The 57,671-nt window shown below is 30.0% G+C and carries 55 protein-coding genes (1 of these 55 running past the window's edge); 12 read left to right on the forward strand and 43 right to left on the reverse strand.

Going from position 1 to position 57,671, the window contains the following annotated elements:
* Positions 1–702 precede the first annotated feature (702 nt).
* The 4 genes from E4J94_RS09060 to atpD all read right to left on the reverse strand — a co-directional run bounded on the left by E4J94_RS09060 (position 703) and on the right by atpD (position 5,383).
* Positions 703–1,707 carry a homoserine O-acetyltransferase family protein gene (locus E4J94_RS09060; protein WP_135835499.1) on the reverse strand — a complete coding sequence of 335 codons (1,005 nt, stop codon included), beginning with the start codon at positions 1,705–1,707 and terminating at the stop codon, positions 703–705.
* A gap of 29 nt (positions 1,708–1,736) precedes the next feature.
* A complete protein-coding gene (locus E4J94_RS09065; RefSeq protein ID WP_135835500.1) occupies positions 1,737–3,044 on the reverse strand; it encodes an O-acetylhomoserine aminocarboxypropyltransferase/cysteine synthase family protein in 1,308 nt (435 codons plus the stop codon).
* 449 nt (positions 3,045–3,493) lie between these two features.
* Positions 3,494–3,787 carry a FoF1 ATP synthase subunit delta/epsilon gene (locus E4J94_RS09070; protein WP_135835501.1) on the reverse strand — a complete coding sequence of 98 codons (294 nt, stop codon included), beginning with the start codon at positions 3,785–3,787 and terminating at the stop codon, positions 3,494–3,496.
* 87 nt (positions 3,788–3,874) lie between these two features.
* Positions 3,875–5,383: a F0F1 ATP synthase subunit beta gene (gene atpD / locus E4J94_RS09075; RefSeq protein WP_135835502.1), complete on the reverse strand. Its 1,509-nt coding sequence runs from the start codon at positions 5,381–5,383 to the stop codon at positions 3,875–3,877.
* Between the two features lie 189 nt (positions 5,384–5,572).
* Between atpD and E4J94_RS09080 the strand changes: the two genes are divergently transcribed.
* Positions 5,573–6,502, forward strand: coding sequence for a bifunctional riboflavin kinase/FAD synthetase (locus E4J94_RS09080; protein WP_135835503.1), 930 nt, complete (start codon positions 5,573–5,575; stop codon positions 6,500–6,502).
* A 36-nt stretch (positions 6,503–6,538) separates the two neighbouring features.
* Here E4J94_RS09080 and E4J94_RS09085 read toward each other — a convergent pair whose 3' ends face one another.
* The 6 genes from E4J94_RS09085 to E4J94_RS09110 all read right to left on the reverse strand — a co-directional run bounded on the left by E4J94_RS09085 (position 6,539) and on the right by E4J94_RS09110 (position 13,373).
* Complete coding sequence (locus E4J94_RS09085; protein ID WP_135835504.1) at positions 6,539–7,561, reverse strand: hypothetical protein; 1,023 nt, start codon at positions 7,559–7,561, stop codon at positions 6,539–6,541.
* Positions 7,558–8,100, reverse strand: a complete 543-nt coding sequence (locus tag E4J94_RS09090; RefSeq protein WP_135835505.1) for an RNA polymerase sigma factor — start codon at positions 8,098–8,100, stop codon at positions 7,558–7,560. Before E4J94_RS09090 ends, E4J94_RS09085 begins: the two co-directional genes overlap by 4 nt.
* Positions 8,101–8,235: 135 nt before the next feature.
* Positions 8,236–10,482, reverse strand: a complete 2,247-nt coding sequence (locus E4J94_RS09095; RefSeq protein ID WP_135835506.1) for a CotH kinase family protein — start codon at positions 10,480–10,482, stop codon at positions 8,236–8,238.
* A gap of 107 nt (positions 10,483–10,589) precedes the next feature.
* Positions 10,590–11,585: an aspartate-semialdehyde dehydrogenase gene (locus E4J94_RS09100; RefSeq protein ID WP_135835507.1), complete on the reverse strand. Its 996-nt coding sequence runs from the start codon at positions 11,583–11,585 to the stop codon at positions 10,590–10,592.
* Between the two features lie 258 nt (positions 11,586–11,843).
* Entirely contained in the window at positions 11,844–12,809 is a 966-nt protein-coding gene (locus E4J94_RS09105; RefSeq protein WP_135835508.1) for a T9SS type A sorting domain-containing protein, read from the reverse strand.
* Positions 12,810–12,962: 153 nt separating this feature from the next.
* Positions 12,963–13,373: a BrxA/BrxB family bacilliredoxin gene (locus tag E4J94_RS09110; protein ID WP_135835509.1), complete on the reverse strand. Its 411-nt coding sequence runs from the start codon at positions 13,371–13,373 to the stop codon at positions 12,963–12,965.
* 112 nt (positions 13,374–13,485) lie between these two features.
* On the opposite strand from E4J94_RS09110, the gene rnpA reads away from it, so the two are divergent.
* A complete protein-coding gene (rnpA, locus tag E4J94_RS09115) occupies positions 13,486–13,866 on the forward strand; it encodes a ribonuclease P protein component (RefSeq protein ID WP_135835510.1) in 381 nt (126 codons plus the stop codon).
* Between the two features lie 46 nt (positions 13,867–13,912).
* Here rnpA and E4J94_RS09120 read toward each other — a convergent pair whose 3' ends face one another.
* The 12 genes from E4J94_RS09120 to E4J94_RS09175 all read right to left on the reverse strand — a co-directional run bounded on the left by E4J94_RS09120 (position 13,913) and on the right by E4J94_RS09175 (position 25,203).
* Complete coding sequence (locus E4J94_RS09120) at positions 13,913–14,113, reverse strand: hypothetical protein (protein ID WP_135835511.1); 201 nt, start codon at positions 14,111–14,113, stop codon at positions 13,913–13,915.
* 14 nt (positions 14,114–14,127) lie between these two features.
* Complete coding sequence (locus E4J94_RS09125; RefSeq protein ID WP_135835512.1) at positions 14,128–14,742, reverse strand: MarC family protein; 615 nt, start codon at positions 14,740–14,742, stop codon at positions 14,128–14,130.
* Positions 14,743–14,825: 83 nt separating this feature from the next.
* The gene (locus tag E4J94_RS09130) at positions 14,826–15,581 is read right to left on the reverse strand and encodes a LytR/AlgR family response regulator transcription factor (RefSeq protein WP_135835513.1); all 756 of its coding nucleotides are present in this window, start codon (positions 15,579–15,581) and stop codon (positions 14,826–14,828) included.
* A gap of 7 nt (positions 15,582–15,588) precedes the next feature.
* Positions 15,589–17,109 carry a histidine kinase gene (locus E4J94_RS09135; RefSeq protein WP_135835514.1) on the reverse strand — a complete coding sequence of 507 codons (1,521 nt, stop codon included), beginning with the start codon at positions 17,107–17,109 and terminating at the stop codon, positions 15,589–15,591.
* A 66-nt stretch (positions 17,110–17,175) separates the two neighbouring features.
* Complete coding sequence (locus E4J94_RS09140) at positions 17,176–17,475, reverse strand: hypothetical protein (RefSeq protein WP_135835515.1); 300 nt, start codon at positions 17,473–17,475, stop codon at positions 17,176–17,178.
* 160 nt (positions 17,476–17,635) lie between these two features.
* Entirely contained in the window at positions 17,636–19,435 is a 1,800-nt protein-coding gene (locus E4J94_RS09145; RefSeq protein WP_135835516.1) for a BatD family protein, read from the reverse strand.
* Entirely contained in the window at positions 19,435–20,292 is an 858-nt protein-coding gene (locus E4J94_RS09150) for a tetratricopeptide repeat protein (RefSeq protein ID WP_135835517.1), read from the reverse strand. Before E4J94_RS09150 ends, E4J94_RS09145 begins: the two co-directional genes overlap by 1 nt.
* 17 nt (positions 20,293–20,309) lie before the next feature.
* Positions 20,310–21,320, reverse strand: a complete 1,011-nt coding sequence (locus E4J94_RS09155) for a vWA domain-containing protein (protein WP_135835518.1) — start codon at positions 21,318–21,320, stop codon at positions 20,310–20,312.
* The gene (locus E4J94_RS09160; RefSeq protein WP_135835519.1) at positions 21,320–22,336 is read right to left on the reverse strand and encodes a vWA domain-containing protein; all 1,017 of its coding nucleotides are present in this window, start codon (positions 22,334–22,336) and stop codon (positions 21,320–21,322) included. The genes E4J94_RS09155 and E4J94_RS09160 overlap by 1 nt, the downstream gene beginning before the upstream one ends.
* Before the next feature lie 2 nt (positions 22,337–22,338).
* The gene (locus tag E4J94_RS09165) at positions 22,339–23,304 is read right to left on the reverse strand and encodes a BatD family protein (protein WP_135835520.1); all 966 of its coding nucleotides are present in this window, start codon (positions 23,302–23,304) and stop codon (positions 22,339–22,341) included.
* On the reverse strand, positions 23,304–24,176 hold the full coding sequence (locus tag E4J94_RS09170) for a DUF58 domain-containing protein (RefSeq protein WP_135835521.1): 873 nt from the start codon (positions 24,174–24,176) through the stop codon (positions 23,304–23,306). The genes E4J94_RS09165 and E4J94_RS09170 overlap by 1 nt, the downstream gene beginning before the upstream one ends.
* Positions 24,177–24,201: 25 nt before the next feature.
* On the reverse strand, positions 24,202–25,203 hold the full coding sequence (locus E4J94_RS09175; protein ID WP_168801858.1) for an AAA family ATPase: 1,002 nt from the start codon (positions 25,201–25,203) through the stop codon (positions 24,202–24,204).
* A 243-nt stretch (positions 25,204–25,446) separates the two neighbouring features.
* On the opposite strand from E4J94_RS09175, the gene E4J94_RS09180 reads away from it, so the two are divergent.
* Positions 25,447–26,037, forward strand: coding sequence for a hypothetical protein (locus E4J94_RS09180; RefSeq protein ID WP_135835523.1), 591 nt, complete (start codon positions 25,447–25,449; stop codon positions 26,035–26,037).
* Between the two features lie 28 nt (positions 26,038–26,065).
* Here E4J94_RS09180 and E4J94_RS09185 read toward each other — a convergent pair whose 3' ends face one another.
* The 8 genes from E4J94_RS09185 to rpiB form a co-directional block, all read right to left on the reverse strand.
* Positions 26,066–26,629, reverse strand: coding sequence for a Tll0287-like domain-containing protein (locus E4J94_RS09185; protein ID WP_135835524.1), 564 nt, complete (start codon positions 26,627–26,629; stop codon positions 26,066–26,068).
* Between the two features lie 21 nt (positions 26,630–26,650).
* The gene (locus E4J94_RS09190) at positions 26,651–27,085 is read right to left on the reverse strand and encodes an OsmC family protein (protein WP_135835525.1); all 435 of its coding nucleotides are present in this window, start codon (positions 27,083–27,085) and stop codon (positions 26,651–26,653) included.
* Positions 27,086–27,231: 146 nt separating this feature from the next.
* Positions 27,232–28,464 (reverse strand): S8 family peptidase, encoded by a 1,233-nt coding sequence (locus E4J94_RS09195; protein ID WP_135835526.1) that lies wholly within the window; start codon positions 28,462–28,464, stop codon positions 27,232–27,234.
* On the reverse strand, positions 28,421–29,476 hold the full coding sequence (locus E4J94_RS09200) for a S8/S53 family peptidase (protein ID WP_135835527.1): 1,056 nt from the start codon (positions 29,474–29,476) through the stop codon (positions 28,421–28,423). Before E4J94_RS09200 ends, E4J94_RS09195 begins: the two co-directional genes overlap by 44 nt.
* A gap of 64 nt (positions 29,477–29,540) precedes the next feature.
* The gene (locus tag E4J94_RS09205; protein ID WP_135835528.1) at positions 29,541–31,079 is read right to left on the reverse strand and encodes a S8 family serine peptidase; all 1,539 of its coding nucleotides are present in this window, start codon (positions 31,077–31,079) and stop codon (positions 29,541–29,543) included.
* Between the two features lie 94 nt (positions 31,080–31,173).
* Positions 31,174–32,031, reverse strand: a complete 858-nt coding sequence (locus E4J94_RS09210; RefSeq protein ID WP_135835529.1) for a T9SS-dependent choice-of-anchor J family protein — start codon at positions 32,029–32,031, stop codon at positions 31,174–31,176.
* Positions 32,032–32,216: 185 nt separating this feature from the next.
* Entirely contained in the window at positions 32,217–33,221 is a 1,005-nt protein-coding gene (gene asnA / locus E4J94_RS09215; RefSeq protein ID WP_135835530.1) for an aspartate--ammonia ligase, read from the reverse strand.
* A gap of 232 nt (positions 33,222–33,453) precedes the next feature.
* Positions 33,454–33,894, reverse strand: a complete 441-nt coding sequence (rpiB, locus tag E4J94_RS09220) for a ribose 5-phosphate isomerase B (RefSeq protein WP_135835531.1) — start codon at positions 33,892–33,894, stop codon at positions 33,454–33,456.
* 540 nt (positions 33,895–34,434) lie between these two features.
* Here rpiB and E4J94_RS09225 point away from each other — a divergent pair.
* From E4J94_RS09225 to E4J94_RS09235, 3 genes are all read left to right on the forward strand, one after another.
* Positions 34,435–35,625 (forward strand): phosphoglycerate kinase, encoded by a 1,191-nt coding sequence (locus E4J94_RS09225; protein WP_135835532.1) that lies wholly within the window; start codon positions 34,435–34,437, stop codon positions 35,623–35,625.
* 493 nt (positions 35,626–36,118) lie between these two features.
* Complete coding sequence (locus E4J94_RS09230) at positions 36,119–37,270, forward strand: ABC transporter ATP-binding protein (RefSeq protein WP_135835533.1); 1,152 nt, start codon at positions 36,119–36,121, stop codon at positions 37,268–37,270.
* Between the two features lie 12 nt (positions 37,271–37,282).
* The gene (locus E4J94_RS09235; RefSeq protein ID WP_135835534.1) at positions 37,283–39,019 is read left to right on the forward strand and encodes a hypothetical protein; all 1,737 of its coding nucleotides are present in this window, start codon (positions 37,283–37,285) and stop codon (positions 39,017–39,019) included.
* Positions 39,020–39,035: 16 nt separating this feature from the next.
* Here the strand turns inward: E4J94_RS09235 and E4J94_RS09240 are convergent, their stop codons facing one another.
* Entirely contained in the window at positions 39,036–39,833 is a 798-nt protein-coding gene (locus tag E4J94_RS09240; RefSeq protein WP_135835535.1) for a glycosyltransferase family 25 protein, read from the reverse strand.
* A 280-nt stretch (positions 39,834–40,113) separates the two neighbouring features.
* Between E4J94_RS09240 and rnr the strand changes: the two genes are divergently transcribed.
* Together rnr and E4J94_RS09250 are read left to right on the forward strand one after the other, a co-directional pair.
* The gene (gene rnr / locus E4J94_RS09245) at positions 40,114–42,273 is read left to right on the forward strand and encodes a ribonuclease R (RefSeq protein ID WP_135835536.1); all 2,160 of its coding nucleotides are present in this window, start codon (positions 40,114–40,116) and stop codon (positions 42,271–42,273) included.
* 41 nt (positions 42,274–42,314) lie between these two features.
* A complete protein-coding gene (locus tag E4J94_RS09250) occupies positions 42,315–42,998 on the forward strand; it encodes a LysE family translocator (protein WP_135835537.1) in 684 nt (227 codons plus the stop codon).
* A 283-nt stretch (positions 42,999–43,281) separates the two neighbouring features.
* On the opposite strand, the gene E4J94_RS09255 is transcribed toward E4J94_RS09250, so the two are convergent.
* From E4J94_RS09255 to E4J94_RS09275, 5 genes are all read right to left on the reverse strand, one after another.
* Positions 43,282–43,581 (reverse strand): hypothetical protein, encoded by a 300-nt coding sequence (locus E4J94_RS09255; protein ID WP_135835538.1) that lies wholly within the window; start codon positions 43,579–43,581, stop codon positions 43,282–43,284.
* A 121-nt stretch (positions 43,582–43,702) separates the two neighbouring features.
* Complete coding sequence (locus tag E4J94_RS09260; RefSeq protein WP_135835539.1) at positions 43,703–44,755, reverse strand: alkaline phosphatase family protein; 1,053 nt, start codon at positions 44,753–44,755, stop codon at positions 43,703–43,705.
* A gap of 53 nt (positions 44,756–44,808) precedes the next feature.
* The gene (locus tag E4J94_RS09265; RefSeq protein ID WP_135835540.1) at positions 44,809–45,816 is read right to left on the reverse strand and encodes a glycosyltransferase family 9 protein; all 1,008 of its coding nucleotides are present in this window, start codon (positions 45,814–45,816) and stop codon (positions 44,809–44,811) included.
* A complete protein-coding gene (locus E4J94_RS09270; RefSeq protein WP_135835541.1) occupies positions 45,797–47,647 on the reverse strand; it encodes a monovalent cation:proton antiporter-2 (CPA2) family protein in 1,851 nt (616 codons plus the stop codon). Before E4J94_RS09270 ends, E4J94_RS09265 begins: the two co-directional genes overlap by 20 nt.
* 29 nt (positions 47,648–47,676) lie before the next feature.
* Positions 47,677–48,105: a SufE family protein gene (locus E4J94_RS09275; RefSeq protein ID WP_038336207.1), complete on the reverse strand. Its 429-nt coding sequence runs from the start codon at positions 48,103–48,105 to the stop codon at positions 47,677–47,679.
* Positions 48,106–48,216: 111 nt separating this feature from the next.
* Here E4J94_RS09275 and E4J94_RS09280 point away from each other — a divergent pair, with 111 nt between their 5' ends.
* Together E4J94_RS09280 and E4J94_RS09285 are read left to right on the forward strand one after the other, a co-directional pair.
* Positions 48,217–49,089 (forward strand): diacylglycerol/lipid kinase family protein, encoded by an 873-nt coding sequence (locus tag E4J94_RS09280; protein WP_135835542.1) that lies wholly within the window; start codon positions 48,217–48,219, stop codon positions 49,087–49,089.
* Positions 49,090–49,232: 143 nt separating this feature from the next.
* The gene (locus tag E4J94_RS09285; protein WP_135835543.1) at positions 49,233–50,186 is read left to right on the forward strand and encodes a 2-hydroxyacid dehydrogenase; all 954 of its coding nucleotides are present in this window, start codon (positions 49,233–49,235) and stop codon (positions 50,184–50,186) included.
* 19 nt (positions 50,187–50,205) lie between these two features.
* Here the strand turns inward: E4J94_RS09285 and E4J94_RS09290 are convergent, their stop codons facing one another.
* Both E4J94_RS09290 and E4J94_RS17910 read right to left on the reverse strand, forming a co-directional pair.
* Positions 50,206–50,667, reverse strand: a complete 462-nt coding sequence (locus E4J94_RS09290) for a class I SAM-dependent methyltransferase (RefSeq protein WP_262710475.1) — start codon at positions 50,665–50,667, stop codon at positions 50,206–50,208.
* A 14-nt stretch (positions 50,668–50,681) separates the two neighbouring features.
* Positions 50,682–50,918: a class I SAM-dependent methyltransferase gene (locus E4J94_RS17910; protein ID WP_317129221.1), complete on the reverse strand. Its 237-nt coding sequence runs from the start codon at positions 50,916–50,918 to the stop codon at positions 50,682–50,684.
* A gap of 334 nt (positions 50,919–51,252) precedes the next feature.
* On the opposite strand from E4J94_RS17910, the gene E4J94_RS09295 reads away from it, so the two are divergent.
* Complete coding sequence (locus E4J94_RS09295; RefSeq protein WP_135835544.1) at positions 51,253–51,966, forward strand: pirin family protein; 714 nt, start codon at positions 51,253–51,255, stop codon at positions 51,964–51,966.
* Positions 51,967–52,116: 150 nt separating this feature from the next.
* Positions 52,117–53,208 (forward strand): hypothetical protein, encoded by a 1,092-nt coding sequence (locus tag E4J94_RS09300; RefSeq protein ID WP_135835545.1) that lies wholly within the window; start codon positions 52,117–52,119, stop codon positions 53,206–53,208.
* Positions 53,209–53,275: 67 nt separating this feature from the next.
* Here the strand turns inward: E4J94_RS09300 and E4J94_RS09305 are convergent, their stop codons facing one another.
* From E4J94_RS09305 to ybeY, 5 genes are all read right to left on the reverse strand, one after another.
* Entirely contained in the window at positions 53,276–53,977 is a 702-nt protein-coding gene (locus E4J94_RS09305) for an OmpA family protein (protein WP_135835546.1), read from the reverse strand.
* A gap of 25 nt (positions 53,978–54,002) precedes the next feature.
* The gene (locus E4J94_RS09310) at positions 54,003–54,518 is read right to left on the reverse strand and encodes a hypothetical protein (RefSeq protein WP_135835547.1); all 516 of its coding nucleotides are present in this window, start codon (positions 54,516–54,518) and stop codon (positions 54,003–54,005) included.
* 126 nt (positions 54,519–54,644) lie between these two features.
* Positions 54,645–55,538, reverse strand: a complete 894-nt coding sequence (locus tag E4J94_RS09315) for a class I SAM-dependent methyltransferase (RefSeq protein WP_135835548.1) — start codon at positions 55,536–55,538, stop codon at positions 54,645–54,647.
* 1 nt (position 55,539) lies between these two features.
* Positions 55,540–57,411: a tRNA uridine-5-carboxymethylaminomethyl(34) synthesis enzyme MnmG gene (gene mnmG / locus E4J94_RS09320; RefSeq protein WP_185145637.1), complete on the reverse strand. Its 1,872-nt coding sequence runs from the start codon at positions 57,409–57,411 to the stop codon at positions 55,540–55,542.
* Between the two features lie 53 nt (positions 57,412–57,464).
* Positions 57,465–57,671: the end of an rRNA maturation RNase YbeY gene (gene ybeY, locus E4J94_RS09325; protein ID WP_135835549.1), read on the reverse strand. 219 nt of this gene lie beyond the right edge of the window; 207 of the gene's 426 nt are visible here — the last part of the coding sequence; its start codon lies beyond the right edge, outside the window; its stop codon occupies positions 57,465–57,467.

Raw genomic sequence — 57,671 nt, forward strand, 5'->3', positions numbered from 1 at the left:
AGGCCTCCCGCTAGCGTTCATCCTGAGCCAGGATCAAACTCTCCATTGTAAATAATTTCGTGTGAAGCAAGAGCTTCTGTTTTTTACAACTTCGAATTTCCTATAGCTCCATTATTCAAGGATTGACTTCGTTATTATTCGGCTATTTGTTTCTTCTGTTTATTTTATAATTTCAAATGAACTTCTCATCTTAGCAATACCTCTCGGTATTTGCGATTGCAAAGGTAATACTTATTTTTTAACTAACAAATTTTATTTCGAAAATTTTTAAGTCTTTATTTCAATAAGCCAATCTTACTTTCACTCCCAAACCCCTCTCGGAATCGGTTTGCAAAGGTAATACTTATTTCTAAACTCGCAAATTTATTTTTAAATAATTTTTTTCGCTATATAAGCCCTTATGTCAATTACAATACTACTCGTCTTTCGTATTGAGGTTGCAAATATACAAACCATTTTTCCGAACTTCCAAAACAACTTTACATTTATTTTACATTATTTTCTTAAGTGATTGGTACAACGTAAAATATTTTTTGAAAGTTTTATCAAATAACTAACTTTTCAATACAAAAACACCTGTTCAATCTAGTAAATGGATACTTTGTGGTTGTAAAATAAAGAAGAGTTGTAGCCAAAGTGGAATCAATTTTAAATAAAAAGCTCGAATAAATCGAGCTTCAGATAATTATTAGTTCAACATTATTATGCGAGATGTTTCAAAATTGCATTTAATTCTTCTAATTCGACTAAGAAACCATCGTGTCCGAAAATAGAATCAATTTCCGTGTATTTTGCATCTGGAATATAATTCGCAATAAATTTTTGCTCGCTTGGAGGAAATAATATATCAGAAGAAATTCCAATCACTAAGGTATTCGAAGAAATTTGAGCCAAAGATTCTTCTAAAGATTCTCTATTTCGAGTAATATTTTGTGAATCCATCGCTTTGGAAAGCATCCAATATGAATATGCATTGAATCGATTCGCTAACTTCCGCCCTTGATACTTTTGGTATGAAGACGCTTTGAAATCATTATAAACAGAATCATCGTCTTTTTGTTTGTCATTATATATAGTATAAGTTCGATAAGACAACATCGCAATTGTACGTGCTGCAATCAATCCATTTCTTCCTCCATCTTCTATATTGTTAAAAGTAGGATCTGCTTCGATTGCTAAACGCTGAGATTCGTTAAACGCAATTCCCCAAGGAGAATGAACTGCATTCGTCGCCAACAAAACCAAATTATCAACTTTAACTTGATTAAGTAACGTAAATTCTAACGCTTGTTGACCGCCAAGCGAACCACCAATTAATAAATGAATAGTCGAAATTCCTAAATGATCTGCTAACAATTGATGCGCATTTGCCATATCTTTTATCGTAATTGTAGGAAAATCGCGATAATAAGGTGAATTTGTTTCAGGATTTATTGATAATGGATTCGTAGAACCATAATTAGAACCAATCACATTTGCACAAATAATAAAATGATCTTTTGGATTGAACAATTCATTTTCTCCAAAAAGACCAGCCCACCAGTCAAAAACATCTGAGTTTGCCGTTAAAGCATGACAAACCCAGATGATATTATTCTTTTCGGGATTTAACATTCCCGCTGTATGATAAGCAATGGTTAAATTTTCGATAATCTGACCATTTTCAAGTTGAAAAGGTTTCTTATGATTGTATTGATGAAAATTCACTGAATAAATATATAATTAAAAACTTCTGTTTATTTAATTTTATCAAAAGCCTGTTGAAGATCATTTTTGATATCATCAATATATTCAATTCCTACAGAAAGACGTAACAAACCAGGAAAAACTCCAGCAGATTTTTGTTCATCATCGCTCAATTGTTGATGAGTTGTTGCGGAAGGGTGAATAATTAACGATTTTGCATCGCCAACATTTGCCAAGTGACTTATCAATTCTAAACTATCAATAAATTGATTCGCTTTGTCTGCATCACCTTTAATTTGGAATGATAAAACAGATCCGAAACCATTTTTCAAATATTTTTTCGCCAAATGATGACTTGGAGAGGTAATTAATCCAGGATAATTCACTTTTTCTACTTGCGGATGAAGTTCTAACCAACGCGCAATTTCTAATGTATTGTCCAAATGTTTCTGAGCTCTTAATGACAACGTTTCTAAACCTTGTAACAATAAAAAAGAATTGAACGGTGAAATTGCGGGACCAAAATCGCGCAAACCTTCGACACGTGCACGAATAATAAACTGAATATTACCAAAAGAACCATTCACTCCAAAAACATCGGAAAAAACTAAACCATGATAACCTTCTGATGGTTCAGAAAATTGAGGAAATTTACCATTACCCCAATCATAATTTCCACCATCCACGATCACTCCACCAATCGAAGTTCCATGTCCGCCGATCCATTTTGTTGCAGATTCTACAACAACATTTGCTCCATATTCTAAAGGTTTGAAAATATAACCGCCTGCACCAAATGTATTATCCACAATAAATGGAATGTTATGTTTTTTTGCAATTGTAGCGATTGCTTCAAAATCTGGAACATTAAAGCTCGGATTTCCTATCGTTTCTGTATAAATAGCTTTTGTATTATCATCAATTAATGATTCAATTTTAGCTGGATCTGCATCTTCAGCAAAGCGAACACCAACACCTAAGCGCTTAAAACCAACTTTGAATTGATTATATGTTCCACCATAAAGATTAGAAGCCGAAACAAAATTATCTCCCGATTCTAAAATATTATTTAAAGCAATAAATTGTGCCGCTTGTCCCGATGAAACAGCTAATGCCGCAACACCACCTTCGAGCGCAGCAATACGTTTTTCGAAAACGTCGGTTGTTGGATTCTGAATTCTTGTGTAGATGTTACCAAATTCTTTCAAAGCAAATAAATTTGCTCCGTGTTCGGCATCATTAAATACATAAGAAGATGTTTGATAAATTGGAACAGCGCGAGAGCCTGTTGTTGAATCTGCTTCTTGACCTGCGTGTACTTGTAAAGTATCGAAATGTAATTGTTTTTCTGTTGACATAATAAAATTGTTTTGAATGTGAGTATGATTAATAAATAATAGGGTAGGTTAGTTAGCTAAAATTAGCAGCTGCACATTCGAATTTTACTATTGATACAATTATAGATGCTCTGAAGCAGGACGCCGTGTCCAAAAGAATGTTTTTTAGAATTGTACTTCATCTTTAAAAAAAAATATTCATTTCTAACTACACTTTGTAGTTTTATATTTGATGTGAAATTAGAATAATTTTCTAAATAATAAAATTTATTATTTATTTTCAGAAAATAAATCTATAAAATTAGTTTATAAAGAATATTAACACATAAAAGATAAAAAAATCTCTTTCAAAATCTATAAAAGCTAATTAAATAGAATAATATTTGAAGTAAAAAAGAAGATATTAGGTAGAAAATAAAAAAAGGAGATCAAAATTGATCTCCTTTTATGTTTTTATGATAAAAAAATAATTAGTTAGCTAAAACGATTACTTTATTATTGTTCATTTCAATTGTTCCTCCTTTGATATCTAACAATAATGTAGACTCATTAGATGGAGAACTATAAACTTTGCCAGATTGATTATCAAAATCTTCGAAAGTTTTTGTGTGAACTTTAATTTTGATTGTTCCTTCACCTAAAGTTGCAACGATAGGAGCGTGGTTGTTTAGTAGCTGAAATTCACCATCTTTTCCTGGTAATGTAACAGCATCTACTTCACAGTCAAAAACTACGTGTTCTGGAGTAATAATTTGTAAGTGCATAATCCTATTGTTTTAAAAAAAAGAGTACTTAGTAACTTTTAGAGTAAAAGAAACGTAAGCACTCTTTCTATATTGTTATATAAAATATTATTTAACTTCTGCTAACATTTTTTCTCCAGCTTCAATCGCTTCTTCGATTGTACCGCGTAAGTTGAATGCAGCTTCAGGATATTGATCAACTTCACCATCTAAAATCATGTTGAATCCTTTGATTGTATCTTTGATATCTACTAAAACACCTGGGATACCTGTAAACTGTTCTGCAACATGGAATGGTTGAGATAAGAAACGTTGGATACGACGTGCACGGTGTACAACTAATTTATCCTCTTCTGATAACTCTTCCATACCTAAAATCGCAATAATATCTTGTAAAGCATTGTAACGTTGTAAGATTTCTTTTACACGTTGTGCTGTTTCATAATGTTCTTTACCAATAATTGCTGGTGATAAGATACGAGACGTAGAGTTCAATGGATCTACCGCTGGGTAAATACCTAATGAAGCAATTTTACGATCTAATACTGTTGTAGCATCTAAGTGCGCGAAAGTCGTAGCTGGCGCAGGGTCAGTTAAATCATCGGCTGGTACATATACTGCTTGTACAGATGTAATAGATCCGTTTTTAGTAGATGTAATACGCTCTTGCATAGCACCCATTTCAGTCGCTAATGTTGGCTGATAACCTACGGCTGATGGCATACGTCCTAATAAGGCAGAAACCTCAGAACCTGCTTGTGTAAAACGGAAGATATTATCTACGAAGAATAATACGTCACGTCCTTGACCTTGTCCATCTCCATCACGAAAATACTCAGCTAATGTTAAACCTGTTAAAGCAACACGAGCACGTGCACCTGGAGGTTCATTCATTTGTCCGAAAACGAAAGCAGCTTTAGACTCTTTCATGTTTTCACTGTTTACTTTAGATAAATCCCAAGATCCACCTTCCATAGAGTGCATGAAATCTTCACCGTAATTAATTAATCCAGCTTCAATCATCTCACGCATTAAGTCATTACCTTCACGAGTACGCTCTCCAACACCAGCGAATACAGATAAACCTCCGTGTCCTTTCGCGATGTTATTCATTAACTCCTGAATTAATACTGTTTTACCCACTCCGGCACCACCAAATAAACCAATTTTACCACCTTTTACGTATGGCTCTACTAAGTCAATTACTTTAATACCTGTAAATAAAACTTCTGCAGATGTTGATAATTCTTCGAATTTTGGAGCTGGGCGGTGAATAGGTAAACCGTTTTCTTTGTCTAAATTCCCTAAACCATCAATAGCATCTCCAACTACATTAAATACACGTCCTTTGATGTTTTCTCCAATAGGAACCATAATTGGTTTTCCTAAAGCGATAACTTCTTGACCTCTTTGTAAACCATCAGAACTATCCATTGCGATACAACGTACAGTATCTTCACCAATGTGTTGCTCAACTTCAAGAATTAATGTTTCTTTTCCTTGACGAGGAACCTCTAGTGCATCATAAATATTTGGAAGGCCTTCTGCGTTATCAAAAATAACGTCAATTACAGGTCCAATAACCTGTGCAATCTTACCTTTCTTTTGATTTGCCATTATATGTAATGATTTAGTTTATTTTATTTGGGTGCAAAGGTAAGTTAAAAACATTGTATAATTTATATACTTTTTAAGATTTTTATCATAATATTTTGATTAGTAATAAGAATATGACAAATTAAGGAACTCTAAAAAGAAAATTGTCATTCGATTTGAAAGCCTTAAATTTGTCCAAAATCATTTTTTGTGAAAGTCATTCAATCACTCAATCATATTAAAACAATCAAACGTCCAGTAGTTACTTTAGGTATGTTTGATGGTGCACACATTGGTCATCAAAGTATTTTAAATCAATTAAATAAAATTGCCAAAGAAATTGATGGAGAAAGTGTATTGATTACATTTAATCCACATCCTCGAATGGTTTTGCAACCAAATTGTGATCTTAAGTTTTTGACAACTTTAGAAGAGAAAGAAGCCATTTTGCGCCAATTTGGATTAAAAAATTTAGTAATTCAAGAGTTTACACGAGATTTTTCACAAGTAACTTCTGTAGAATTTGTTAAAAATTTTTTAGTTGATCAATTACATATTGATACTTTAGTTATTGGGTATGATCATCATTTCGGAAAAAATAGAGAAGGAAATTTTGAGCAATTACAAATCCTTTCCAAAGAATATGGTTTCAATTTGATTCAGTTGCAAGCTGTCGAAGAAAATGAAGTCGCAGTAAGTTCTACAAAAATTAGAAATGCCTTAATCGAAGGAAATATAGGATATGCAAACAAAGCGTTAAACTATCATTATCCGCTTTCTGGAGAAGTTGTTCATGGTGATAAAATTGGACGTACACTTGGTTTTCCTACCGCTAATTTACAAATCGATCCTAATAAATTGATTCCAAAAGATGGCGTTTATGCTGTTGATGTTTTTGTGGATAATCAAAAATATTTAGGTTTGTTAAGCATAGGATTTAGAGAAACAGTTACCAATTCTCGAGAACATAGAGTAGAAGTGAATATTTTGGATTTTGATCGAGAAATTTATGGAGAAACAATCCGTCTTGAATTTTTAAGTCATTTACGAGATGAAAAGAAATTTGATTCGTTAGATGATTTAATTTCTGCGATGAATCAAGACAAAGGAAATGCAATAAAATTATACGGAAATAAGTAAAAAAGGTTCGCTAAAGCGAACCTTTTTTACTTATTTCTATTTATTATAATACTTGAAAATTTCTTTTTTATTCTTTTCCAGAACACCTAAAAGCGTTGCATCAACCTTTGGTTCGTTAGTTGTTAAAACAATTTTATCTGTCACTTTTTCGAACGTAATAATAAGATCATTCGTTGTACTTTCAAACATTATTTTATCTTTCGATTTCTTCTGTAATTTAAAATTAGTACGTAAAATATCTGTTTTTACTGTAAATTTTAATGGTTTATAAACAATCGAAGATTTGTCAACAGCTGCTTTTTTAGGAGCTACCTCTAAAACAGAAGCTGTTTCTAACGACATATTCGTAGCACGTTCTTCCGCTATAACCCTCATTTTCATAACATCAGAAGTATCTTTTAGTTTAGAAACACCTCTAATTACAACACCTGAAGCTTTTCCAGCTAATTTATCTGAAATAACAGAATCTTTCAAATATCCCAAATTTTGACTACTTGCTTTAGCATATTGTTCTTCTTTTTCTATGGAATCTAAAACCTTAGAACGAGCTTCCATTGCTTGCGGTGCTGATAAAGTAACTGGAGCATTTGGAGCAGACGCTTTAGATAATTGAGGAAAATATCCTTCGTCAGCAATTGCATCAGCAGAATGCCCTTCGATTACTTTATAAACAGGATCTTTTGTAACCTTATCATTCTTCACTATTTCTAGAGGTTTTTCCAAATCTTTATCTTTCGATTCTAAAACCACTATTTCCTCTTGTTCAGCAGGTGATTGCTCAATAACTGGAGCATTTGTTTTGACAATTTCAAGTGAATTTTCTCTATTTTCAGTATTAATATTTTCAATAAAAAGCACAAAGTAAGGAATCGCAATCAACGCGAAAACAGCAGCAGAAAACCATACACTCGAAACAAATTCGCGAATAGGTTTCTTTTTCTTTTCCTCATTCTGCAAACCAGATTCAATACGCTTCCAAACCAAATCTCTCGGTTTTTCGCCGACAGTTTCGTTACTTCTTTTTCGAAATAATTCTTCTATTGGATCGTTTGTGTTCACGATAAATTTGATTTTATATATTCGTTCTTACTTAACATTCTCTTCAATTTCGTTTTCGCTAAATTGAGTTGCGATTTCGATGTTCCTTCTGTAATACCCAAACTTTCGGCAATTTCTTTGTGCTTATATCCCTCAATAACGTAGAGGGTAAACACGAGACGGCAACCTTCAGGCAAATAGTCGAGGAGTTTCATTACATCATCTTCTTCTATTTGTTGCGAAGCTTCTTGATTAGATGAAATAGAAGAGGAGTAATCATCAACATTGAGATGAAAAATTTTATTTTTACGTAGCTCCATCAAACATTCATTAATCATAATTCTTCGCATCCATCCTTCAAAACTTCCTTCGAACGAATAATTTTGAAGATTCTGAAAAATCTTCAAAAATCCTTTTACCAACGCATCTTCCGCTTGTTGAATATCGGTAAAATAACGTTTACAAACCGCAAAAAATCGCGCATCATATTTTTCATAAAGCAGCCGCTGTGCTTTCGAATCATTGTTGACACAAGCTTTTATGAGTTGTTTTTCGTCCAAAATACTTTTTCTTTCTTACTGTTTAGATGCGAAAATTACGCTTATGGTTGTTTTGATAGCGTAAAATATTTGTTAAAGTTCTGAAAACTTATTTATTAAACATAAAAAAAGTCGCTACATAAGCGACTTTTTAAATTATTTTTTTATAAATTTTTTCGTTATTCTTTTATTATCTTGAGTTAATTGGATAATGTAAACACCATGTTTAAGTTTGCTAACATCAATTTGTTGATTATTTGTTGAGTTATGTTCAACTATTTGTCCAATAATATTTGAAATCTTATATTCAATTTTACTTTTAGAACTTGAAGCTATATTTAATATTTCTTGTACTGGATTTGGGTATATTATAAAATCAACTTTATCTAAATCACCAACTCCTAAAGTTTTTTCAAAAATAGCTTTTACAGAAAAATTATGTGAAGGATTAATTATAATTTTTTGATCCTTCGATTCTAAATCACCTTCCCAATGAGAAAATTTATAGCCTGGTAATGCAATTGCTTCTAATGTTACTGGAATAGATTTAAAATAATCTCCACTCCAATTTTGATAATCTTCTTCAATACCAACTGTTGAATTATTGATTTCAATCGTATTAACTTTTACGAAACCTTGCTCTTTGTTATTTATTCTAGTTGTTAATTTATAATTTCCTTCAAGATTAAAGAAATTAGACAAATGTTCTTTTTGATATTGTGGTCTATTTCTAGCAAAATTTCTAGTTTTTTCTATGTAATTATTCCAATCCTCTACAGAGCCTATCATTTTCCATCGATCAATATGTTCTTGCATTTCTGGTTCCAAAGCCTGTTTCATTTTATCAATAATCTTTATAACTCTATCTGGAATGAAAGTTGTATTCAATAAATCAGAAAATCTATTAATAAATCTATTTTTAAATTCTCTATTCTTTAATAATTTTACAAAATGAAGATTATAATGATTAGATTCAGGGGTAATATTTGTATCCGTCGCATTGTATATTGAATTTACTTTGTACTTCTCATCATTAGGAAACATTCCTAAATCTGTATCTTTTAATACCCAACGCCATTTTCCATCATGACCATATGGAGCATTTACATCATAGTCTACTTTTTTTCTCCAAAACTCATTATTATTAGCTGGCCAATCATCATTACCAATATAAATTTCTGTTAAGAAATAGTCAATTAAATTATCAAAATCAATTTTTCTTGATACATAATTATAATTTTCAGACGTTGTTAAGTCATTATTTTCAATAAAATTCATCAACTCTTTATACGCTATTGGATCTCCAATATCACCATAACCTTCGTTTTCTAAAAAGTCAATTTCATTTTCTTTTATATTATATATACGCTCAAAATATTTCTCATCAAATCTTTCTCTTAAATTAAAGACACCATAATATTCAGAATTTACAAATACAACACTTGGAGAATATTCTTGTGTTTCAAAATTCAAATGTTTTGTAAGAGTCTGAATCAAAGCATCTTTATACATTGTAAAGTAAGTGTCATTACCAGAATTTCGAAGAATTAATCTTTTAAATTTATTATAATCATAATCTTTAAAAAAATTATAATTTAAAGAGTTTTTACTATAATCTGATTTCGCATAAAATCTAAATGATTTATTACGATAGCTTCTAGTCGCATTTCCATGATTTCTAATCCCTATTGTTTGATGAATTACTTCTTCATTATTATCAAAAATTGATAAGAATACTTTTCTTTCACTTTCTTTTCCTGATTGTTGATAATTAGCAATCGTATTATATATTGCTTCTTTATCAGGATTTGCAATTCTCCAATCATCAAAAGTTTTTCCTGCTACCCATAGACCATTTTTATAACCAAATAATTCTTCTGCATCAATAGAAATTGAAAATATTGGCAATGTATAATTAAAACTATTTTTATTATTAACAAAAAAAGTTTTTGATATTGTTTCAGATGAATTATCATTACTTACAGCTTTTGCTTTAATGACAAAACTCTTTTTAATTAAGTGAGAGGGAAAATACGGATTATTGTCAAATGTTGTAGAAATATTTGATAATACATTATCTTCTTTAGTTCTATCATAAATCTTGATAGGTTTTTCGTAAAGAAATGATTTCATTTCTGATTCATAAAATTCATAAGGAAGTTCCCCTATATTTTGTGGGTATCTTTTCTTGTATTGGTATACTTTTCCGTTCAGATTATTTATATCTGGTTCAGATCCATCAATTGTATAAATAATTGTTAATGAAGAGTCTTCATGACTGATAGTCAAGTCAAAGTCATCATCATAAAAGCCACTTTCACTTGAAAATACAGGTGTAGTCAATGATTGACCTAAGACAAAACTTGTAAAGTAAAAAAAAAGAAGAGTATGTATTTTCCTCATATATTTTATTGTTTTTTTTCAAAAATAAAACTTATTCCATAAAAAAACCTGATATAAATATTTATATATCAGATTTTCATGTATTATAGAAGGATTCTAATTAATTATTATCCCACTAACTTGTGTTTTACTAGATATTCTGCGATTTGAACCGCATTTGTAGCTGCTCCTTTACGTAAATTATCTGCAACAATCCAACAGTTTAATGCATTTGGTTGAGATAAATCACGACGAATACGACCTACAAAAACATCGTCTTTCCCTTCTGAATAGAATGCCATTGGATAGGTATTTGTATCTGGATTATCTTGTACTATTACACCTTCTTGTTCTGCTAATAATTTGCGAACTTCGCCTAAATCAAAATCATTTTCAAATTCAATATTTACAGACTCCGAATGTCCTCCTTGCACAGGAACACGAACTGCAGTAGCTGTAATATTCATTTCTTCCACACGCATAATCTTACGCGGTTCACGTGTTAATTTTAATTCTTCTTTTGTATAACCTGTTTCTTCATCAAAAACATCACAATGAGGCAATGCATTTTTGAAAATTTGATATGGATAAACTTTCGCAACGTCACGTCCTTCAATTTCTCCATTCAATTGCTCCACAGCATCTTTTCCAGTTCCTGTAACCGATTGATATGTAGAAACAACCACACGTTTTATTCCGTATTTTTTATGTAAAGGATTAAGAACCATTACCAACTGAATTGTAGAACAGTTAGGGTTTGCAATGATTTTATCATTTGTTGTTAAAATATCTGCATTGATTTCTGGTACAATCAACGGACAATTAGGATCCATTCTCCAAGCTGATGAGTTATCTATTACAGTTGTTCCAACTTCTGCAAACTTAGGCGCCCACTGTTTGGAAGTTTCTCCTCCTGCTGAAAAGATTGCGATATCTGGTCGCATTTCTACAGCATCCTGCATTGATACAATTTTGTACTCTTTCTCTTTGTACTCTATAGTTTTTCCTATTGATCTTTCTGATGCTACTGGTATAATTTCAGTGATTGGAAAATTTCTTTCTTCCAAAACTTGGAGCATAACTCTGCCGACCATTCCGGTAGCGCCTACGACTGCTATTCTCATTTGTTAATTAAATAATATATTAAAAAATTTTGAATTGCTAATTTACTGATTATTTTGATACATTTTTCTCTATTTCATCGGTTTAGAGATAAAATTGATATGATATATTTTATGTAATGATATTAATTCAGGTTTTTGAAGCTCTCCTTGAATTAAAATTTATAAAACTCTTTTTTAGAAGAATTTTAAACATAAAAAAAGTGGAACAATATGTTCCACTTTTTTTTATAATTGTATAAAAATATCTTTTTTTGAGAATTATTTTTTGATGATTTTTTGGATTCTTGTTACTCCTTTATCATCTTTTACTCTTAAGAAATAAACTCCTGTAGATAATTTTGATGTATCAACTTTTCCATCTTTAGAGAATTTAACTGGAATTACACGTCCTGTTACGTCTGCAACAGTTACATCTGCAACCTTAGATCCTTCTAATTTAATATTAACTTCTGTTGTTGCAGGATTTGGATATACAGCTAATTTTGTAGATCCTAACTCAACTGTTCCCATAGTTTCTGTACTACCTGTTACGTGAAAAATATATGAAACTTCATAGCTAGATAAATTTGTTGGAGCTGTATTTGTTCCTCCTGAAACACAACCTGTTCCAGGCCATCCAAGATAAGTAGGATGTGTTTGCCCTTTTTTATTATTACCAACCATAACTCCTCCTTCTAAATACTGAGTTCCTACTTCAACTCCAGTTATAACAGCTACAGCTAATTTATTTCCTGCTTTAATAGTTTCTTGAGGCTCTAATAATTCTAATTCAACAACTTCAAATTCATCAACAGTAAAATTATGTGCTGCATAACCACTTCCCATACCTGCTGTAATATTAGCAAAAGTATAAGCACCTGCAAATTGAGAAAAAGCAACTTCTGCAGAGTTATTATCATCTCCCATTCCTGCTCCAGCAACAGTAACTGATTTTATCTCAAAATCTGAATCAATTCCATAATCCTTCTTTAAATCATATAATCTAGACCAAGCATTTGTAATAACCTGACCTTGTTGAGAACAAGAAAGAAGAGAGTTATCAAATGTATTTCCATCCTTATACTGAATTAATGTATAATCTTGACTCGCTAAATTATTATTAGAATTAATTACAGTTTTTTCTGCTAAACCTTGAGCTTTTAAAGATTTAATTTCATTACTATTTTGAGCAAAGGTAACAGACGACAATGCAACAATTGATAAAAGAGTAAAAATTTTCTTCATAATTATTAATTTTTAGTGTTATTTTTTTTTAATTATGGAATAAAACTAAACAATAATAATTCAAATACAAAATTTTTAACACAAAAAAATAAAAAACCCACAATAACAACGATTGTGGGTTAAATAAACCTTAATATGATTTATCTCTTATTTTTAAGCAAACTCGTTATAAGCAGCTTTTAAGTTTTCAGCAATAGCATCTGCAGAATGTCCTTCAATATGATGGCGCTCTAACATATGTACTAATTCACCATCTTTGAACAAAGCAACAGCTGGAGAACTTGGAGGAAACGGAGCAAAAAACTCACGAGCTTTAGCAACTGCATCAACATCAAATCCTGCAAAAACTGTTGTTAAATGTGCTGGAACTTTTTCATTATCCAAAGACATTACAACTCCCGGTCTTGCTGCACCTGCTGCACAACCACAAACACTATTTACCATTACTAAAGTTGTTCCTTCTTGTTTGATTGCTGCTTCTACTTGTTCTGGAGTAGTTAAATCTTCAAAACCATTAGAAGTTAACTGAGCCTTCATTGGCATTACTATTTCTGCTGGATACATATTCTTCTTTTTTTGTTTTTAATAAAAATTAATTATTTTCAAAGTTACATAATTCTAAAACTTTTTAGAATACTTACTTTTGCAGTTACAAATTTACGTAGAATTTAGCAATATGAAATTGACTTTTGGTAAGAATGAGAAACTTAAAAGCAGGAAAGCATTCGATGAATTATTTTCTGATGGAAAAACATTTGTTTCTCATCCAATACGATTCGTCTACAAAATCAAACCAAAAGAAGATTACAATATTAGAGTAGGAGTGAGTGTTTCGAAGAAAAAATTTAAACACGCTGTTGATCGAAACTTATTAAAACGTCGCTCTAAAGAAGCTTACCGATTAAATAAATTATTAATCGAAACTTCAGAAGAATATTCGATTGATTTGGTTATGATTTATACTTCGACAAAACAGCAATCATTTGAGAGAATAGAAGAAGCTGTACAAATTTTATTAGAAAAGTTAAACCAAGCAATACAAACAAAAAAAGATTAATCTAATAATCAGATTAATCTTTTTTTATAATTTAATAAAGCTCATTCTATTTCTTAAGATTTGCTTGCAGTTTGAAAAAACTAAAGTAAACTGATACTAAAATTAATCCACAAACTGAAGCTCCAATTCCTAAAACGCTACGAAAGTTTTCTTCAGCTAAAATTCCAGCTTTATAATCCATCACATATAGGTTGTAACCTAATCCAATCAACAAAACAATTGTCGCGATATAAATATATGTTTTCATTTGATAATGAATTTTTAAATTTTAATTTCATTCATAAATAATGCTCCAAGATTTGATGTAAATAATTTTATTGCTATCGATAACAAAATTACTCCAAATACTTTTTTTAGCACCGACAAAACTCCAGGACCTAACCATCTTTCTAATTTTCCTGCGAATTTCAGCACCAAATATACGATTAACATATTTAATATAATCGCTATCACAATGTTAATATCTGCAAATTGAGAACGAAGAGAAAGTACTGTTGTTAAAGATCCTGCTCCTGCAACTAACGGAAATGCAATAGGAACAATAGATGCAGAGTTAGATTCTACACCTTTTTGAATTTCAATTCCTAAAATCATTTCAAGAGCAATGATAAAAATCACAAAAGCTCCTGCTACTGCAAACGATTGTACATCTACACCAACTAATTTCAAAATCTTGGTTCCAAAAAATAAAAAAGAAATCATCAATATTCCTGCTGCAATAGATGCCTTTTCAGATTGAATATGTCCTACCTTGCTTCGTATTGAGACAATAATTGGAATACTCCCAAGTATATCAATAACAGCAAAAAGTACGGCAAACGTCGTTCCAATTTGATTAATTGAAATTTTATCAAAAAAAGATGTAATGTTACTCATTATTTATTAGTGCTTTTAATAATTAGTTCATACAAAAATAGAAGATTTTAGTAACTAATATCTATAAATTATAATAAATACATTTAGTTTTCCAACCAATTCTTAAAATCTGATACTTTTTCTCTACTTACAATCATATCTTGTTCATTATAAGTATTTAAAATTATTTTCAATCTTGAATTAGAATACATTGTAATTTCTTTTATTGAATCAATTTGGATAATTTGACTTCTATTAATTCTGAAAAATTTTTTAGGATTCATTTGCTCTTCAACCTTATCTAATGAGAAGTCTATTAAATAATTCTTCTTCTCTTTTGTATGAATATAAGTTGCTTTACTTTCACTAAAAAAGCATTCAATATTTTCTGTTTCTATTATTTTAATTGAAGTTCCAATCTTTATCGAAAAACGTTCTTTAAACTTTTCTACTTGATTATTCGTAAAAAGATTTTTTAATTCATTCAAATCAAAACTTGAGGACGAACTCTGAAATTGCTTTTCAAACTTTTCTATTGCAAACTTTAACTCTTCTTCATCAACAGGTTTCAACAAATAATCGATCGAATTTAATTTGAAGGCTTTCAAAACGTACTCATCATAAGCTGTTGTAAAAATAATGGCTGAAGAAATATCAACTTTATTAAATATTTCGAATGATAAACCATCTGATAATTGAATATCTAAGAAAATTAAATCTGGATTAGGATTATTTTGTAACCATTTAATACTCTCTTCTACTGAATGTAGCATTTCATGAATTCCATAGCCCAATTTCTCTACTCGTCTTTTCAATAAACGAGCAGCAGGTTTTTCATCTTCTATAATTAGTATTTTCATTTCTTATTTATTGCCATTTCTGGTTTTGTTCTTTCTCGAATATTTCTTTGGCTTTTCGTTCTTCCCAACCAGAACCATAAGCAAAAACTTTTACAGCATTCAATGCGACCGCTAATCCCCAACCTAAAACTGGCCAATAAAACCACCAATGTTTAGGACTAGTAAAGTAATTAAGTAAAAAGAAAAATATACTCATTACAATATAAGTTCCCAAATGTGTATAGAATTTTTTCAACTCTTTTGCGCGTTCTATCGCGCGTTGATAAGCTTGTTGTTCGTCAATATTTTGTGTGTTCATAATTGTGTTTTTTTGAGTTAATATTGGAAGTTCAACTCGAAATATTTGTTCATTTTTTTCGATATTCACTTCTCGGTTTGAGATTAATTGATAACGATTTATTATATTTTTTAAACCAATTCCAGTCGAATCTTTGATTGTTTCTTTGAGTTGTAAAGAGTTTTCAACAATTAAATAATTATCCTTTTTATAAATCTTAATTTTCAAAGGTTTTTGATCTGATACAATATTATGTTTTATTGTATTTTCTAATAGAATTTGTAATGAAAGCGGAACTATAAATTCAGTTTCAGGGAAATTTGTTTGTTCAATTTCAAAATCAATACTATTCTCAAAACGCAATTTTAGTAAGTTGACATAAGTTCTTGCAAAACTTATCTCTTCCTGAATTGGTACTACTTCTTTATCTTTTTGTTCTAAAACATAGCGATAAATCTTGGAAAGTGAAGTCGTAAAATCTATTGCATTATCAGGGTTTTCTTCAATCAAACCAGTTAAAACATTTAAACTATTAAATAGAAAATGTGGATCTAATTGACTTTTTAAAGTTTCAAATTGTGCTGTAGCTGTTTCTGCTTTTGTTGATTCGAGAACAATTTTACGTTCTAATTTATTTTTCTTTCTATCAATAAGAAAAAATAAAAACAAAAAGAAAACTGTAATTACAGCAACTAATAAATAGTTTATCGTTTGATCATAGAAAATATATTTCTGCAAAAGTTGATTTGCAAATTTTACAAACACATAATATAATACCAAAGTATAGAAAATAGAGCGTATAAAATATTTTCTAATAATGTTTTCGGGTTTTGAAGTGTTTGGTAAATCTATTCTATAATCATTAAAGACACTTGTATTCACAAAGGATGCAGCTATACTGAATGAAAAATATCCGATAAAATATTTGATGGCTTCTGGATGAAAAAATTGATTGATTGTAATATTTGGTGAAGTGAAAAATATCACACTATAAATCAAAATATTAACAATAAATAAAATAGCAACATTACGAAGAATTAATTTTTTATCAGAAACAATTATTCCTTGTGTAAACTTGTAAATAACAAATCCTAAGGCTATAAATCTTGCAGAATGACCAACTAGATTTCCTAATTCATAAGATGAAGTTATAGGATAAATTGATTCATTTGTATTCAAAATAAATACAAGTAATGCCAATGTAATTAAAATAGAAAATATTATTATTAATCTTTTATTATATGAATCCATATCAAGCAATTAAATTAATTAACCAACAAATAACTTCGTGAATAAACTGTGCAACTAAAGCTATCATTATTGTGCGTTTTTACATTCGTTATTCAACAAGGCTTCGGCACGATCTTTTCCCCATTTCGGTTCATTATTTTTTGGCTTTTCAGCATCAAATAAAGCTAAAGATTTTTTTACATTTTTACAATCTTGTGTAAGATCCATTCCGCTATATTTTGCCGCATTGATATTAAACTCGGCCAAACCTAAAACAGAACGTGGATTATTTGAATTTAATATTTTATTCATATCTGATTCGAAATTATTTTGTGCAAACGTTGATTTTGAAAGTAAAACTGTAGTTGTTAAAAGCATGGTTTTCATTTTCCTGTTTTTTGTTAAACCAAAGTTCTGCTAATCACAATCAAAAAGGAATTAATAATTACCGAATTGTTATTTTTTAAGGATGAATTGTAGAAACAATAAAAGGGATAATTCAATTATTGAAATTATCCCTTTTATGATATATAAAAAAACTTGAAATTTATTTTCTCATCAATTCTTCTACTACATTTTGTGTTGCTTCGAATACTTCATCTAAATTTTGATTTAATCCTCCAAACGCATATTTAGCTTGTCTTGCATTATTCAACAATAATTTCCATTGTTCAACGGCTAATCTGTTTACTCCTTTTTCTAATAATACATTTTCAATTATTCCATCTGAAAAGTGAGCTAAATCTATATTTGTTTTTTTCATTGCAACATTGCACAAAATATTTTCTTGCAACTGATAAAAATCTTTCTGATCTTCTGTATTGATTTTCTGTTTTAATTCTTCTAATTCTGCAGAAATTAAATTAGAATTAATTATTGGTTTTTCAACTAAAGTAAATTTTTGAGTTTCAGTTTTTGATTGAAAATTTTCAACTTTTTTCTGCTCATTAATTGGTTTTACTTTAGATTCAATATTTTTTTCTACCAGTTTATTTTTCTTTCTCATTAAGAATAAACTTCCTAAACTCAGAGCAATTACACTACCTGTCAGCCAGAGCCAACCACTTTTTCCTTCTTTTACATCATTTTTAATTTCATCTATTTTATCCGAAATTGTAGAATCAGAAGATGAGTTAGAGACTAAATTAGTTGTTCCATTGTTCGATTGGTTAGAACCAGAAACACTTAAGTTAATTGAATCGGATTTTAAGGTAATATACTTTTCTTTTGCAGGATCAAAATAGCTAAATTCTACTGGCGAAATGGTATATTCTCCTCCATAATTAGGAACAAGAACAGTCTGTTCAGCAATTTTGCCTTTCATACCTGTATCGTATGTTTTGTAGGCATCACGTTTTTTAGGCGCAAATTTTTCTAAATTTTTGGGTGTATTTATTTCCGGTAGATTTATTGTATTAAAATTACCTGTTCCTATTATTTCTACATCAAAATTTACACTTTCATTTGTTGAGACTTCTTTTTTATCAACCGAAGCATTCATTTTAAATTGTCCAACTGCTCCACTAAAGTTTTTTGGGCGCCCTTCTTCTGGTAATGCTTTTGCATTGATTACAACAGAATTACTTCGCACTTCTACAGGTTCTGCTCCATATGTTGTAGGCAAAACTACATCTACTGAAAAAGGATCAATTTCTATTTTACCTGGTTTTTGAGGAAAAACATAATAACGAGCTATTTCTTCAGAAAAATATTGTTTTCCTCCTACAATTTCTTGTTTTATATTTTCTGGAGAACTTTTGACAATTTTTGGACTTAATCCATCTAAGTTGCCTTGACGAAAGTTTTGTTTACGATTAAGATAGGATAAATCTTTAACATATAATTTTACTGATAAACCAACTTGTTCGTTAACATACGGATTCGTTTTCGATACTTTACTTTGTAAAAAAACTGGCTGTGATGTACTACTCTTAAAATTATTATGTACTAACCCTGATCCTTTCACTACAACATCAACAGGCTTTGATGTATAAGTTTTTCCATTAATTACTATTTTGGCTGAACCAACTCGATATTTACCTTCTTTTTCAGCTACAAAAGCTAAGACAATTCCATCTTCGATAATGCCTCGACCATTCACATACGAAACGTTTTGCGAGCGTTGCTCACCAACAATCTGTAATCCTTTATGTTGCGGATATTTCATTGGTTGATCTATAGTATAACTATCAGTATTCGACTCAATAAAAAATCCCACACTAAATGCCTCTCCTAAACTGACTTGCGTTTTTTCTGCATCAGATTTAAAAGAAATTTGTTGTGCTAACGCTGTAATAGACGTTAAGGCAAACATTAAAAAGCTATTGAACACTCTTGCCGTTATCATTACCAATCCTTAGATGTTGTTGTTCGTTGTTTTTCCGCTTTTTGCTGAATAATTTTTCTTTGTGTTTTGGCTTCCTGATTTTGTAATGCTTTTAGAAGACCATCACCCAAATTATTCTTTGCATTATCTTGTTCTTTTCCTTCTCCGTTATTTCCTTGCTTTATCTCAGGAGACGAATCATTTCCTTGTCCTTTATTATTTCCATTTTCACCTCCAGCTTTTGGATTTCCTCCTTGATTTTGCTGTTTTTGTTGATCAGATTGTTGATTTTGAGATTGACTCTGATTTTGTTTTTGGTTATTTTGGTTTTGCTGATTCTGTTTATTCTTATTTTGTTGCTGATTCTGTTGATCGTCTTTATTTTGTTGGTTCTGATCCTTGCTATCCTTATTATTCTGATCTTTCTGCTTTTCACGCTCCTTCTCTAACATTTTTTTTGCTAGTGCATAATTGTAGCGAGTAGCATCATCTTTTGGATCGTTTTTTAGTGCTTGTTTATAATTATCAACTGCATTTTGATAATCTTTTTCTTGCATAAAAGCATTTCCTAAATTATGATAAGCTAAATGTTTATCATTTTTTGTTTTGGAAATTTCAGCAGAACGTTTGTAGTGAGCTATACTTTCTTTATATCGTTTCTGTTGAAACAAAGCATTCCCTAAATTATAATTTGCTTTTACAGAAGTCGGATCTTCCATTGTAGCTTTTTTGTAAGCATATTCTGCATTATCAAATTTTCCTTTCTGATAATACTCATTTCCTTCAATAATGTAGCTTTTCGTTTTCGATTGACTATAACCAAAAACCGATAAAAGCATTATTCCTAAAAATCCTATTTGTTTTAAAAAGTACATCATTTTACCATACAAACTTACTATTTCTTTTTGTTAAAAATCTTATATTCAGATGTTAATAATTCCACAAAAAGTAAACAAACCGCTACCGCTAAAAACCACTGATAAATATGATTCATATCTCTTGTTGTAGAGTTTGCTATTTCATTTTTATCTAGTCTAGCTTTATACATTGATAATGCGGACAATGCATCTTGCGTATTATCTAAATGAATATAGGTTCCACTTGTGTCTTGTGCTAATTCTCGAAGGTTTTTGTCTTCTAATTTTGTAATAACTGTAGAACCTGTTTCGTCCTTTTTATAGTCTTCAGCGTATCCATTATAATACATCGGAATTGGTGCTCCTTTTTCAGTACCTACACCAATCGTTACAATATGAATTCCATTATCTTTTGCTATTTTTACAGCTTGACTAACTGTATTTTCATTGTCTTCTCCATCAGAAATTAAGACAATTAATTTACTTGTATTTACAGATCCTTTGAATGTTTTTGCTGCTTCCTGAATTGCATTTAAGTAATTAGTTCCTTGATTTGAAATTAACTCTGTATTAACATTTTGTAAATAACTTTCGATAGCAGCATAATCATTTGTCAACGGAGAAATCGTATAAGCATTAGCAGCAAAAGCAACTAAGGATGCTCTATCTCCTCCCAATTGTCCTAGTGTTTCGGTAATTAATTTCGTAGCTTTCTCTAATCGAGAAGGAGCAACGTCTTGAGCATTCATACTAGATGAAAGATCAAGCAAAAAAACCATATCTATTCCTTCTCTTTTAACTTGTACATCTCTTTCTCCATAAAGAGGATCCATTAATGAAATTACAATTAAAAAGAGGGCAATACAAAAAGTTACTATTTTAAATCCATAACGTTTTGAAGAAGTAATCGGAAAGACAAAGGGAAATAATTCTTTATCAGCAAAAGTTTTCTTTACACGTTCACGCCATTGAAATACTGTTATCGATAAAAAAATAACAATAAACAATAAAATCATCAACCAAATATTATGTAATTCTCCCCACTGCATTAGATTAATTCTTTAAAAAGTGTTCTTCGTAAAATTGCTTCTAATACCAATATTATAAAAGCTGGTAACAGAAAACGTGCAAATAATTCAGTATAATTATAATATTTAACTTCGTTAATTTCTGTTTTTTCAAGTTTGTCAATTTCATTATAAATTTTCTTCAAACTTTCATTATTCGTGGCACGAAAATATAAGCCTCCAGTTTTATCGGCTACTTCTGTCAATAGTTTTTCATCAATTTGTACTGGACGCATTTCAAAAACATAATCTCCTAACATATCATAACCTACAGGCATTGGTGCCATTCTGTTTGATCCAATTCCTATTGTATAAACTTTAATTCCTTTATCTCTCGCAATATCAGCAGCCTGTCTAGGAGATAGATACATTAAATCTCCTGAAGGATTTACACTTTCAACTCCATCTGTAATCAAAATAACAACTTTAGATTTTGCTTTACTATTTTTAAGGTGATTTACTGCCGTTGCAAGGCCAATACCAATAGCTGTTCCATCTGCTAAACTACCTGAATGCAACATTTCAATTTCTTGTGTTAAAACATCACGATCTGTTGTTAATGGAACACGTGTCAAAGCTTCTCCAGAATATTCAACTAAACCAACTCGGTCTGTTTTTCTTCCAAGCGAAAAATCTTTCGCAACTTCTTTTAGAGCTGTTAAACGATCTGGTTTCAAATCTCTCGCTAACATACTCAGCGATGTATCTACTGTTAATAAAATATCAACTCCTTCATCCGATTTTATTTTAGTTGTAACATCGACATAACGAGGACGAGCTAGAGCTACAATACACAAAGACATAGCAATTATTCTTAACAAGAATAAAAGAGGTTTATATGTTGTTAAGGAACTTTTTGCTCCACCAAATGCTTTAAGAGATGGTAATTTTAAGGATGCTTTTTTCTGACTCGTTTTACGAATTTCTCTAAAAATAAAGAAAGGTAAAATAAGTAATAATAGTAATATCCAAGGATTTTGAAACTCAAAATTTAGCATTCCTAATTATTATTAAACTGTTTATATTTTTCTCCTGTAACAATATCTTTTTTCAGATCTGCATTTTCAGGAATTTCTAATGGTTTTGTTCGCTCTACAAATTCTTCTATCCAATTACGGTATATATTATTTGTAGAATCATCAAACTGTTGTTTCGCAAATTTCACCAAATCTGCATCGTACAAAAATTGTTTGAATTTTTGTATGTCTTCAGGTAAAATATCTTGTTTTGTAGAAATATATTTAACTAAATCATCAGATAAAATTTCTAAAGCAGAAAAGTTATAAACTCTTCCCAAATATCTTCTAACAATAAATGACAATTGCGTATAATACTCTTTTTGTTCGCCACGTTTCAAGTATTTTTTTGCATCCAACGCTTTCAAACTTGTTTTTGCTTCGTCATAAGGTGTTTTATACAAATCTTTGCCAGATAATTTTGATTTTGCACGAATATATAACACAACTAAAACAATAGCGATTATAAAAAGAATTAGAGCAATTATTCCATACAACCAATACTTATTCCAATAATCTCCAATAGAATATTCTTCTTCCATTACAGGTTTTATCGGAAAAATCGCATTTTTTGTTGTATCAACAGCAATATCTTGGATTTCAATTTCAAGTTTCTTGGTTGTTAAATTTTCTCCATTCTTTTGAATAGATAGTGAAGGAATACTAAACTTTCCTACATCATATCCTGTTAATTGTAAATGTTGAACAATTTCAGACTTGCCATCAGTTTTAATAGTATCAAGCTTTTTGCCTAATACTTCGATATGATAATTTAGCGAATCAGAAATTGTTGGAAATACTATTTTATCTCCTTCTTTGTAATCAATTTTAACTTCGTATTGAATTGGCTCGCCAATTTTGATTGTCGTGCGATCCAATTTTGGCGTAATTTCTTGCGCAAACGAAAATTGAAGGAAAAAAAAACTTACTAAAAGCAATAAACTCTTCATTAGGCTTTATGACTTTTAAAGTAGTTTAACAATGGGCGAATATAATCTTCATCAGTACGAATACTTAATGCACCTGAATGATTTTTTTTAAATATTGATTGATAACGTTTATTCAAATCATAGTAATATTGTGCATATTGTTGACGCAATTTCTTCGATGAAGTGTCAATCAAGCGGATTTCACCTGTTTCATTATCTTGAACATGAACCAAACCTATATCTGGAAAAGATTGCTCTTTTTCATCATAAACTCTAATTCCAGTCACATCATGTTTTTTTGCCACGATTCGCAACGCTTTTTCATAATCAGAAGAATCAATAAAATCTGAAAGAATAAAAACATTTGATTTTCGACGAACCAAATTCATAAATGTTTCCAACGTCGTTGCCAAATCAGTTTTCTTGCTTTTGGGCTCATACGAAACAATTTCTCTCACCAAACGCAACACATGTTGTTTTCCTTTTTTGGGCGGAATAAATTTTTCGACTTGATCTGAATATAAAATCAACCCAACTTTATCATTATAGGTAATTGCCGAAAAAGCCAATGTAGCGCTCAATTCAGCAATCGTTTCCATTTTAATTTGTTTTCGTGTTCCAAAGTTTTCAGAATTCGAAACATCAACCAATAAAAACATGGTTAATTCACGTTCTTCTTCGAAAACTTTTACATAAGGTTCGCTATACCGAGCCGTTTTATTCCAGTCGATATTACGGACGTCATCACCATATTGATAAGGACGAATTTCACTAAAAATCATACCTCTTCCTTTGAATGAACTGTGATATTCACCCATAAAAAGGTTACTTGCTTTGCGTTTGCTTTTTAGCTCAATACGCTTTACACGTTTGATGATTTCTTTTGCATCCAAAGTTTAAATGATTTTGAATAATGGTTTAAGGAATTGGAACAACATTAAGAATGTTTTCGATAATTTCTTCTGGCGTAACATTTTCTGCTTCTGCTTCGTAGCTAATTCCGATACGATGACGCAATACATCTTTTGCCATTGCACGCACATCATCTGGAATAACATAAGCGCGTTTACGTAGAAATGCATACACCTTTGAAGCTTGTGCTAAATTGATTGATCCACGAGGCGAAGAACCAAACGAAATCATTGGAACTAATTTTTCTAATCCAACTTTTTCTGGAAAACGAGTTGCGAAAATAATATCCAAAATATATTTTTCAATCTTTTCATCCATGTAAACTTGTTTCACCATCTCGCGCGCATCCAACAATTCTTGAATAGAAATTACTTTCTCAATTTTAGGAAAAGATTGATTGATCGAATTTCTCAAAATCAAACGTTCTGCTTCAAATTCTGGATAAGTAATTACCGTTTTCAACATAAAACGGTCAACTTGCGCTTCCGGTAATGGATAAGTTCCTTCTTGTTCTACAGGATTTTGAGTAGCCAAAACCAAGAAAGGTTTTTGTAACGGATACGTTTCATCACCAATTGTTACTTGTCTCTCTTGCATCGCTTCTAATAATGCAGATTGCACTTTTGCAGGAGAACGGTTAATCTCGTCAGCTAAAACGAAGTTCGCGAAAATTGGACCTTTTTTAATGCTAAAATCGTTCTCCTTTACATTATAAATAAGTGTTCCCACAACATCTGCAGGTAACAAATCTGGTGTAAATTGTATACGAGAAAAAGAACCATCTACAGCTTCAGACAAAGTTTTAATTGCCAAAGTTTTTGCTAATCCAGGAACACCTTCTAGTAGAACATGTCCATTTCCAAGTAATCCAATTAATAGACTCTCGATCATTTTTTCTTGACCTATAATTGCTTTGTTGATTTCTGAAGTTAACCTTGCTATACTTTCGCTTTTTGCTTCTATTTGCTGATTTAGTTGTTGTATATCCAAAATTTCGTTGAAATTAATGTTTGTATAATTGATTCAAATTTCCTCTAAAATTAACAAATACAATTCATTTAGAGATTAAAACTTTCATACAATATTGTTAAACTTTGTTAAGACAAATGTAGTATACCAAACGATTTAACAACTATTTATTGAAAATTATTTCAAATACTTACAAACTATTTATAAACAATAATCTACTTTAAAGAAAATATTATACAATATTCTTTAAAAGATATTTATACTTTTACGGAAATAAAAACTATGAAAAAGTATTTATTGATTGTTCTCTTATTAATTAGCTTTTTATCTTTTGGTCAAAAAGTTCAAATTTTATCTGGAAGTACTGATTTTTTGAAAGATCAAAAAAGTATTAATGTAGAACTTCTTTTTAATGATGTTAAGTTTTTTGAAGAGAATAAAACTGAGACAGAATATTTAGAAAAAAGAGAAAAAGATATTCTAGATAACCCTAAAAGAGGTGAAAAATTTTGGAAAGATTGGATTACAGCTTGGAATGAAAATAAGAATGTAACATTTTTAGATAAATTTATAAAAGGAACAACAAAATCAAAAAAAATAAATTTTGTAAAAGATTCATCCGTAAAATATACTTTAATTATTAATTCTGAATGGATTTATCCTGGTTATCATGCTGGTATTGCCATTGAACCTGCAAAACTTAGTACAACTTTAAAATTTGTAGAAACTCAGAATCCTTCAAATATTTTATTAATAATGAAAACTGATAAGATAAAAGGAACTGCTGGAAAAAATGATTTTGTAATGGAATATGGAAGAATTGCTTCTGCATATGAAAAAACAGGACAGTTAATTGTAAAAGAAATCAAATAAAAAGGGTAAGCTTAAAAGCTTACCCTTTTTATTTGATTTTTATTTTCCACATTCCTCTCAAATCTCCTAACTTATAATTAACAGCTAGATCATTTGGATATTTGTCTTTAATATTTTTTTGAGTATTTCTTTCAATATCAACACTACTTCCGTGACATTTCACACAAGCAGGAACTCCTAAAATAATTGGTTTGTAGTAATAAACTTCATTATTGTTTTCTGTTAAAAGAAATTCTTTTTCATTTTGATTAATTCTTTGCCAAGCTATTTTATCTACATCTGTTTTGATTACATTATTTGGATTTCTATTTTTATCACTTAATCGTTGAATTCTTATTTGATTTGTTTTCGAAATGGAATCTGTTAACGAAATTGCTTTTGTATTACAAAATTCTACTGCATATTCTGTTCCTCCTGTTTCTATTGCAGAAGCTACATTTTCTAACAAAATTTTTTGTGCTTTATTAGAAATTTCATTCCCAAATTTTAAACTTTCTATTTTTTCTTCCTCTGTTAATTCAATTCCTTTATCAGTTTTTGAACAAGAGAAAATAAATACTATTAAAATAAAGGAAACTAATATATATTTCATAGGTTAAAGTTTAGATTATAGTTACTCGATTATTGGAATTAATTCTATTTCTGTTCTAATAGAGTTTGTTACTAAACATGCTGCTTTAGATTTATCCAATACACGCATTAATTTATCTGACTGTTTTTCTTTCTCTTTTAATTTTACAGTTGGTTTTATCACAGCTTGCGTAATTATAAATTTTCCTTCAACTTTTTCTAATTTACAAATTGTATTACATTGAAATTTAGAAAACTCTATTTTAAAATTTTCAGCAACAGCTAAAAAAGTAGCCATAAAACAACTGTTTATAGCAGCTGCAAAAAGATGTTCTGGTGACCAAATGCCTTCAATTCCATTTACAAACTCTGGCGGCGTTGCGCATTCAATCGAATCATTTAAAACTGGAGAAGTTAGTTTCCCTTTACGTCCTTTATTCCAATTCAAATCTACTTCATAATAATGTATCTGTTCCATTTTCATAATTTTACATCAAACTTATATGAAAATCAAAACTTTAAAAGTAACATTGGTTACTTCTAATCTAATTATTTTTTATATTATTAACAATAAAGGCTGTTTAAAAAAACAACCTTTATTAAAACTTACAATAGTATAGTAAATTAATACTTCAATACTTTTTTAGATATTGTTTTACCATTAGAATAGATGTTTAAAATATAAACACCATTTACTAATCCATTTAAATTCACTTTTATTTCAGCACCTGCTGTAACATTAGATTTCATTTTTTGACCTGCCATATTAAATAATTCAATTGATGCATTTTTATCAATATTTTTAATTGTCACGTAACCTTTTGTTTTCGTTGGGTATACTAAAATTTCTTTAGAATTATCAAGTTCAGATATTCCTAATGAAGTATTTGAATATCCACTTAAAATGAATGAGATAGCTCTATCTTCAATCTTTCTATCATGATTTACTAAATTTCCTTTATGTGAAATTTCTATGCGATATTTTCTATCAGCAATAGGATTTTCTACCAATACTTGTTCTGTATTATCTACAGTATTATCTCCTTTTAAAGCTGGTGAACGAGGATGATCTGCATCTAATTTCCAAGGATAATAAACTTGATTTGTTTCTGTATCTATAACTCTTAAATCAAAATCGTTTACTAATTTATTTGCATTATCATTTACTAATCTTTCATAGATTAGATTAGATCCGTCATCTTCTACTATATTTGCCGCAGGATCAATCCAACTAATTGAAGCTTTTAATGGAGTTTTCTCTTTTCCATATACTTCGTATGTTATTTTATCTCCATTTTTAAATACAAAACGTTCAAATTTAGCTTCATCATTTGAAGCATCAAGTAATAAATCTGCCGCTGCTTTAGCATCGATTACTCCCCATCCTGCAAAAACATCAGGTCCTGGGTACAATCCAGATTCTTGTGCTGTATGTGTAATTAAATTTTTTGCTTCATCAGCAAACAACTCTATAGTTTCATCTTCTTTTACCAAGCGTTGAAAATTAACTAATGCACCGATTACACCAGCTACTAAAGGAGAAGAAAAAGATGTTCCTGAATTGTATTTATATGATTTCATGTCATTCGCATCTTTTGAATTGATTGTTGGCATATAAACATTTGTTCCTACAGTAGAAACATCTGGTTTAATTGCTCCATCTTTTCGAGGTCCAGCTGAAGAATAATTAGAATATTGTATTTTATCAGCAGTTGTATAACGGTAATCATCTTCTTTTTTTAAATGATCAATTGCTCCAACTGTAATAATATTTTTAGCTAATGATCCAAAATCAATACATGCTTTTTCTAATTCACAATTTCCTGTAGGAAGCGCATCTAATTGTAGCAGAATCATTTACTTCTCCAATTTTTTTTGAATAAGATTTACCATCTATATCAATCGAAGAAAAAGATTTAGGAGTTCCTAAAACAACATTTGTTGCATTGTCTCCAAAACTATTTCCTGCTGATTTAACTATTATATGATTTGGTTCAGAATCCACTAATAAATCCCAGTTATAATCGGATGTAAAATATGTTCCTGAATATGTTTTAGAGCCATCAGTTAAAGGTTCAATTGGTAATGGATAAGTAACTATTCCAAAAAGCATTGCAATAAAATTACTTGCTGAATAACCCAAATTTGTACCATATGAATGATTCGAAAGCTTATATTCAGAAGCTAACGTTTTTTGAAAATAGTTACCTGATTTCTCTGTAGTAGAAAATGAATAACTTCTAAATTTAGTTTGTTGTAAAACTCCTCTTGCGCTATCTATTATCCCTGCAGCTCCCATAACTCCTGCAACCTCTGTAGAGTGGTAATGATATCCTATAGTATCATTTGTTACTTGACCTCCACTTATTATTTTTTCTCCTATATCAATAAGCTTAATACGATCTGCTGTATTTGTAAATTCTTGGTGATTAATTACTCCACCTCCGTCAACAATAGTAATATTAATATCTTTTCCTGTCACTGGAGTTGTAATATTACCTACTTGTCCGTTGTACAAATAATCTACATTAGCTGCCTTATTAGCTTTAACATCATAAACCTTTTCGTAGATAGGCGTTTTTCCAATAAAAGCAGAAACAACTTTTGCTTCCTTTGCTTCTTTATCCAATTCCTGAGTTATAAACTCTTCTGGAGAAATAAGAATATTATTACTTTTTAAATAAGTATCAAGTAGTTTATAATCTTGAGTTGTCAATTCTAAATTAACTTTTTTTAGAGGAGCTAATCTTAATTGTTTTTGTAGTACCTCTTGTTTCTTTGCTTCCAGAATTTGCTCAATTTTGGAATGATTCTGTGCATAAACCGAAAGCGAAAAAGCTAACGGAATTACTAGTAAAATCTGTTTCATAAAATAGTATTAATGTTAAATTTATTTTTTCTTTGAGTTTTATTTTTTTATTACTTTTGATATTTCAGATTTGCCATCTAGATATACTACTCTTATCAATTTCTTTAGAATTTTGTTTTCCTTTGATTAACTGACCATTCAAATTAATTATTTCTATAGAGGTTATTATATTTTTTGTATAGATTTTCACAGTTGATGTTACAGGATTTGGATAAATCTTAAATGTGATAGGATTAATTTCTTTCGTTGATAAAGTTGACAAAACATCATATACTTTTGAAAAATCTGGATAACCATAACCAATATTATTTTTATGTGATGGAAATAAATGTCCTGATTCTCTTACAATTTGTTTTAAAGTTTCTAAAGGTACTTTTGGAAAAGCTGACATTAAAGATGCCATTGCTCCAGCTATTGTAGGAGATGAAAATGAAGTTCCTGAACTAAGTTTATAGGTTCCTTGACTTCCAATTGTTTTAATTGATACTCCAAGTGCTGATACATCTGGCTTAATCGATCCATTTGCATTTGGTCCATAAGATGTTGTTCCTGAACCAACATTTGTATTTAAAATATTACCAATTGTAAAAACTTCCTCTGGATCAGATGGAAAACCAATTTTTTTCCATTTTTGTAATGCATAATTTCCTGCAGAAACAACTAACATAATTCCTCTACTTGTTGCTATTTTAGCACCTTCTGATATAAAAGCAGTTGTTCCATCTAAATCATCAATCGAGTAATTATAACGCGCATCATCAAAATCATCATATCCTAATGATGAATTTATTACATCAACTCCAATACTATCTGCTCTCTCAGCTGCTTGAACCCAATACATCCATTCTTTAAGTGTTTCTTCTGAAGTATCTTCAGTTACATATAAAGAATAATTAGCTTCTGGAGCTGCTCCAACATATTCCCCATTTAAATTGACTGCCATTGTTGATAAAACAGTTGTTCCATGTTCATGTTGTTGATAAACATTTTTCGTTTTTGCAACAAAATTATATACGTCTTTTATCCTCTTTTCTTTAAAAATATGTTTAAAAGGTGTTATTGTATCTGCTCCTAAAAATCCACCATCTATAACTCCAATATGCATAGATTTCCCTTTAAATCCTTTTGAATGAATTACATCTAATTTTATTTTTTTTATAAAATTATCACTTTCACCATATACAATATCTTTATTCACAACTCGTTTATCCTGTGATGATTCTTGTAAAATTTTATCAGCAGATTCATTTCGAACTAATGATTTTACTTCAGAAACAAAACTTAATTTTTTAAGTTCATCTATAGCTGAAATATCATCAATTGAAACTAATAAGCTATTCAACCACTTTGAATGTCCATTATAAACCAAATTTATTTTCTTAATTTGATTAAGTCTTTCATTAGAAATAGGAATATCTTTTTCATCTAACTGAATTCCATATTTAATCCTTCTATCTAAACTTTCTTGAGAAAGCATCTTCAAAGGATTTGAATAATATTCTTCAGTATTTTCTTTCTTATTTAGTTGAATGAGATAATAATCTTGTGCATAAAGATTTACAATACCTAATAAGATAAGTATAGCTAAATAAATTTTTTTCATAGAAAATAGTTTATGGATAATACAGAGAAAAATAAATTTTCTCTGTATCTAATTCTTTCAATTGAATCAAATGATTCAATGAAAAAAAATTCTATTATTTTTTGATAAATTTTCTATTGATTTGTACTCCTTCGATATTAGCTTGTACAATGTAAACTCCTTCTTTCAATCCTTGGACATCTATTTTTCCTGAAGAAGCTTCTCTTATATATAATAATTGTTTACCTGTTAAATCAAAAATTTTAACTTCTTTTATAATTGATTTTGTAGAAAAGTTAATAAAGTCCGAAGTTGGATTTGGATATACCTTATTTTCAACTTTATTTAATTCTCCAATGCTTAAACTTAATGATTCAATTTTTATATTATCAATCATTAAAGTCCACATAAACTTATCTGAATAGCAATGAAATCCAAGATTATACTCACCTGTCTCAGTTGCTGTATATTCAACTTCAACAGTTTCATATTTATTATCCGCTGTAAAAAACTTATCTTTTTGTAATAAGATAGTTGTTTGATCAGCTATAGTAGCTCCTTTACCAATAGTTAATTTGTAACTTTCAGACATTCCTGCACTTTTTCCAGCAGTTCGGTGATCATAAGAAATTTTAATTTTTTGACCAGCTGTTAATTTTATTGGTCTCGAAAACATCCAAGTATTTGCAGGATCAGTAGACGAATAATTGTAACGCATATAGTACTCTCCTTCAGAAGGTCCTACTTGAGGTCCTGTAAATTTTACCCTTTCCCAAATTTTTCCAGTACCATTATTAATAGTAGTCCAACCATCTAAATCTTCTGTCTCAAATCCATAGGCATAAGGTAGAGTTATTTCTTGAATTGATTTTTGTAATAAAACTGTTTGTTTTTCTGTAGCTACATTATTGTTAATTTGAGCATAGGCACAAAAAGACAACATTGAAAGCAAGGTAGTAAATGTAGATTTCATATCTTTAAAATTGTTAATTAGTGTTACTAAGTTAAGGCTATTTTTTTAATAACCAAATATTTACAATTAACAACATCTTTTATATTTATTATAAATAAGCATTTTATTTACCTTATTTTTTCTATTAACAATTTTATAAATAGGACACAAAAAAAGCAGTTTCAAAGTTTTGAAACTGCTTTTTTTTATAATAATTCGATATTTTCTTCTTTTAATTTTTCTTTTACTTTTCCATCCCAAATACTCGCTTGTACTTCGCCAATATGTCGAGATTTCAACATAAACATACACATACGAGATTGACCAATTCCTCCTCCAATTGATTCTGTTAACTGATCATCTAACAACATCGAGTGAAATAATAAATTTTTACGATCCAAAGAATCTCTAATTTCTAATTGTTTCGTCAAAGCTTCTTTATCTACACGAATTCCCATCGAAGATAATTCAAAAGCAGATTCTAAAACAGGATTCCAAACTAAAATATCTCCGTTCAAACCTCTAAAACCAGCACTATTTTCTGTGCTCCAATCATCGTAGTCAGCAGCGCGTGCATCATGCAATTCTCCGTTACTCAATTCTCCTCCAATTCCATAAATAAAAACGGCTCCAAATTCTTTACAAATTTCATTTTCACGTTGTTTTGACGTAAATGTTGGATATTTTTGTAGTAAATCTTCAGACGAAATAAATGTAATTTGTTGTGGTAATACAGCTTTCAATTGCGGATATTTTGCCTCTACATTTTGCTCCGTTTGTTTGATAACTTCATAAATCGATTTTACTGTCGAAAAAAGATAATCCAATTGGCGATCTTGAGCCACAATTACTTTTTCCCAATCCCACTGATCTACATAAATAGAATGAATTGGTGAATAATCTTCGTCTGGTCGCAAAGCGCGCATATCTGTTATAATTCCTTCGCCTGGTTCAATTTCCAATTCTTTCAAACGAATACGTTTCCATTTCGCCAAAGAATGTACAACCACCGCATTTTTATCATTCAAAGATTTTATAGGGAACTTTACAGGTCTTTCGATACTATTCAAATCATCATTAATACCTGTTCCATCCAAAACTACCAATGGTCCAGAAACTGGAATAATGTTTAATTCTTTTTGTAATCCTTTCGAAAATTCTTCTTTTACAAAAGAGATTGCTTGTTCTCTACGTAATAATGCTCTGCTCATCTTTTTAATCTTTAAATGATTTCTTTTTTTAACTGATGTAAAAGTAGAACAGCTTCTATCAATAAATTTACTATTGACTTAAATTGGTTTAAAAATATTTAATTTTAAATACAAAATATTATTTACACTTAAATATTTAAACTTTATAAATGATTTAAATTTAATTTTTAAAATAAAAATCGATCAACTCTTACAAATTGACCGATTTTGTATCTTATATAGATGTATAAAATTATCCGTTATATGAACAGGCAATTTTATCTACGCGACCTTGGTGACGACCACCTTCAAATTCTGTTGCTAAAAATGTATTCACAATTTCTTCTGCATATTCATACGCAATAAAGCGTGCAGGTAAAGTTAACACATTTGCATTATTGTGTTGGCGAGCTAACTTGGCAATATCCGTCATCCAGCATAATGCAGCACGAATTCCTTGGTGTTTATTTGCAGTCATTGTAACGCCTTGCGCACTACCACAAATCAAAATTCCGAAATCTGCTTTTCCATCTTCTACAGCTTGTGCCGTTGGGTGTGCAAAATCAGGGTAATCAACACTCGCTGTTGAGAACGTGCCAAAATCCTCAACCTCAAGACCTTGACTTGTTAAAAAGGGTACTAATTTCTCCTTATAATCGAACCCAGCATGGTCCGCTCCGATTGCAATTTTCATTTAATTAACAGGTGTTTTTGTTGTTTTTGTTTAAATAATTGTAAATCAAATGTTAAGTAAACGTAACAAGTTGTTAAAAGATGATTGAATAAAACTAATAACTTTTCGAGAGAAAAATTTGGAAATCTGATTCAAAAAATCAATTAGAAATAAATCAATACAAGTCAAGTAAAAGTTTTCATTTTGGCATAAAAGATTTACACACCATTATGAATAGTTTTCACAAAACTTCTTTTTAACAAAAGTTGTTTATCAACCAAAATGATAAATTGTTGATAGAATATCTAACTCTTTCATTACAAAACAAAATTACAAATAATAGCTTGTTAATTGCTATTAAATAAAATTTATCTCACTTTAGTTATCCACATATTAACAGTGCTAATAATAGTAACATTTTTTTCTTTTTTTAAAATTTAAAAATTAATTAAATTATATATATTATTATGAATTGTTAATAGTTGAAAATTGTGTTGAATGATTTTGAGATCAAAAATGAAACTTTGATTACTTTTGTGAGGTACAAATTTCAAACAAACTATGAAAACAATAAACGACTACAATTTTGAAAACAAGAAAGCATTAATTCGTGTTGACTTCAATGTTCCGCAAGATGAAAACTTAAATGTGACAGATGATACACGTATTAAAGCTGCCAAACCAACGATTGATAAAATATTGAAGGATGGTGGAGCTGTTGTGTTAATGAGTCATTTGGGACGTCCTAAAGGCGAATTTAATGACAAATATTCATTGAAACATATTGAATCAAAAGTTTCAGAAATTCTAGGCGTTGATGTGATTGTTGCAAATGATGTTATTGGCGATGATGCGAAACAAAAAGTTAGCAATCTAAAACCAGGCCAAGTTTTATTATTGGAGAATGTTCGTTTCCATAATGAGGAAGAAGCTGGAGATAAAGACTTTGCAAAAGCATTGGCTCAATTTGGAGATATTTATGTGAACGATGCTTTCGGCACTGCACACCGCGCACATGCTTCGACTGCAATTATTGCTGAATTTTTTCCAGAAAACAAATGTTTTGGTTTGTTAATGGAACAAGAATTAACAGCTATTAACAAAGTGTTAGCTAATGGAGAAAAGCCTGTAACAGCAATACTTGGCGGTGCTAAAGTATCATCTAAAATTACAATTATCAACAATATTTTACCAGTTATTGATAACTTGATTATTGGTGGAGGAATGACATATACTTTCGTAAAAGCAAACGGGGGAAAAATAGGTAATTCATTGGTTGAAAATGATAAATTGGATTTAGCGAAAGAAATTTTAGCTGAATGTGAAAAACATAATGTAAAAGTTTACTTACCAATAGATAATTTGATTGCAGATAATTTCAGTAATGATGCAAATACGCAAGTAACAAATGTTGGAGAAATTCCTGACAGTTGGATGGGAATGGATGTTGCTGATGAAACAATCAAACAAAATGCAGAAGTAATTAAAAACTCGAAAACAATTCTTTGGAATGGTCCTTTAGGTGTTTTTGAAATGTCAAATTTTGCAAAAGGAACAATCGCTTTAGGTGATGCAATTGCTGAAGCTACTGCAAACGGTGCTTTTTCGTTAGTTGGTGGTGGAGATTCTGTTGCATTCGTAAAACAATTTGGTTACGACGACAAAGTAAGCTACGTTTCTACGGGAGGTGGAGCTATGTTAGAGTCTTTAGAAGGTAGAGAATTACCAGGAGTTGCTGCAATTTTAAAATAAGACAACAATTTTTTAAGATAAATGAAAGCTGAGCATTTGCTCGGCTTTTTTTGTGACTTATTGTCAAGCTAAATTTATTTTCAGCTTCTCAGCTTTTGAAATTCTAAAACGAGTTCAGAATGAGCTTAATTTAGTTTTACAATTGTTAATAGTAATTACTTGTTATTTAATAAATTAACTACTTATCAACTGAGTTATAAAAAAAATGTTTATAGCTTAATTAATTACTCAAATTGTTAATAGTAAGCTTTTCAAAATAAATAAATTAAAAAGTTATGAATAGACTTTATTAAAACTTGTGAATAATGATGATTTTATAACTGAATTGATTTGATAAAGTCAAAATTGTTAATAGTAAGAAATTGATAAATAGTAAATTAAAAAGTAATTAAGATAATTTATTAAAAATTGTTGAAACTGAAATTTCCCTACAATTAGCCATTTTATTTGTAGAAAAGGATTGTTATATTCGTAAAGATTTAATAATCAATCTATGAATGAATTTACTCAACGACTGAACGAAGTAGAAAATCATTTGCAGCACAATGATCTTTATTTGGGGTATCGCCGATTAATTGATTGCGTGTTGGATTTTGGAGAAAAATCTTTTTACAAAGAGATTATCTCATATTCAGATCTTTATTACAATGAAAATTCTACGAGCGATAATAAAGCAAAGAAAGCTTTAGAATTGGTGGAAAAATTGAAACAAGTTCCTCCTCCGTCTTTTCAAAAAGAGGAAACGTTGATATCAACCAACAATGTTGAAAAAGCTTATCATCGTAGAAATTTTAAACTTCATCCGATCACTTTCGATTTAAAATCGCGTGAAGTTGTTGGTTTGGTTGGAGAAAATGGAAATGGAAAAACAACTTTACTTCGATTAATTTGTGGCGAATTGAAACCAACTTCTGGTGAAATAAATTATCATTTTTCGAATGCAAAACCTTTTAGTTTCGAGTTAAAAACCAAATTGGTTTATGTGCCACAACGAATCGAAGTTTTATATGGTTCGTTGATGGAAAATCTACAATTCACATTAACTTGTTATGATATTTATAGTGAAGAAAATAGGTTGTTAGCAAATGTAATGTTGGCGCGCTTGGGGCTTTGGCCATACAAGGATTTGCAATGGAGACAATTGTCGTCTGGTTATAAAATGCGCTTCGAATTGGCACGAACGTTATTGCGTCGTCCAAAAGTATTGTTGCTAGACGAACCTTTGGCGAATTTGGATATTTTGGCACAACAAATTATTCTTGAAGATTTGAAATTTTTATCACAATCTATTCGTAATCCTTTTGGTGTTATTTTGAGTTCTCAACAATTGTACGAAGTTGAAAAGGTATCGACAGAAGTTCTTTTTTTAGAGCAAGGAAAGCTTAAAATACAAGGAGATACAAATGAATTGGAAGGTGATTTTACGATTGTTGAAATTGATATTGAAAACACAAAAGAAGAGTTATTAACAGCTTTATCCAAAATAGAAATTAAACAGATAAAATTCAATGGAGGTTCGTATATCGCGTATTTTGATAATAAAATCTCGATGAATAATATTTTGTCAGAAATAGGAAAATCATCATTGAAAGTTAAATACATTCGAGATATTTCGAAATCAAGTCGCCGCTTTTTTGTCAATTAAACCTAACTTACTATGTTCAAAAAAATAAATCAAACTTTAATTACAAAATATCCCTTGATTTGGAATCTGAAATTTATTTGGATTTTGTTGACGGTTTTAGTTTTCAACTTTATTGCATTTATCAATGGATTTTTATTTTTCAATAAAAAATCTCAGTTACAAGAAAGTGGACTTTATGAGGTATTTTTCAATACTGGAATTGCAATTTATTATGTGTTAATTGGTGTAATTATTGGTGTAATTTGGCTTTATTTTTATATTAAAAATAATCGATTCAAATCCAATTATCCAACCTCAAGAAATTATTTATTTAAAGAATTTTTAGCTGTTTTCTTCATTATATTTTTGATGTTTTATGTTCCAAATTCATTCAAAACTGGTTTGAAATTACGTGTTTCAAATTATATGAGCGAAGAACAATATTTGAAAGATATCAATATTATTAATAGAACGCAAGGTTTTACACTTCAACCAGAATTTGGGTACGATAATTATTCGAGAAATTTGTCTGTTCCAGCTTTTGATTCATTGGTTTCGGAAAAAGAAACAAGAGAATTATATGAAAAAAATAAGAGAGATTATTTAAGAGAAAATCCAACATATTCATATAATTCTTTTTTGGAACCGTATTTTAGAAATCCTGAATTTGAAACGTTATTACAAGATTATTTTCCTGAAAGATTTAGTTATACTAAAATTTATTTTAATCAAACTTATCAACCTTTAAAAACTACAGATTCATTTCAAGAAGAAATGGCTTATCCAGTTGCTGTGGATTCATTATCTATTTTAGATTCTGTTTCGTATGCAAATACTGTAAATGCTTCTGGAAAACCAGATGTTTATTACAATTTAGCGAGTTTGTATAGTTATAGCTCACTTGCATTTGAAAATCCGAAAGATTCTACATTAAATCATCAATTTTACGATGAACAATGGATTGCTTTATTACAAAAAAATGATCGAAAAGCAATTGAAAATTTATTGAATAATTATACCGATTTACTAAAAAAGCAAGAAATTGGTTATCAGTTTAAACATAAAAATTGGATTGATTATTTGCCTCAATATCCATATTATTTTATTGATCATATATTAAATAGTAGAGAATTAGTTGCAAAAGATCAATCTAAAAGTAAAACAGAAGATTACATCAATCAAGATAGTTTGAACAAAGTTTATGAAAATATTGAATTTGCTAAATACAATTCCACTTGGTTAGAGCATATTCAATACTATTTATTAATTGCTTTAATACTTACAGTTCTTATTATTACATTCCGATTTAGTTCGTTCAAAGTTTGGTTAATTTCATTAATTGGAGCAGGAATTTTGGCAATTTTAGGAAGCGTTTTCGGAATTTCTATCGATGCAAGTATTGGTTATACACAATTTACGCCTTACATTATTTTATTTGTTTTTTACGTTGCATTTATAGCGATTACACTGATTGGTTTACGTTCCAAAAAATATAAAGTTTTAACAGGAGTTAATCTTAATTGGTTTGTTGCTACTAATATTTTTATCGGAATAGTGATGCTTAGTTTTTATACAGATTTTCGATCAGAAATGTTGTATGATTCAACCAATCAAATAAGTATTTATGAACTGAGACAAACAAATAAAGAATTGTTGATGTTGCAACAGTTTGCAGAATTTTTTCTTTACATCAATCCAATTTTATATTTAATAAGTTTTTATTTCATTATCAATCTTTACAAAAAATGGCAAGCAATGCCAGAAGAATAAAAAAAAGAAAAGCGAGCTATTTTATTAGCTCGTTTTTCTTTGCAATAAAACTCTCATAGAATTTTTTGAAACCATGATGATTAATCAAATAGAAATATTTTGGGAATAATCTATTCAATTCGTATTGAATTTGTCTTGGAAATTTAGACTTTCTTAAACTGCGATCAATCTGAATTTGTGTTTCTACAGGAGCTGGTTTTACTACTGATGGAAGAAGATTATAAATTCTTAAATCAAATTCCCAAGCATGCTGTAAATCACAATCAATTGGACGTTGTATTGTAGGAAGTGGTCTTTTAATTTTATTCAAAAATTTTTCTGCTGCTTTTCTTGTCCAAATTGCTGCAATTGTTGTGATAGGAATACTCGTTCCACAAGCTGCAATAATATACTTTTCGTCAATATCTGCTATTTTGATATGTTTTCGTTTTCCATTAAACAACTTCAAAACATCCCATTGATCTTTTGTTGGAAGTTTATGATAATTTGAAAGTGAATTTTCTACAGCAGATTTAAAATCATCAGACAAGATTGCATCATCTTCAATAATTAGAGCAAACCCATTTTCAGAAGCTATAAAGGTTTCTAAAGTTTTAACATGACTTAAATAACAACCAATTTCTCCAGGAACTAAATCACGATCATATTTATTCTTCACTTTGTAGGTTGATGAATCAAGTATTTTAGCATCTACGGCTGAAATTCTTTCATAGGAAATCTGACACTTTTTAAACTCATTTTCCATTAGCTTTAATCGTTCATCTGCTCGATCAAGGTTAATCAAATAAGTTTGATATTGTTGTAAATTTTTCATTCAAAATATTATAACTACAAAAGTAATCTATTTTTGGCTCAATTTTCGCAATAAATCAAAACGTTACAAGTAATCTTATCCTTTCCGTAACATAGAATTGGCTGTAAATTGTTATTTTAGAAAAAGGATATATTACCTTTGCAGTGGTTATGTTGTTTATTAACATCTTATCAATAGTTATTAAAAATAATTTAATAATCAAATACTTAAGATGTTTATTTATTAACTATTTTAAAATAAATCTCGAAAAAACAAGAAGAGATTTTACAGAAAAAAAATTATGCCAAGAAGAAATTTTAAAAATACAAAGGCGAAAAAAGACAAAAACATAACAAAGTTTACGAAGTCTATCATCGAAGTTTTATTTCAAAATCCAAATAAACCTTTAAATTATAAACAAATTGCAGCAGCTTTAAATCTAACAAATCGAATTGATACAGAATTATTGATTAAGAATTTGAATGTTTTGTTAGCTGATAAAAAGATTTCTGAAGTAGAAAGAGGAAAATACAAAATCAATGCAACCAATGATTATATGGTTGGGATTGCGGATTTGACTTCTTCGGGAAGCGCTTATATTATGATTGATGGTCTTGAACAAGATGTCTTTGTACAAAAAGGAAAAACGCGAAATGCCTTAATGGGCGATACGGTTCGCGTATATGTTTATCCAAAAAAACATGCCAATCAATCGAGAGCAGAAGGAGAAATTGTAGAAATTATTGAGCGCAATAAAACTGAATTTACAGGGATTTTCGAGTTAGGAAAGAACGGAAATTTTGGTTTTGTGACGATGCAAAATGGTAATCATGATTTCTTTATTCCAAAAGAGAAAATTAAAAATGCTCAACCAGGAGAAAAAGTTGTGGTTCGATTAACAAACTGGCCAGAAGGATCTAATTCGCCATTTGGAGAAATCACACAAGTTTTGGGTAGTCCAGATGATACTGATGTAGAAATTCATGCGATTTTGTTAGAATACGATTTGCCAGCTCAATTTCCAGAGGAGGTAGAAGAAGAAGCAAATCAGTTGGATACTTCGATAGACGAAGCCGAAGCAGCTCGCCGTAGAGATATGCGAAATGTAACGACATTTACAATCGATCCGAAAGATGCAAAAGATTTTGATGATGCCTTATCAATTCGAAAATTAGAGAACGGAAATTGGGAAATTGGAGTTCATATTGCTGATGTTACGCATTATGTTCGTCCAGGTTCGTTGATTGAACAAGAGGCGTACAAACGTGCAACTTCTGTTTATTTGGTGGATAGAGTAGTGCCAATGTTGCCAGAAGTGTTGTCGAATGTTGCATGTTCTTTGCGTCCAAATGAAGATAAATATACGTTTTCGGGTGTATTCGAAATGGATGATAATGCAAAGATTTTAAAAACATGGTTTGGTAGAACTGTGACGCATTCAGATAGACGTTTTACATATGAAGAAGCGCAAGAAATTATCGAAGGAAAAGATGGAGATTTTAAAGATGAAATCTTGACTTTAGATCGTTTAGCGAAAACAATGCGTGGAAAACGTATGAAATATGGAGCAGTTAATTTTGATAAAGTAGAAGTTAAATTCGATTTAGATCAGGAGCATAATCCACAAGGAATTTTCTTCAAAATTTCGAAAGATTCAAATAAATTGATTGAAGAATTCATGTTATTATGTAACAAAAAAGTTTCAGAATTCATTAGTTTAGATAAACACGGAAAAGAGAATGCGAACACTTATATTTATCGTGTTCACGATGATCCAAATCCAGATAAATTATTAGACTTAAAGAATTTTATTCGTCAATTTGGTTATGAATTAGAGATTGGAGATCGTAAAACGACCATCAATTCTATGAATAAATTGTTAGCAGAAGTAAAAGGGAAACCAGAAGAAAATATGGTTGAGACTTTGGCAATGCGAACAATGGCGAAAGCAAAATATACAACAGAAAATATAGGACATTACGGTTTAGCGTTCGATTATTACACGCATTTTACGTCGCCAATTCGTCGTTATCCAGATATGATTGCACACCGTTTATTACAAGATTATTTAGATGGTAAAAAATCTCCTGCAGCGGCTGTTTACGAAGATAAAGCAAAACATTGTTCATCTCGTGAGAAAATTGCTGCTGAAGCAGAACGCGAATCTATCAAATACATGCAAGTTAAATATATGGAACAATTTGTTGGACAAACATTTGATGCTTTTATTACTGGTGTACAAGATTATGGAATTTTTGTTGAAATTCCAGAAACGCGTTGCGAAGGTTTAATACGTTCACGTGCTATGAAAGGAGATCATTTTGTTTTTGACGAAAAAAATCATGCTTTAATAGGTAAGCGCACACGTGTTAAATATCAGTTAGGAAGTCCAGTTAGAATCAAAGTTTTAAATGCTGATTTAATCAAGAAGCAATTAGATTTTGAATTGGTTGATGCTTAAATTTCATAATTTAAACTTATCTTGCAGACCTTAATTAAGTTATGGAAATAATATTTTCGGCCATACTAATAGGTTTTTTGTTAAGTACAATTCTTATAGGACCTGTATTTTTTTTACTTATAGAAACTAGTCTACGTAGAAGTTGGAAAACAGCTGTAGTATTAGATTTAGGAGTTATTGCAGCAGATATTTTATGTATTGCAGCAGCTTATTATGGAAGTAAAGATTTTACTGATTATGTAACTAGCCATCCTAAGTTTTATCGCATTTATATAATTGCAGGCTTTTTTGTTTTGATTTATGGGATTTTTATGTATTTCTCTAAACCAAAGTTACATATAGAAAGCGAAGCAGGATTTGTTAGCAACAATTACATAAGAACATTTATCAATGGATTTATCATGAATTTATTGAATATAGGTGTAATTGTCTTTTGGTTTGTTATTGTATCTTCAATAATGATTCAATATCCTCGACCAAGTGATTTTATGCTGTATATGGGAGTTGTACTTACAACGTATTTTGTAATAGATTTAGGTAAAATATTTTTAGCAGGAAAACTTCAAAAACGTTTTACAGATCAAAAAGTATTTATGGTACGAAAAGGAGTCGGAATTTGTCTTTTAATTTTTGGATTAATCATTATCCTAAAAGGTTTCGGATTCTTTAAAGAAATTGATCAAAAGATAGAACATCAACTCATTAATCAAGAACAAACAAGTTAAAAATATAAAAAGTTCATTTATTGAATGAGCTTTTTTTGTTTAAATATTTTTATTTGTATAATCCTCAATAAGAATAGGGAAATTACGATAATTAATTTCTATTTGTATGAAAACCATTTTCTTATAGTAAATTTAACTTCAGATTTATTTTCAATTTTACATTTTTTCAATTTCTACTTTATAAAAATAATCTAATTGATTATTGATATCATGAAAAATAAAATAAATAATTGAGTACAAAATAAGGTCAATAATGATGTAATAAAAAATAAATATTTTATCATTAATTATAATTCATAAAACCTGTTTTTTTTATTTCTTCTATTAATTTATCAGGATTAGAAACTCTGAAAATTATTTTTGAATCATATTTAGAGTTTTTATGAAGAATTTTAATTCCTTTTTCAAAAAAATCGTTAGATGCAATTATATCTATAATATCTTTTTTTAAAAGGATTATTTTAAAGAAAAACAAATAATTTATTATTAACTTATCTTCATAAATATTTATTTGAGCAAGTAAACTTGACATTCTAATAGAACCTATTATAAGTCCTCCTGATTTTGTATAATGATTGTTCATATATTTTTTAGGTTAAATTATTATGTTTGAAATAGTGCCGTTTCGAATAAGTGAAATCGAGTTTTAAAATGCTCTGTATGTTGCATTTATTTTTAGAAGATTATATCTAAATCTGTCGAACTTACTTCAATAGCGATTTCCCAGAATCCTTATAATTCCATGGTTTTAGTTTCATTAAATCAGCAATTGTAGACGCAATTTGATCAGTATACGTTTGATTTTTTTTGAGGTTTTTAGGATTAATTCCGTTTCCAATCAGCAAAATAAATCCTTCGTCAGAGCCTTTTACTTCATCATTGTGATCTGTCCATTCGTTTCCATTTCCACGTCCATGATCTGTTGTTACAATAATTGTCGTTTGATCTTTGTAAAAAGGGTCACTTTGTATATAATTCCATAATTCTTCAATCATACGATCGTTGCGGTTTATTGAATTGATATATTGATCGTAATCTTCATCATGTCCATAATCATCAGCTTCACCATAACCTATAAAAAGTAATTTTGGCTTCTGATTTTTCATCGCTTCCAATGCAAATTCGTGCGTAAAAATATCAAATCTTGTTCCCCACCATTGTTTTGGCGTTTCTAACTGAAAACGTTCGATAAGTAATTCTCTTTCAGATTTATTTTGATTAAAACTATCCTGATATCCAGCATTTACCAATAATTTAGAACGGTCTTGATTGAAAATATTCGGATACATCATCCAGCTTCCAAAAACCATTACTTTACCAGTTAAATTCTTTTGTTGATTTGCAATTTCAAAAACTGAAATATTAGGATTCAGAATATCTTTGTTATTTTTAATTCGCTTATCATCAGCTTTTCCAGTAATTATTTCATTGTATCCAGGATAAGACCATAATCTTTTGTTGGTTAAATTAACGAAATTTTGTTCATCACGATTTCCTAAAATCACACCTTTTTCTTTAATAATTTTCCATGTAAAAGGCATCAATAATTCGCGACGTTTTATAGAATCTTCTGCCCAATATTTTTGATTTGTTTGAACAATAATTGAATTGTACTTTTTATCATTTAAGATTGATTTTTCAACTCCTCGGAAAACTTCTTTCCAACGAACACCATCTAGTGTAACTAGAATAACTTTAGGTTCTTGAGCAAATAGAAACGTAGAGCAGAAGGCAAGAATAAGAAATGTATATTTCATACGAATTTAATTTCTTATAAAAATAAGAAAAGCATCGATATGATGCTTTCAAATTATTGATTTTTGAGTTTATTGACAATTTGTAGATAAACATCATCGGCGCTTAAATTTTGAAAATAATCATAGTTTTCAAAACCTTTCGGATTTTTACCAAAGATAGAAGTGGGACGAATTTTCATCGTTTCGTCTTGTATTACATCATTTATGGATTGTCCATAACCCAAAAAGCCAGCAAATGGATGTGTTCCACCCCAAATTGAAATAGTTCGTGTTCCCATCAGTGAAGCCAAATGCATATTAGCACTATCCATCGAAATCATCACTTCTAATTTGGCAATAGCTTGTAATTCTTCTTCAAAAGAAACAGTTCCAGCTAAAGATTTGATATTTGGATTAAAATTTTCCCATGTTTTTAATTCATTAATTTCTGTTTCTCCTCCTCCAAATAAATAAATTTTGTAACCATTTTCAGCTAATTTCTTCGCCACGATTTTCATCTTTTCGATTGGATACATTTTACTTGTAAAGGCTGCAAAAGGAGCAATTCCAATTGATTTTGGTTCTTTAATTGATTTTGGTTCGATTTTATGCTTTAAATTGACGTTAAAACCAAGTTGACGCAAAACATCAGCATAGCGTTCAGTTGTTAATTTTAATTGCTTAAAAACGCGATTTTTTTGATCGACTAAAGCTCTTTTCTCTGCACGACCTTTGTTTAAAGTAGCCGTTTTTGTACCGTTAAGTTTGAATAGAGTTGTAATTACTTTTGATCGTATTACGTTATGAAGATCAGCAACATAATCAAAATTATATTGTTTTAATTCCTTGTATAATTTGAATAAGCTAAAAAAACCTTTGTACTCTTTGTTTAAATCAACCGAAATAAATTTTATTTGAGGAAATTGTTTGAAAATATTTCCCATAAAAGGACGAGAAGCAACATAGACTTCGACATTAGGATTTTGTTCAACAAACTCTTGCAACACAGGAGCAATCATTGTGACATCGCCCAATGCAGAAAAACGTAAAACTAATAGTTTTTTATGATTCTTTTTCTCCATTATTCCTATTGTTAATTTCTTTTGCAACCATTTTCATTTGCTTTTCAAATTCTTGCTTAGATGCTTCAAAATATTGATCAGAATTTTCAGCGTGTTTTGCAATTTTACGCAATGATTTTCTATCACTCTTTATAAAAATTTCACCAATTTTGGATGCTTCTTCATGAGAAAAACCGTACTTCATTAATATTTGTCTCCCAACATAAACAGATGAGAAGAAGTTTTCACGATAAACTTCATCCAAGCCATCTTTTAAATAGTTGTATGCATAGCTACGGTTTTTTGCTCGAACAATAATTTCAAGATTCGGAAAATTTTTACGAACAATATAAACCAACTTTTGATTTATTTCTGGTGGATCTAAAGCAGCAACAAAATATTTTGCATGTTCTGCTCCAGCAGATTTTAACAAGTTAACATTTGTGGCATCTCCATAAAAAACATTAAAACCTTGCTTGCGCATTTTCTCTACACGCTCGCTATCATTATCTAAAACAATCGATTTTATTCCAGTACTTTTTAATACTCGACTAATTGTATTTCCAAAATCACCAAAACCAGCAATAATAATTTGTCCATCAGCTGAATTTGGATTTATTTTATCATTTTCAATGATTGTTTTTACTTTTGTTTTAACTCCAAAATATTTTAGAATTAATTTTTCATTTAATACTAAAAGTAATGGAGTAATCACCATTGTAATCGCTGTTGTAGCTAACATCAAATCGTACCATTCTTTGTTTAAAATATCTAAATTTCGAGTTAATGACAAAATAACAAAAGCAAATTCTCCGACTTGTGATAAAAGTAAAATGAATAACCATTTCTGATCAAAATCGAATTTATGCTTGATTCCAATAAGCCACAAAACCAGTGACTTTATCAACATTATTCCAAATGTTAATCCAAGAATCATAAATGGTTTATCTGCAATTAATTTGAAGTTAATTGTCGATCCAACTGCAATAAAAAATATTCCTAATAGTAATGATTTGAATGGTTCAATATCACTTTCTAATTGATGTTTGTATTCGTTATTTGCTAGAACAACACCAGCAATGAAAGCTCCCAAGGCAGGAGAAATTCCAACTTTTTGCATTAAAACTGAAACTCCAATTACTAAAAGTAGAGCAGAAGCAGTATAAATTTCTCGAACTTGTAATTGTCCAACATATTTAAAGTAAGGTGTAATTATATATTTTCCAATTACATAAATAAATGTAATTGCACCAACTATTACCAAAGTTTTCATGAATGCTGGCCCGCCAACAAGCAAGCTTTTAGAATCATCTCCGATTGATTGAATCAATGAATCTCCAACTAAAAGAGGAATAATTGCTAAGATCGGAATTACCATAATATCTTGAAACAAGAGAACCGAAAATGTTGACTTTCCAATACTTGTTTTGGTTAACCCTTTCTCGCTAAGTGTTTGCATAATAATAGCTGTTGAAGACATGGTTATTACAAAACCTATAGAAACAGCCAAAGAAAAATTCATTTTCAAAGCAAACATTCCGACTAAAGTAGCAATAATTATAGTTCCTAAAACTTGCATACCACCAAGGTTGATGATTTTATTTTTCATCTTCCAGAATTCTTTTGGATCAAGTTCTAATCCAACTAAAAATAACATCATGACAACACCAAATTCAGTAGCGTGCATAATGTCTGTTCCATCATTTCCAACAAATTTGAAAACGTATGGACCAATTAAAACTCCGGCAATTAAATATCCCAAAACTGATCCCATTCCTAATTTTTTAGAAATTGGAACGCAGATTACAGCGGAAAATAGAAAAATAAATGCTTGGCCTAAAAAGTCGTTCATTATGAGATAAGGTTGATTAGATGATGCGCCTAACTATTATTTTGTTTTGATTGAAATGCAATTGCATAAAATTTGAATTGTTTTATCATCGCCAATAATCCATTTGCACGGGTTGGTGATAAAAATTCTGATAAACCAATTTCGTTGATAAAATCTGTATCCGATTCTAAAATATCTTTTGGCGTTTGATGATTGTACATTCTCACCAATAATGCCGCAATACCTTTTGGTAAAATAGCATTAGAATCAGCCTTAAATTCGATTGTATCACCATCCAATTCTGCATCTAACCAAACAGAAGATTGACAACCTTTGATGATTTTATCATCTGTTTTTGCTTCTTCAGGCAAAGTATTTAAACTTTTTCCTAACTCGATTAAATATTCGTAGCGTTGTTCCCAATCTTCAAAAAATGAGAATTCGTCTACTATTTCGTTTTGAATTTCTTTAATTTTCATACTACAAAGTTAGAAAGTTTTTGATAGTTTTTCCTCAAAAAAAGACGTTAAATAGCTTGATTCTTTTAGATTTCTTATTTTTGTGTTTTGATAAATTTCAATTCCCAAAAAATGAAGTACACTTTCATTGTTAATCCAAATTCTGGAAATGCAAAACACGATATTTCGCTCGACTTTTTACAATCAAAATTTGATTCTTCAGACGAAATTGTTCTGAAAGAAACTGCTTATCAATTTCATGCAAAGAAATTGGTAAAAGAAGCGATTGCAGAAAATTCTGATGTCATAGTTGCGTGTGGAGGCGATGGAACAATCAATGAAGTGGCGAGTGCTTTGGTGAAAACAAAAATTCCGTTGGGAATAATTCCTGCCGGATCTGGAAATGGTTTGGCAACAAATCTTAATATTCCGAAAGATCCTAACAAAGCAATTGAAATTATCAAATCAAATGTTGTTCATACGATTGATGTTGGTAGAGTAGAGGACAAGTATTTTTTTAGCAATTTAGGTTTTGGGATTGATGCAGAAGTTATCAAAACGTATGAAGAGAATCAAAAGCGTACGATTACTGGATATGTTGATGCATCTGTGAAAACATTGTTGAATTACAAATCTAAATTGTTTCGTCTTTATATAGATGATGTAATTATCGAGAAGAGTTTTTATTATTTATTCTGTTCTAATTCTAACATTGCAGGTTATGGGATCTCTTTTACGCCCAAAGCTGATTTGTCTGATGGTGAATTGGATTTATTGATGATAGAAGATTTAGATGTTTTCGAGCAATTTTATTTTTCGGTTTTAGTTTTAGCGAAAAAGATTGATTTTTTGAATAAAGCAAAGTATCGAAAAGTTAAGAAATTCAAAATTGAAAGTTTAGATCATAATCCGATTACGTATCAACTTGATGGAGAGATTCATAAAACTGATTCACTTCAAGTAAAAGTTAAAGTCTTACCAAATGCGTTGAAAATCATTTTTTAACCTTAATTATCTATTTAATTAACAATATAAATTATACATTTTCAATCAATTAAAATGTTATTAACTGAGTTATAAACCATTTGTTTCTAACCAATTTTATAATAATACTTGCATTCGTTGTAACTTTGATTAAAATTTTTACAATGAAAACTTCTTATAAAATTTTAGCAATCGATTCTAATCATGAATGTCTGAATAATGGACTTCGCGAAGCGGGTTTTATTGTTGATGAAGATTATACTTCACCTAAAGAAATTATCGAACAAAAGATTAATGAATACGATGGAATGATTGTAAGGAGTAGATTTCCAATTGATAAAGATTTTTTGGCAAAAGCAACGAATTTAAAGTTTATTGGTAGAGTAGGGGCAGGCTTGGAGAATATTGATGAAGAGTTTGCAGCCGAGAATAACATTGTTTTATTCAATTCTCCCGAAGGAAATCGCGATTCTGTTGCTGAACATGGGATTGGTATGTTGTTGATGTTGATGCATCATTTGCGCAGAGCTGATAACGAAGTTCGAAACGGAATTTGGAAACGCGAAGAAAATCGTGGAGATGAATTGAGGGGAAAAACCGTTGGTATTATTGGTTATGGAAATATGGGAAATGCGTTTGCAAAACGTTTGCAAGGTTTTGAAGTAAATGTGATTTGTTATGATATTTTGCCAAATAAAGGTAATGAATTTGCGAGGCAAGTTTCGTTAGAAGAGTTTTTTGAACAAGCAGATGTTGTAAGTTTACATACACCGCAAACGCCAGAAACGATGCAAATGATTAACGAAGAATTTATTTCTAAATTCAAAAAGTCATTTTATTTTGTGAATACTGCTCGCGGAAAATCTGTTGTGACAAAAGATTTAGTTGAAGCAATGAAAGCTGGAAAAATTTTAGGAGCTGCTTTAGATGTTTTAGAATTTGAAAAATCGAGTTTCGAGAAATTAGTTGCATCTGAATTACCAGATGAATTTCAGTATTTAATCCAAGCGGATAATGTTGTTCTGGCTCCACATATTGCAGGTTGGACGCATCAAAGTAAAATAAAATTAGCAGAATTTATTCGTGATAAAATATTAGATTGGAAAAATAATCATTGATAATTAAAGCTTAGAATTTCTAAGCTTTTTTTGTTCCATAAATTCCGGATGCGCATCCAAAAAAGTATTCTTTGTATTGAACATTTAAATTATTTTTTTTAAAAATAGTTTCTACTTTTTTACATGATTCAAATTTTTTGGTGTATAACCATAACATTTTATAATCATCAGAATTTCCTAAAAATAGTTTGCCAAGAATAGGAATTATTTTCCCTAAGTAAAAAGAATATAAGAAATAGAGTATACTATTTTGAGGCTTTGAGATTTCTATAAATGTAAATTGTCCATCTTTTTTTAACAATCGATATACTTGTTTAGCTAATAAATCAATTTGATATTCATTAAATGTTTTCAAACCAAAAGCACAAGTTATAATATCAAATTCTTCTGATTTTAATTCATTTTCTAAAACATCATCTTGAAAGATTTCTATCTTATTTTGAAAAATTATTTCACCTTTTTTTCTCGATTTCTCAACCATTTCTTCCGAAAAATCTAAAGCATAAAATTCTGCATTTGAAATCTATTTTTTAGATATGACCAATTTTCGCCTAATCCAGATAGTAAATCAAGTACTTTTATTTTCGATCTTTTTCTATTTAATGTTTTGATAAATTGTTTTCTCCAAATAATTGAAAAACCAAAAGAAGTTATATAGTTCATTCTTTCATATGAACTTGACATTTTATTGAATAGTTTTTTTACAAAGTTTGGATCATAGATATCATTCATATCGATTAGTTTTAACTAAAAAGGTTCCGAAATTTCGGAACCTTTTTTCATTTTGTAAGTTTTTTGTAAACTTTATACAAAATAACTGCTACTATAATTACAAGGACGATTTGGAGTAGAATCCAAAGTATCACATTAAATGTTGATTCGCCTGAAATAAATAGCATATATGTCTCATGTGTTAACTGTATGCTAAAATATAAAATATTTTTAACATTTAATTAATAATTTAGAAAATATTTCTTTTAGCAACTTGGTGTGTATCTTGATAACTTATCACATATCAATGTATAGATACATTATCAACCATAAATTTGTATAAAAATTAATAACTATGAATTATCAAATATTTAAATCAGAATCAAGAGGAGGTGCTAATCATGGATGGTTAAACACACAGCATTCATATAGTTTTGCTAATTATTATGATCCATCTCGTATTCATTTTGGAGCTTTACGTGTAGTAAACGATGATATAATAACTGGAGGAATGGGATTTGGAAAGCATCCTCATGATAATATGGAGATTATTACAATTCCCACTAAAGGAGGAATTTCTCACGAAGATTCAATGGGAACAGGTTCTGTAATTGAATCTGGAGATGTACAAGTAATGAGTGCTGGTACAGGTGTTTTCCATAGTGAAATGAATGCTTATGAGAACCAAGAAGGACATTTTTTTCAGATTTGGATTATTCCGAATAAAATGAATGTGGAGCCTCGTTATCAACAAATTTCTGTTCGTGAAGTTGCGAAAGAGAACGAATTGTACCAAGTTCTTTCTCCAAATGCAGACGATCAAGGAGTTTGGATACATCAAGATGCGTGGATTTTCTTAGGAAATTATACAGAAGATAAACAAGAGACATACAAAGTACAAAAAGAAGGAAATGGTGTTTTCTTTATGGTTGTGGAAGGAGAAGTTGAATTTGACGGAAACAAGTTAGGAAGAAGAGATGTTATTGAAATTAAGAATACAAACGATTTTTCGTTCAATGTAACTAAAGATTCTCGATTGATGTTAATCGAAGTTCCTATGGATATTTAAAATTTTTTTCAAGTTTTAGTTGTTTTATATATAGAGTAGATTTCAGAAATGGGATCTACTTTTTGTGTAAAAAAATATTCTTTCAATACAAGTATTTAGTATATTTACTGCTTATAAAACTTTAACTTAAAACGTATTAATCTATACTATATGAAACGTTTATTCATCATCGCTTCTTTTGCTTTAATGATTATCAGTTGTAAAAATGATAACATTGAGATTGATTCTACTTCTGCACAAACTTTTAGTGAAACAGTAGATAAAATTTCAAAGGCTTTGCCTGTTATGCAGCAAGATAAATTTAAAGAAGCTTTGCAAATTATTTTCGAATATAATACAAGTCAAACAATGGACAATGAAGCTCGTTGGGGAATAGTTCGTACGTTGTTAGATGGAAAAACTGTTGATGAAGTTTTTGATATTGCTGAAAAAGTAGCATTGCAGAATAAATTTACTTGGAATAGAAACCAAGTTCCTTTGGCTAATGGAATTCCAAAACCAGGAGCTACTGAAACTATAGAAATACCTGCTGAACCAACTACTAATGTGCAACGTTTTGATTTTAGTTTAAAGCAAGATGATACAGGAATAGCAATTTCTCCATTTTTCTACAATGGACAAGGGGAGGAAATTCAATTAAATCAGGCTGTAACTGCAACGATAGAAGTTTTTAATTCTGGGAATATAGTTTACACATTTCGTTCTACTATTGATCCTAATTCGATGGATGATTTGTACAGAAAAAATTCTATTAACATAAAATACTCTTCTTTAGATCCATCTAAATTAAAAAATGATCGTCTTGATATTTTGGTTAGAATTCCAAATTCTGAACGTTATTTAACGAATCGTAAAGCAGTAAAAGTTCCGTTAAATTTAGTTGGAGCATCAGAAGAGATAGATTCGGTTTCGCTTGATAATACTCCTGCTCATGTAAGTAAAGAAGCTGGAATGGTAAAATCTCTTTCGAATCGTTTTATGACGAATTTATCGAAGAAAAATTATTCTGGGGCTTTTGCTTTGACTAGAAGTGGAGAGTGGAATACTTTTCAAAAGTTTTCTTCTGATGAAGGAATTAAAAATTTAGAACAAGCAACAATTAACGATGCAAAAGTGTTAGATGCAGATGAAAAAGTAGCTTTGGTAGAAGTACAAACGAATTTAAAAGATCAATCTTCTAAAACGTATCAAGTTACTTTAGAGAAGATTAATAATAAATGGTTTGTAGTTAATTTCAAATAAGTTTCCATTTAATAGTTAAAAAAGCGTTCCTAATTGGAACGCTTTTCTTGTTTTATATTGAAATGAATTATTGTCCGTTTGCTTCTTTAGCAGCGTCCGCTTTCATTTTTTCGTTTGCAGTAATTGCAATTTCTACACGACGGTTTTGAGCACGTCCATCTGCTGTTGTATTGTCAGCGATTGGTTCTTCTAAACCTTTTCCTTTTGATGTTAAACGAGTAGAAGAAATACCTTTAGAAACTAAATAATCTTTTACAGATTGAGCACGTTTTTGAGATAATGGCAAGTTATAACCTTGAGAACCTACATTGTCGGTATGTCCAACGATTAATAAATCTGTATCAGGGAATTCGTTAAATACTTCTACTAATTTATCTAAGTTAGTTTTTGCAACAGATGTTAATGAAGCTTTATTATATTCGAAAGTAACTTTAGAGTTCTCATCTAAAATTAGGTTAATCCCTTCTTCCGTTCTTACAACTTCTGCTCCTGGTAAAACTTGCTCAATTTTTTGTGCTTGTTTATCCATATTATTACCAATAACACCACCAGCAGCACCACCTACAGCAGCACCAATTACAGCACCTAAAGCTGTGTTTCCTCCTTTACCGATATTATTTCCTAAGATTCCTCCAATAACACCACCAGCTACAGCACCAATACCGGCACCTTTTTGTGTGTTATTTGCATTTTGTACAGCTGTACAAGAAGACATAATAAATGATCCTCCTAATACGATTGCAGCTATTTTGGTATTTATTTTTTTCATAATTTCTAAGTTTTTAAATTGTTGATTAGCGTACGAAGTTATAAATTACTTGAGCAATTTTTCCGTTTGCATTGATATCTTGTACCAATTTCAATGAATTTGTATCAACATAATCTACACGCATTTTGTATCCTGCAGTATTTTGTTTCGCTTTGATTCCTGTTACATCTTTAAAAATAAAGTAAGTTGTAGAACCATCTTGCTGTAAATCCCAAATAATATTTGCTGTTCCAGAAGGACAATCTCCTCCAGCGTTATTAAATGTATATGTACCTTTTTTGTTGTTTTGAACTAAGTTCCAAGTAGAACCTTCGTAACATTCTGGATTTGCTGTATCAAAAACCTTTGAAACTGCATCAGTAACTTTTACATTACCTTGTACCTCGTTAGTTGTTAAACCTTGATAATCTACATTTGTCAAAGTCCATGCTCCTCTAACTTCTTTACCTGTCTGGATTTCTTGTTTCGCAACTGTTGTAGATGCACAAGAAGTTAAAAATGCTGAAGTGCATATCCCAAATAATAAAATACTTTTTTTCATAGCTATTTATTTTATTTATGATTATAGTCAAAAAATGGCTTTTATAAATTAGTCCTATTAAATTTAAATAAAAAATGAGACATAATACTCATTCTATATAATAAAAGTGGCTCTAAAGGGCTTATTTTATTTTTCAGCTTTTATTACATAGATCATTGAAGAGTATTCACCTGTTTTTTTTGCTTTTGAATTAGATTTTAAACCAACTCTAATCGCATTAATAAAACCTAACTTATTACCCTTATATTTTTCAGAAAGTAGACTTACATAAAATGAATCTAATTTCATTGGATGAGTAGATTCAATTTTCATACCAAAATTGTTAAAAAGCTTACTCATACTTGTTACAGAGAAATGCCAAAGATGTCGTGGAACATCATAAGCAGCCCAATATTTCCCATAATATTCTGCATCATAAGATTTGTGATTTGGGACAGCGATAATTAAACGACCATTTTCTGTCAAATGATTTTTTAATTGATTGATGATTTCATTTAAGTTTGGAATATGTTCTAAAACATGCCACAAAGTTATCACATCAAATTTTTCTTGATTCTGTTCTATTTCTGTAGATCTAACTTTTTCAATTCCAACTTTTGATTGAGCAATTCTTCTTGCCGAATCGTTTGGTTCCATTCCTAAGACATTGTAACCATTTTTTTGTAGATGTTCTAAAAAATCTCCAACACCACAACCATAATCTAAAATCTTTTTACCATTACTAACTTTATTAATCAATTCTAATTTATTATTTAGATTGATTGATTTTGCCATTTGATAAAAACGTTCGAAAATAGATTTCTTTCCATCGGTATGAGAAATGTAATTTTTACTTTCGTAATACTTTCCTAAATTTTCGATAGGTTGGGGGAGAGTGTACAAAACTTCGGTTTCTGAATCTTCGTAAATTTCGAATTTTTCTCCTGTTAAAAAATAATCTTTTAAATCTAATTTCTTAATACCAGAAAATCCTTCTTTTGAAGGATTTTCTTGAGATGTTTCACGTGGAACATTTTCCATATTATCTTCCCATGTAAATTAATAATACACTTATATCTGCTGGTGATACACCGCTAATTCTTGATGCTTGTGCTACCGTTGCAGGTTTTATTTTTGTTAATTTTTGACGAGCTTCTATCGACATCGAACCAAATACATTATAATCTATATCTGCCGGAATTTTTAAATTTTCCAAACGATGCAATTTATCTGCATTCTGTTGTTCTTTCTTAATATAACCTTTGTATTTGATCTGAATTTCTGTTTGCTCTAATTCTTCTTGATCGTATTCATTTGTTTCAATAAACTCTTTTACTCGATCTAATTTTGTAAAATCAGAAAGCTTTAATTCAGGACGAGAAATAACCGAGATCATTTTGTTTGGTTGTTTTAAAGGTGTTCCTTCGCGCTCTTCAATTACATCATTTATCTCTTGTGGCTTGATTGAATTTTCTTCGAAATAATTGACTAGTTTTTCAGCTTTGTCAAATTTTTCTTCCATTCTTCTCAAACGATCTTCTGAGGCTAAACCTAGTTCAAAACTTTTTCTTGTCAAACGTTCGTCGGCATTATCTTGTCTTAATAAGATACGATATTCTGCACGAGACGTAAACATACGATAAGGTTCTTCTGTACCTTTTGTAATCAAATCGTCGATTAAAACTCCTATATATGCTTCGTTGCGATTTAATATAAATGGATTTTTTCCTTGAATTTTTAACACAGCATTTATACCTGCCATCAAACCTTGAGAAGCAGCTTCTTCATAACCTGTTGTTCCGTTAATTTGTCCAGCGCAATATAAGTTATCAATTAGTTTAGTTTCTAATGTATGTTTTAATTGTGTTGGAGGAAAATAATCGTATTCGATTGCGTAACCTGGACGCAAAATTTTTGCATTTTCAAAACCAGGAACAGAACGTAAAGCTCTTGCTTGAATATCATCTGGCAAAGATGTAGAGAATCCATTTATATAGAATTCCATTGTGTGCCAACCTTCCGGTTCTGCAAAAATTTGGTGACGATCTTTGTCTGCAAAACGATTAATTTTATCTTCGATAGATGGACAATATCTTGGTCCAGTCGATTTAATTGTTCCGTTAAACATTGGAGAACGATCAAAACCTTCACGTAATAAATCGTGAACTTCTTGATTCGTATAAGTAATCCAACAAGAACGTTGTTTCGTTAATTTTGGCGTATTTGTGTAAGAGAATTTCGAAGGATTTTCATCTCCTGGTTGCTCAACCATTTTCGTATAATCGATAGAACGACCATCTACACGTGGAGGAGTTCCTGTTTTCATTCGTCCAGCTTCGAAACCTAAATCAACTAATTGTTCCGTAATTCCGAAAGCAGCAGATTCTCCCATACGTCCACCTCCAAATTGTTTTTCACCAATATGAATCAAACCATTCAAGAAAGTACCATTTGTAAGGACAACAGATTTAGAACGAATTTTCATTCCCATTGCTGTAATAACTCCACAAACCTTACCATTTTCAATGATTAAGTTTTTTACCATATCTTGAAAGAAGTCAACATTCTCTGTTCTTTCTAAAGATAAACGCCATTCTTCAGCAAAACGCATACGATCGGACTGTGCGCGTGGTGACCACATCGCTGGACCTTTAGATTGATTCAACATCTTGAATTGAATCGCAGTTTTGTCTGTAATAATACCAGAGTATCCACCTAAAGCGTCAATCTCACGAACAATTTGTCCTTTCGCAATTCCACCCATAGCAGGATTACAAGACATTTGTCCGATTGTTTGTAAGTTCATTGTAACAAGAAGCGTTTTTGCTCCTAAATTGGCTGCTGCTGCTGTCGCTTCTGCACCTGCGTGACCACCACCAACTACAATTACATCATATTCTGATTGAAATATCATTTGATTTGTAAACTTATTTTTTTGTTAAAATAATAAATGTTCCACGTGGAACATTATTGATTTAGATAGCTACTAAATGTTTCTAAATATTGATTTTCTTTAGCAGTCATCAATTCTTTGTCATCTGGATCTTTGTCCATATAACCAGCAAAATGTAATATTCCATGGATGACAACACGAGCTAATTCGTTCTCAAAAGAAACACCATTTTGCTCTGCATTATCTTTGATTCGTTCGACGCTAATAAAAATATCACCCAT

Origin of the sequence: Empedobacter tilapiae, assembly GCF_004785645.1 — a bacterium.
In the GTDB taxonomy this organism is placed as follows: Bacteria; Bacteroidota; Bacteroidia; order Flavobacteriales; family Weeksellaceae; genus Empedobacter; species Empedobacter tilapiae.

Coding starts and splice junctions, on each gene's coding strand:
- E4J94_RS09065 (WP_135835500.1), bottom strand. CDS start 3,044: ATGTCAACAGAAAAACAATTACATTTCGATACTTTACAAGTACACGCA.
- E4J94_RS09070 (WP_135835501.1), bottom strand. CDS start 3,787: ATGCACTTACAAATTATTACTCCAGAACACGTAGTTTTTGACTGTGAA.
- atpD (WP_135835502.1), bottom strand. CDS start 5,383: ATGGCAAATCAAAAGAAAGGTAAGATTGCACAGGTTATTGGACCTGTA.
- E4J94_RS09095 (WP_135835506.1), bottom strand. CDS start 10,482: ATGAGGAAAATACATACTCTTCTTTTTTTTTACTTTACAAGTTTTGTC.
- E4J94_RS09100 (WP_135835507.1), bottom strand. CDS start 11,585: ATGAGAATAGCAGTCGTAGGCGCTACCGGAATGGTCGGCAGAGTTATG.
- E4J94_RS09105 (WP_135835508.1), bottom strand. CDS start 12,809: ATGAAGAAAATTTTTACTCTTTTATCAATTGTTGCATTGTCGTCTGTT.
- E4J94_RS09110 (WP_135835509.1), bottom strand. CDS start 13,373: ATGTATCCAGCAGAAATAGTAATGCCAATGAAGGCTCAGTTAACTTCT.
- rnpA (WP_135835510.1), top strand. CDS start 13,486: ATGAAATTGACTTTTGGTAAGAATGAGAAACTTAAAAGCAGGAAAGCA.
- E4J94_RS09120 (WP_135835511.1), bottom strand. CDS start 14,113: ATGAAAACATATATTTATATCGCGACAATTGTTTTGTTGATTGGATTA.
- E4J94_RS09125 (WP_135835512.1), bottom strand. CDS start 14,742: ATGAGTAACATTACATCTTTTTTTGATAAAATTTCAATTAATCAAATT.
- E4J94_RS09130 (WP_135835513.1), bottom strand. CDS start 15,581: ATGAAAATACTAATTATAGAAGATGAAAAACCTGCTGCTCGTTTATTG.
- E4J94_RS09135 (WP_135835514.1), bottom strand. CDS start 17,109: ATGGATTCATATAATAAAAGATTAATAATAATATTTTCTATTTTAATT.
- E4J94_RS09140 (WP_135835515.1), bottom strand. CDS start 17,475: ATGAAAACCATGCTTTTAACAACTACAGTTTTACTTTCAAAATCAACG.
- E4J94_RS09145 (WP_135835516.1), bottom strand. CDS start 19,435: ATGATAACGGCAAGAGTGTTCAATAGCTTTTTAATGTTTGCCTTAACG.
- E4J94_RS09150 (WP_135835517.1), bottom strand. CDS start 20,292: ATGATGTACTTTTTAAAACAAATAGGATTTTTAGGAATAATGCTTTTA.
- E4J94_RS09155 (WP_135835518.1), bottom strand. CDS start 21,320: ATGCAGTGGGGAGAATTACATAATATTTGGTTGATGATTTTATTGTTT.
- E4J94_RS09160 (WP_135835519.1), bottom strand. CDS start 22,336: ATGCTAAATTTTGAGTTTCAAAATCCTTGGATATTACTATTATTACTT.
- E4J94_RS09165 (WP_135835520.1), bottom strand. CDS start 23,304: ATGAAGAGTTTATTGCTTTTAGTAAGTTTTTTTTTCCTTCAATTTTCG.
- E4J94_RS09180 (WP_135835523.1), top strand. CDS start 25,447: ATGAAAAAGTATTTATTGATTGTTCTCTTATTAATTAGCTTTTTATCT.
- E4J94_RS09185 (WP_135835524.1), bottom strand. CDS start 26,629: ATGAAATATATATTAGTTTCCTTTATTTTAATAGTATTTATTTTCTCT.
- E4J94_RS09190 (WP_135835525.1), bottom strand. CDS start 27,085: ATGGAACAGATACATTATTATGAAGTAGATTTGAATTGGAATAAAGGA.
- E4J94_RS09195 (WP_135835526.1), bottom strand. CDS start 28,464: ATGATTCTGCTACAATTAGATGCGCTTCCTACAGGAAATTGTGAATTA.
- E4J94_RS09200 (WP_135835527.1), bottom strand. CDS start 29,476: ATGAAACAGATTTTACTAGTAATTCCGTTAGCTTTTTCGCTTTCGGTT.
- E4J94_RS09205 (WP_135835528.1), bottom strand. CDS start 31,079: ATGAAAAAAATTTATTTAGCTATACTTATCTTATTAGGTATTGTAAAT.
- E4J94_RS09210 (WP_135835529.1), bottom strand. CDS start 32,031: ATGAAATCTACATTTACTACCTTGCTTTCAATGTTGTCTTTTTGTGCC.
- asnA (WP_135835530.1), bottom strand. CDS start 33,221: ATGAGCAGAGCATTATTACGTAGAGAACAAGCAATCTCTTTTGTAAAA.
- rpiB (WP_135835531.1), bottom strand. CDS start 33,894: ATGAAAATTGCAATCGGAGCGGACCATGCTGGGTTCGATTATAAGGAG.
- E4J94_RS09225 (WP_135835532.1), top strand. CDS start 34,435: ATGAAAACAATAAACGACTACAATTTTGAAAACAAGAAAGCATTAATT.
- E4J94_RS09230 (WP_135835533.1), top strand. CDS start 36,119: ATGAATGAATTTACTCAACGACTGAACGAAGTAGAAAATCATTTGCAG.
- E4J94_RS09235 (WP_135835534.1), top strand. CDS start 37,283: ATGTTCAAAAAAATAAATCAAACTTTAATTACAAAATATCCCTTGATT.
- E4J94_RS09240 (WP_135835535.1), bottom strand. CDS start 39,833: ATGAAAAATTTACAACAATATCAAACTTATTTGATTAACCTTGATCGA.
- rnr (WP_135835536.1), top strand. CDS start 40,114: ATGCCAAGAAGAAATTTTAAAAATACAAAGGCGAAAAAAGACAAAAAC.
- E4J94_RS09250 (WP_135835537.1), top strand. CDS start 42,315: ATGGAAATAATATTTTCGGCCATACTAATAGGTTTTTTGTTAAGTACA.
- E4J94_RS09255 (WP_135835538.1), bottom strand. CDS start 43,581: ATGAACAATCATTATACAAAATCAGGAGGACTTATAATAGGTTCTATT.
- E4J94_RS09260 (WP_135835539.1), bottom strand. CDS start 44,755: ATGAAATATACATTTCTTATTCTTGCCTTCTGCTCTACGTTTCTATTT.
- E4J94_RS09265 (WP_135835540.1), bottom strand. CDS start 45,816: ATGGAGAAAAAGAATCATAAAAAACTATTAGTTTTACGTTTTTCTGCA.
- E4J94_RS09270 (WP_135835541.1), bottom strand. CDS start 47,647: ATGAACGACTTTTTAGGCCAAGCATTTATTTTTCTATTTTCCGCTGTA.
- E4J94_RS09275 (WP_038336207.1), bottom strand. CDS start 48,105: ATGAAAATTAAAGAAATTCAAAACGAAATAGTAGACGAATTCTCATTT.
- E4J94_RS09280 (WP_135835542.1), top strand. CDS start 48,217: ATGAAGTACACTTTCATTGTTAATCCAAATTCTGGAAATGCAAAACAC.
- E4J94_RS09285 (WP_135835543.1), top strand. CDS start 49,233: ATGAAAACTTCTTATAAAATTTTAGCAATCGATTCTAATCATGAATGT.
- E4J94_RS09290 (WP_262710475.1), bottom strand. CDS start 50,667: ATGGTTGAGAAATCGAGAAAAAAAGGTGAAATAATTTTTCAAAATAAG.
- E4J94_RS17910 (WP_317129221.1), bottom strand. CDS start 50,918: ATGAATGATATCTATGATCCAAACTTTGTAAAAAAACTATTCAATAAA.
- E4J94_RS09295 (WP_135835544.1), top strand. CDS start 51,253: ATGAATTATCAAATATTTAAATCAGAATCAAGAGGAGGTGCTAATCAT.
- E4J94_RS09300 (WP_135835545.1), top strand. CDS start 52,117: ATGAAACGTTTATTCATCATCGCTTCTTTTGCTTTAATGATTATCAGT.
- E4J94_RS09305 (WP_135835546.1), bottom strand. CDS start 53,977: ATGAAAAAAATAAATACCAAAATAGCTGCAATCGTATTAGGAGGATCA.
- E4J94_RS09310 (WP_135835547.1), bottom strand. CDS start 54,518: ATGAAAAAAAGTATTTTATTATTTGGGATATGCACTTCAGCATTTTTA.
- E4J94_RS09315 (WP_135835548.1), bottom strand. CDS start 55,538: ATGGAAAATGTTCCACGTGAAACATCTCAAGAAAATCCTTCAAAAGAA.
- mnmG (WP_185145637.1), bottom strand. CDS start 57,411: ATGATATTTCAATCAGAATATGATGTAATTGTAGTTGGTGGTGGTCAC.